The sequence below is a fragment of the Roseivirga sp. UBA1976 genome, assembly GCF_002336325.1.
GTDB classification, from domain to species: domain Bacteria; phylum Bacteroidota; class Bacteroidia; order Cytophagales; family Cyclobacteriaceae; genus Roseivirga; species Roseivirga thermotolerans.
The window spans coordinates 1-43,621 of sequence record NZ_DDDQ01000099.1 but is presented as its reverse complement, the minus strand read 5'-3'; the positions used below and the strand labels follow the sequence as shown (position 1 = coordinate 43,621).

Sequence of the window (43,621 nt, the reverse complement as noted above, 5' to 3'; positions counted from 1 at the left end):
TAGAAGAACCCATGAAAATCTTTACTCCGCAAACATTTTTAGGGTTGGTTTTGAGCACCTCATCGATATTGTCGTTAGAAGCGCCCATAAAGAAGCTATAATTGGCAATACTGTTTCTGGCGGCAATGTCGTATTTGTGCTGTAGTAATTCTTGTGTCAGCGTATTGGGTACGGTGTTGGGCATTTCCATAAAAGAGGTAATACCACCGGCAACAGCCGCACGCGATTCAGTATAAATTTCTGCTTTGTGGGTAAGGCCAGGTTCGCGAAAATGCACCTGATCATCGATAAGCCCCGGCAATATGTGCAGGCCGGTGGCGTCAATGGTTTGGTCGGCCGCTACATGCTGAAGGTCCTTACCAATCCGCTCTATTTGCCCGTTGGCAATAAGAATATCCGCTTCAAAAATCTTTCCTTCATTTACCAGGGTTCCGTTGAGTAGTAAGGTAGAGGCCATAAGCTTTTTATTTAGTTGGGGTTTTTTAGCGTAATTGCAGAGCAAAACAAATACGAATCGACTGAAAATGGCAGCAGAAACTCATTTATTTGACGACCTTAAGTTAAATCGACAAATACTTAACGCCATTGATGACCTGGGGTTTGAAAAACCAACAGAAATTCAGTCTAAGGTAATTCCTGTGGCTCTGGCCGGACACGATTTGTTTGGCATTGCTCAGACGGGCACGGGAAAGACCCTGGCTTTTGTTGCGCCCCTGGTAATGAAAGTTAAATATGCTCAGGGAGAGCATCCACGAGCTCTTATTCTGGCACCTACCCGTGAGCTGGTTTTACAAATAGCTGAAAGTTTTAGCGCTTTGGCCAAATATACCGACCTCAGAATGGCAGCCCTGTATGGGGGTGTTGGGCCTAAGACACAGATTGAAGAAGTGGAAAAAGGGGTCGATGTGCTCATCAGCACCCCCGGTCGTTTTCTGGATATCTATTCCAAAGGGCATATAGTGCCGAAGGGTATAAAGACACTTATTCTGGATGAGGCCGATAAAATGATGGACATGGGTTTTTTACCTCAGATCAGGAGAATACTGGAGGTGGTTCCGCGCAAACGGCAGAACATGTTGTTTTCGGCTACCATGGCCGATAAGGTAGTGAAACTCACCGAGGAATTTTTGGAATTTCCTGAGCGCATTGAAGTGGCTCCGCAGGCCACGGTGGCCGAAACCATAGATCAGGTACTCTATGAGGTGCCCAACTTCAAAACAAAAATCAATTTGCTCATTCATTTTTTGGAGAGCCCCGACTTCTCGCGGGTCATTGTTTTTGTGAAAACCAAGTCGAGTGCCGATAACATTGCCAAGTATATTGAACGAAAGGAGCTTGGCCCCGTACGCGTTGTGCATGCCAACAAAGGGCAGAATAGCAGGATCAATGCCGTAAATGAGTTTAAAGAAGGCGATATACGCGTGTTGGTTTCTACCGATGTTACCGCTAGAGGAATGGACATTTCAATGGTGTCTCACGTCATTAATTTCGACCTGCCTCTTATTTATGAAGATTATGTGCACCGGATTGGCCGAACGGGAAGGGCCGAACAAGAAGGGCAGGCCATTACTTTTGCCAATGAAATAGAAATGGTGCATGTGCCCAGAATTGAGAAGATCATTCGGCAAGACATTCCAAGGGCTGCTATACCTCCGCAGGTAACCATTGAAAAGACTCCTTTTGCTGAGCAACAGGAAATAGCCCGCGCTTTAGATACTTACAGAAAGAAGATGGATCCTACGTTTCAGGGGGCTTTTCACGAAAAGAAGAAGAAGTTTTCCAACCCATCGAAACCCAAAAAGAGAGGCAGAAGAAAGCGGTAGAAGTGCTACTGTGGTTGGATTTTGCTAAATTCAGCATTCAACTCAAACTCAAAATAGCATGAAACAACTGTTTAGTATTTGTGGAATAGTACTGATGCTGCTGGCCACTAATAACCTTCAAGCCCAGAAAGAAGGCGAATTTCATCTGGATCAAGTTTATGCCCTCGGTGCCAACGGAACGGTGCACCTGGTTTCGTCAGATGCTGATGTTCGGATTACAGGTACCGACAGAAGCGATGTGCACGTGAAAATAGATCGGTTTGAACAGGTGAATGGCATCCGTTCCGGCCGAAGAAGGTTTAGCGTTGAAGTAGAAGAAAAAGGAGGTGATCTGTTTATTGAAGAAAGACGCTCTGGTTCGGTGTCTTTTAGCATGGGTTCTTTTCGTACCGAATACGAAATAGTGATAGAAATGCCAAGCAATGGTTCGCTGCGTGTGCGGGGCGAAGATGATGACTACATTATTAAAAGTATACACGGGGCCATTAGCATAAGCAGTGAGGATGGCGATATTGATATTTACGATACAAAAAGCAGCAATATAGATGTGCGTCTGGAAGATGGCGACTTGCGATTGGCCGGTGGAACAGGGCGCTTTTACGCCAATAGCGAGGATGGCGACCTCGACATTAGGAATGCAGCCTTTACGGAACTGGAAATTGTCATAGAAGATGGGAATGTTTCGTTAGAAACCACCCTAGCCGACAATGGCGTATATGACATTCGGTCTGATGATGCCAATATAGAGTTTACCGTGCTAAGTGGGGGAGGAAAGTTTCTCATTAGCAAAGACGATGGCCGCGTAAACTCAGGCATGGGCTTTACGGTACAAGAAGAAACCGATAATCGGGTGCTCTTGTCGTTGCCGGGAGGCAGTGCCGATGTAGAAATTAGAATCAATGATGGCCGGGTACGGCTCGATACTAAGGTGCGCTAAGCAGTTCTTCTGCTTGCGGGTCGTAGATCCAATCATTTAATGAGGTGCCACCCAGGGCTGAACTACGATTAAGCTTATTTATAGCAGAGCTCAATTCGGGCTCTGTTTTTAGTTTTAGAGGGTCTGTCGATTCAAAAAGTGAAGACAGGTAATTGAGATAGCTAAAATACTGTGAGTCGCCAAAGCCATAGGTGGTTTGCCATTGAAGCAATTTGCCCACCAACTGGTGCTGCGACTGGCACTGAGGAGCGAGGCGTATTATCTGCTGTTCAATCTCGTTCAGTCCAATGGACTGGTAGGGAAATCGCCTGAAGTGTGCCTGTAGGGCCTCTGAGAGATAGGGGAATTCCTGCGAGGGCAGAATAATGTAAGTAAAGAGTTCATTGTGCTGTGGAGAGCAATAGAGTTTAAATACATCGGCTGCAAACACAAACTCACGGGTATTGAGTTTTAGTCGGCTATTGAACAGCTCATTATAATGCTCAGGGTTTAACTGGCCAAGCCCTTTCAGTTGATCTTCGCCCGGTACTTTTCCTGCACAAACCAGTGAAATAGTCTGTCCGGCTTCACGCCTTTGTCCCAGCCACTCAATAAGTGCCAACATGTTGATTTGACAAAACAAATCATATTCAAACCAGAGCACAACTTCTTCATAGTGGGTAATTTGAGAGGCCATTTGTTCAAATGGAGCCTTTACTTCCTCTCTATATTGGTTAGGTTTTAGCTCAAAGAAGCTGGTCATAAACGCTTCTCTTTCCAACCAAAAAGCGTCTGATCCTATCAAGTGGCTCACCGGTCCTTCAGCCAATACTTCTCTCCATACAAAGGTGTCTCCGGCAATTGAACATTGGTTAAAAATGGAAAGAGTACTATCTCCGTTCAGTATATGCAGGGTGTTTTTCATAAGGGGAGGATTTAGAGGTGGGTCTGGGGTAATACCAATAAAAAAGGGCTGTTTCGAAAGCTTATGGTTATTCTCAATACCCAAATGCGGTGAGAAGTACCCATGCAGGCTCCGAAACGGCCCTTTCTGTACTTAATTCTTAGTCTCTCGAACCGTAGTCCATATCGTCTTCACGATCAACCGGAGTTCTTTGGTCTCTGTTGGCCAGAATCCACGCGGTATGGAATACCAACTGAGCTCTTTTCGCCATTACATCGAAGGCAATTTTATCGACAGTGTCGGTTGGTCTGTGGTAGTCCGCATGTGTTCCGTTAAAGTAGAAGATAATTGGAATACCTTTTTTGGCAAAGTTGTAGTGGTCGGAACGATAGTAGAAACGGTTTCTGTCGTTCGGATCGTCATAACGATAGTCCATATCCAGGTTGGTATATGTGATATTGGCAAACTCAGAGATCACCTTCAAGTGGCTCGATAGTTTTTCAGAACCGATTACGTATACATAGTCGCGATTGCCTGACTTTTCGTGCTCAGGATCAATTCTTCCAATCATGTCTATATTCAGGTTGTTCACCGTGTTTTCTAATGGAAACAACGGATTGTCAGCATAATAAGCAGATCCCAAAAGTCCTTTTTCTTCACCCGTTACGTTAAGGAAAAGAATGCTTCTTCTTGGTCTGTGGCCTTCTTTGGCAGCCTGAGCAAATGCTTCGGCAATCTCCATTACACCGGTAGTTCCTGAGCCATCATCATCGGCACCATTATTAATCACTGTGCCATCCTCATTCTGGCCAATGTGATCGTAGTGAGAAGATATCACCAACACCTCATCTTTTAAATCGGTACCTTCCAAAAAGGCTACCATGTTTTCGGTATTGATGGTGTTGATTTTCTCTTTAGCAAAAACTCTTACGGTTCCTGTTTTAATTTTTTCAGGGGTTTCTGCATTGGCATTAAGGTCTTCTACAGAAGCCTTGAACATATCGGCTGCAATGGCCTGAGTCAGGTAAAAGGTCATGCTTGGGTCGCCTTTGTATTCTTTGTCGAACCTCAGACGGCCCATCATAAACGCTCTGGCCTGTCTTGGCAGAGTTTGAGTAAACTGATCGTCATCGTTGGCCATAATCATTACGGCTTTGGCGCCCGCTTCTATCAACTTGCCTACGGTGGCTCTGTCTCCGGCCATAGCTACTACAGCTTTTCCATTAAGGTCCATTCCGGCAAAGTCGGTTTTCTTTCCTACATAAACGGCATCGAGCTTCTCCTCTTTGGCCATGTTGGCATAGCCTAAAAAGATAATGTCTTTTCCGTTGGCTTTTTTACCCGACCGGGTTTTGATGTATACATCAGACCAGTCAGACTGGTACATATCAAATTTTTGTCGGTATGTGCCATTGGCTGGGCCCTCAAGGCCAATTCTTTGGTAGAACTCTTCCAAAAACCTGGAAGCTTTCTTTTGCCCCTCGGTACCGGTTTCTCTACCGCCAAACTCGTCAGAAGCTAAAATGGAAAGCTTGCTTCTCATATCTTCAGGCGTGATGGTGTTGGCATACTTCACGGCTGTTTTGTCTTGGGCATTAGCAATTAGGCCCAAAACTAAAAGTCCGAACAAGGACAGTTTTAATTTCCTCATTATCTAAACAATTTTAGGTTACATTTTTTTAGAGGGCTAAAGCTAATGTTTTTTTAAAACCTAGCCTGCATGACTTATGTATTTGGTCGGCTTTTTTTGCCTTTGATATGTAAGGAAATCAGAGGGTTGTAGCTTACATTTGCAGCACATTTACAAGGAAGTAAATCGAACTAGAACTGGAGATATGACAAAAATTGATTTAAGAAAGACTCAAAGGTTTGAAGACCGCCACAATGGGCCTGATGAGCAAGAGATTGCTGAAATGCTCAAGGTGGTGGGTGCGCCTAGCCTGGATGCACTGATCGATGAAACAGTGCCGGCAGGAATTAGAATGAAAGAACCTTTGAATCTGCCCCTGCCTAAGTCTGAATTTCAATTCCTGAAAGACCTGAGACATATTGCCGCCCAAAACAAGATGTTTAAGTCATACATCGGTATGGGGTATTACAATACCATTGTTCCGGGAGTTATTCAGCGCAATATTCTGGAAAACCCGGGATGGTACACAGCCTACACTCCATATCAGGCAGAAATAGCCCAGGGAAGACTAGAGGCCCTCATCAATTTCCAAACCATGGTAATGGACCTGACCGGAATGGAAATTGCCAATGCTTCCTTGCTCGATGAAGCAACTGCAGCGGCCGAGGCCATGTTTATGTTTGCAGGCCAGCGTAAGAAAAATAAGAAAGAGGCTACTACCTTCTTTGTCGATGAAAATACTTTCCCGCAGACCATCAATGTGCTCAAAACCCGATCGGTTCCGGTTGGTATTCAGCTGGAGGTAGGAAAGCTCAGCGAGTTAGATATTACCCGTGACGACTTGTTCGGGGTGTTGATTCAGTACCCTGCGGGTGACGGAAAAGTACTCAACTATCGGTCATTCATAGAGTCGGCTCACGAAAACAACGTATTTGTTACAGTGGCTGCAGATCTTATGTCTTTGGCTCTGCTTACACCTCCGGGCGAAATGGGAGCCGATGCAGTGGTAGGTACTTCTCAGCGTTTTGGTGTCCCTATGGGTTATGGTGGCCCTCATGCAGCTTATATTGCCACACGCGATGAGTTTAAGCGTCATATTCCGGGTAGAATTATCGGGGTTTCTGTAGATAGCCAGGGCAATAAAGCCTACCGTATGGCTTTGCAGACTCGCGAGCAGCATATTAGAAGAGAAAAGGCCACCTCTAACATTTGTACGGCCCAGGTGCTACTGGCCGTAATGGCCGGTATGTATGGCGTATACCATGGTTCTAAAGGTATTAAGCACATTGCCTTTAAAATTCATGGCTTTGCCAAGCTTTTAGACAAGGGTTTGCAGTCTTTGGGCTTCAAACAACTCAATGAGTTCTATTTCGATACCCTTAGAATTGAATGTGAGTCTTCGCTCTCAGAGAAAATCAGAACCATTGCAGAAGTAAACCAGGCCAACTTCAGATATTTTGAAGATGGTGATATAGGAATTGCTGTAGATGAAACTACCCGAGTGGAAGATGTACAGGTGATTTTAGAGGTGTTTGCAGAGGCTACCGGACAGGTAATGGCTTTCGATTTAGATGGCGAGGCTGCCAATCTGGAAGTTGAACTTCCTAAAGAACTGGAGCGTACTTCCGATTTTATGACCCACCCGGTATTTAATCAATACCACTCTGAGCACGAGATGCTTCGATATATTAAGCGACTGGAAAACAAAGACTTGTCGCTCGTTCATTCCATGATTTCTCTGGGCTCTTGCACCATGAAACTCAATGCCACTACTGAAATGGTGGCGGTAACCTGGCCAGAGTTTGGAGATATACACCCCTTTGCACCCACTTATCAGACCAGAGGTTATCACATGATGTTCAACGATCTGGTAGACTGGCTGTCTGAAATCACTGGTTTTGCCGATGTTTCACTTCAGCCAAATTCAGGAGCGCAAGGAGAGTATGCCGGCCTAATGGTAATTAGAGCATACCATGAGAGTAGAGGAGAGGGGCACAGAAATATTGCCATTATTCCTTCTTCTGCACATGGAACCAATCCGGCTTCGGCTGTCATGGCAGGTATGAAAGTGGTAATTGTGGCTTGTGATGAACGTGGAAATATTGATTTGGACGACCTGAAAGCCAAGGTAGAGCAGCATAGCCAAAACCTTGCCTGCCTAATGGTTACCTATCCTTCTACCCACGGAGTGTTTGAAGAAAGTATCAAAGATATCTGTGCGCTAATTCATGAGCATGGAGGGCAAGTATATATGGACGGTGCCAACATGAATGCCCAGGTGGGACTTACCAGTCCTGGTATTATTGGTGCTGATGTATGTCACCTCAACCTGCACAAAACATTCTGTATTCCTCACGGTGGTGGTGGCCCCGGAATGGGCCCCATAGGAGTAGCGGCTCACCTTGCGCCTTTCTTGCCAGGCAATCCGGTGGTAGAAACCGGTGGCGATCAGGCCATAACTGCAGTGTCGGCAGCGCCATGGGGTAGTGCCAGTATTTTGGTTATTTCTTATGCCTACATTGCCATGATGGGGGCCGAAGGTTTAACCAATGCTACCAAATTGGCCATATTGAATGCCAACTACATTAAATCTAAACTTGAGAAGGAGTTTAAGATCCTTTACGCAGGTAGCAAAGGCCGATGTGCCCACGAAATGATAGTGGATTGCAGAGAATTTAAAAACCAGAAGATAGAGGTAGAAGACATTGCCAAGCGCCTGATGGACTATGGCTTCCATGCGCCAACCGTTTCATTTCCTGTAGCTGGTACAGTGATGATTGAGCCAACCGAGTCTGAGTCTAAAGTAGAACTGGACAGATTCTGTGAAGCTATGCTCAGTATTCGTCAGGAAATTAGAGAAATTGCCGATGGTTTGGCCGATGAAGAGCAAAACGTGTTGAAGAACGCACCTCACACGGCCAGCATGGTGTTAGAAGGCCAGTGGGAAAAGCCTTACTCCAGAGAGAAGGCTGTATATCCGGCAGAGTATGTAAAAGAGGCTAAGTTCTGGCCAACAGTGGGTAGAATCGATTCAGCCTATGGCGACAGAAACCTGATGTGTAGCTGTATTCCTGTTTCTGATTATCAGGAAGAGGAAGCAATGGCTTAATAGAGATTTTAGATAATAGAAATTAGATATCAGAAAGGCTGTCCGGAGAATTTGGGACAGCTTTTTTTATGCCGTAAGTTTCATCTCGCTTTTCTGGTAACCGTTGAAGAATCGGTAAGGGAGGTAGGTTAGGCTGAATAGTAATATATGTTCATGGTTCATTGAGTTCAGAGTTCAATAAGATCATATTACTCAGAGCGAATTCAACTCCAACTGGCTGCGCTGATAGCTGTTGTAGAACCTATAAGGTAAATAGGTAATGCTGAACAGGGCAATGGCGGCTACGATTAAGGCTTGTACGGCAGCAAGGTTTTGAATAACCGCTATTTGGGACATCTCCATTTCTTTCATATATGAGATGTAATTTGCTGTCCTGTCCACTTCATCTTCTAATATCATGGAAAGTTCGTTTTGCGACTGTGCTAATTCTCGACTGAGGTTGGAGTTGATCTTTTCGTGATATGTTAGCGATCCTAAAAGTAAGGCCAGCATTAGACACATGGCACTCAGGTATCCTCCTATATAAGCTATTTTCTTAATCATAATATTGTGTTTTGGGGTGGTTAAAATCTTTAAATCTCTTTCGAGTTGGTAGGGAGAGTCTGGAAGAAGTTTTTGTTTGGCTCTTTCAAAACTCGTCTCAAAATCCAGCTTTTCGCTGTCCATAGAGAATTCAATCTCCGTTGCCAAATGATCGGTCAAATCGTCCATCAATTCCAGATCGGTAAAGCCTTTAGATTTCAGGTAGGCTTTGATGTAGTTTACATGATGCCCGGTCATGATAATGCTGTTTTAGATTTACCGAACAATAGGGCCAGAGTGCTCTGAAAGTCTATTACTTCCTGAATGGCAGGGCTTACTACAGTCTTACCTTTCTCCGTAAGACTGTAGTATTTCCTGATCCTGTTGCCCACATTCACTGACTCTGTTTGCAGATAACCTTCCTTGGTCAGCGCATGTAAGCTGGGATAAAGTGAACCTTCTTTAATGAGTATTTTGCCTTCGGAACTCGCCTTTACGTGCTGTACAATCTCATAACCATACATTTTTCCATTATCTGCAAGCAGCTTGAGAATAATAGGTTTGAGTATGCCTTTTAATAGCTCTCTTGAATACATAGAACAATAATACATTGTAATTCTATGTATTGCAAATTGATAGTAGCAAGTTACCCTTCACCTATAAGTTGTCTGACCTCTCAAAGAGATCTGGAGAGTGTGTCAATGCTCTTGTGATAATTAGATAATAGAAAATTAGCTATTTTTATTTTGGACATTAATCTCAACAAAATCATGCACCTTACAGAGAAGGAAGCAGAAATTACCAATCACATTTATTTGGATAAAATGAGGAGGCTTTACCTCAAGAATAAGAGACACTTCGATCAAGTGGTTGAATACTTACCCATACCGGTGGTAAAAAGCGATGTAAAAAGTTGGGACTTTACCCAAATCAACGATTCTGCCCAATGTATGCTCGGTTTGGAAAGAGAATATGTTTTGGATAACGGGTCTAAAGCTACAACTTCCTTAGTTCAGCCTGAGAATATTCCTGTTATTCGAAAGTATCTTAGCAGCAGAAACTTTAACGATAGTGGAGACAAAGTAATCCCCTATTTTCAGAACGCTCGCTTATTCAATAAGGAAGAGTACATTTGGACGCTGACATATAAAATTTTCCTAAATGAGAATGAATACTTCAGTCTCTACCAACCCATGCACGATTTCAGGGTAGTTGCCCCAACATTAATCAAACATTTGGGTGACACTGTGATGGATATGGAATCTTACAATAGATTTCATTCCTTAACTAGGAGAGAAAAGGAAATACTTAAGAATGTTGCCAGTGGCTCATCCAATAAAGAAATAGGGGAAAGTTTGTTCATTTCTGAGCACACTGTAAGAACTCACCGAAATAATATTTGGAGAAAGTTGAACATTAGCCATATAAAGGATGCAATTCGGTTTGCCGGGTTGTTTGAACTACAGTAATATTTCACTAATTGCTGTAATAACCTCTTTAGGGTTTTCCAATTGTGGATAATGCCCAGCCCTTTTTATCTCATAAATTTTCTCAATGTTTTTAACGGATTTAACATAGTCAAGCTTAATGGCAGGATCATGTAGACCGTGAATATAATAAACATGAACAGCTGAATTTTCGACTATAGCCTTTTGGTCACTCCAAACTCCTTTATTCAAATCTTCGGCAATAACCGACCTACATTTTGGGTCAGTGTTCAATGCGCCCTCCACTAATTCTGGAAGATGTTGTTTGTTAAACATATAAGCCTCCATGGCAGCTTTGGCTTGCTCTTCTGTAAGCTCTTCCTGGAAGAAGGCCATCATATGCTCATTTAAATTATAGACTTCTTCTAGCACTGGAGGCTTGGATACGGGTGGTGCACCTGAGATAACAATGGTATCAATTGAATCGGGTATCTCGTTGATCAATTCCATGGCATAATGCCCGCCAAGCGAGTTGCCGTAAATAATTATCTCAGCATTCAATTTCAGAATGAATTCTCGTAAACAGGAAATCACTTCCTTGACAGAATAATCCTTAGAAGGATTGTCAGACCTTGGACTTTTGCCATGCCCCGGTAGGTCGATGGCAGTCATATTAACCGGTAGGTCACTATCCAGAATTTTTTGAAAGGTTTGGCTTGAGCTGGAATTACCATGAATCATCACTAGGTGCTGATTCCAACCGCCTAGCCTTTGAACGTTGTACAGTTGCATAAGTCTTTGATTGAGTTGGTTTTATTGGTACTTTAAAAGTATTAAATGTATCAGACCGAGCAAGAAATATTTGAAAATGAGCAACAGTTTGTCTGTAGATTGTCTGTACTGTTTGAAACAAACAATGCTCTGTTTCGGGAGATTGCTGATTTTGTTCCTTTTGGTGTTCACACAAGCGACACGGATCATTTGGGAATAACCTCAGCGAATAGGACAATTGAGCAATGGCTAGAGGAAGATGAAAAGGCTATTGTTTTGGCAGGTACAGAAATGATTGTCAAACGCTCACACCCGGAAGTAGTAAAAGTTGCTATGTCTAAATCAAAGGCTCAATTGCGCAATGAAGAGACCATAATTGAGCATTTTCAATATATTTTTTTGGAAGGGAAAATGAGATGGGTTTTATCGCTCAAGACTCACCTTAATTCGAATGAATTTCTAACCCTGGGGTATTATTTGCCTGAATTTGGGGTAATCGGAAAGCATCTTGAAAAGCTTTTAGCTCCGGTAACCTCAGAAGAAAATTGGAAAAGATTTTACACACTGACCAAAAGGGAGGTTGAAATCCTTAATTTAATTTCTAGGGGCTTAAGCTCTTCTGAAATCGCAGATAATACATTTACCTCAAAGCATACAGTAGACACCCACCGTAGAAACATCTTAAATAAGCTGGCCGCAAAATCCACCCGACAAGCCTATTCTATCTATGAATCTATCAATTTGGTGCTTCTCTGAAATCAAAATACTCATCGATGAGTATTGTGCTGTCCACATCCATTTTTGAGCTTTAGTTATTCAAAAAATACGCTATTGAGCGTATTGAATTTCACTCTTTGAATTCGAAGCTTAGTGCTTCAATTTGTTAAAACCACAACCATGAAAAAACTTCTTCTAATATCTTTTCTGTTTTTCTGTTTTTGTTCCTTGAATGCGCAGATCATAACAGTTGATAACAATGAAAACAGTTCTGCAGATTACACTGATCTTCAGGAGGCAATAGATAATGCCAATCCTGGTGATACTATTTTTGTTTCTGGTTCCGAAACGAGTTATGGGAATATCATTATTGAAGACCAAGTATTGATTTTTGGGGCCGGTATTAGTCCAAATAATCAATTCGGTCGTGAAACAAAGGTTGGAACGGTTTCAATAGCTAGAGTAGCGGATGATACCAAGAATGCTTCAAGCTCTACTTTAACAGGATTAAAGCTTTCTGGCGCATTTGATTTGGACGGTCTTGCAGACAAGCTTTTATCTGATATTGTTATAACTCGATGCTACTTTAATAATCCTATTAACCTATCATATACCTCTGATCTTTTATTTTATAACAACATTTCCGTTGCAAGTGGAAGTAATTTCTCCGCTACTAATTCAAACACTAATATTATTGTTAGTAATAATATCATTACAGCATTGCCGGGTAACGCGATTTTCAACAATAATTTCAATAGTGCCTCAATTTTAGTTTCGAACAACTATTTGGTAGGGCGAATTTTGGCGGATATGATGATTGTTACTAATAACGTAATGGTACTAAGTTCATCTTCTTTGTTTGACTCTGATTCGTTTGTGACTTATAGTAATAATTTGTTTTTGACAATTGATGTAACTGATTTGACAGTGCCTTCGGGTACTACTACGGGATCAGACAATTTGATAAACGAGAATCCAATGTTTGTTTTTAATGATGATTTTACAAAAATAACTGATGAAGATAATCTAAATCTTGAGGAAGGATCTGTCTTAATCAATGCCGGAACGGATTCAAAAGATATTGGATTAACAGGTGGAGCATACCCTTGGCCTTCTTTAGAGGAAGCTCCATATTTTTTAAGTCTTTTCCCTCCTTTGCCTCAAGTTTTAGAAATGAATCTCGGGAATACAAACATTGCCAAAGACGGTTCAATTCAGCTAAAATTTAAGGCAAGGATTAATAACTAATAGACGGACAAATGAGAGTTCTTTTGATTATAGGTTGTTGCCTTGTAACCATTTGTTCATTGACAGCGCAAGGTATTAACAAAGCTGAATATTATTTTGATAATGATCCGGGAGTCAATAATGCAATAGCTCTAAGCATTACAGAAGGTACGAGTATTGATGAAGCCTTTGAGATTTCTCTCAATGGTCTTGAGATAGGTTTTCATAACCTATTCGTTCGAGTAAGAAGTGAAAATGGTGTGTGGAGCTTGACAGAAGGAAGAACACTTTTTATTCAAGAGTCCTTTTCTGGGCAAGAAGCCACAGCTATCCAGGCAGCAGAGTATTACTTTGACATCGACCCTGGTTTTGGACAAGCTACACCCATTGACTTCGCTAGTGCCCCTGATATTGATACAGAAATTGACATAGAACTGGCTGATCTTTCTGCAGGATTTCATAATCTGTTTGTTCGTGTAAAAGATGATAGAGGAAGTTGGAGTTTAGCCCAAGGACGTACATTTTACGTTCAAAATACCAGTTTAGGATTGGTCTCTAAGGAGATTGTATTGGCAGAATATTTTATAGATTCTGACCCAGGTTTTGGTTTAGGAACAGAGATTGTTTTGGTTGCTGGAGAAGTTGTTGAAGTAGACTTCGATATAGATCCAACTGGTCTGAACTTCGGAGAGCATAAGCTTTACCTAAGAGTAAAGGATGATTTAGGTAGGTGGAGTTTATTGGCTTTGGCAGACTTTACCTATGTGAACAAAGAAACTCAAACGATCACTTTTAATTCCATTACAAATTTAGAGTATGGAGACATAAACCTCTTGGATGCATCTTCCAATGCTGGTACAGAAATTACCTATGAAAGTTCTGATGAAAATATTGCTACAATTTCCAATGGCGAATTGACCTTTACAGGTGTTGGTGAAGTTGAAATAAGAGCTATTGCTGCTGGTAATGACAACTTTTTGACCACTGATAAATCTCAAGTGGTTTCTTCGACCAAAGCCGATCTTTTTATCACCGCAGATGATGTGGAAAAAACTTATGGGGAACCTGATCCTATCTTTTATGTTACTTCGGAGGGTTTCAAATTTGATGATAGTTATGATGATTTAAGAGCTTTTGTTATTGTACCTGACCCTCCGTTAGGGATTATTAGTGAGCAAGATAATGTAGGTAGTTATCAAATAACGCCTCGTGCTTTATCAGACAATTACAATATAATTGGGATTCCAGGCACATATATAATCAAACCGGCAGAACTCATTGTAACGGCAGAAGATAAGTCTAAAGTCTATGGGGAGGTAAATCCTGATCTTACTATCGCTTATATGGGCTTTGTTAATGGAGAGGAAGCTAGCACAATTACTGAACCAAGCATCTCAACTGTAGCCGATGCTACGAGTAATGTAGGCGACTATGATATCACCTTGACAGGAGGAAGTGCGAGTAACTACACGATCAGCCTGACCGATGGTACATTGACCATCAACGAAAGGCCGATCACTGTAACAGCAGACTCCAAGACCAAAGTCTATGGAGAGGCTGATCCAAACCTGACTTATCAGGTTACCTCGGGCAGCCTTGCTAACAGTGACCAGATCACCGGTGAACTGTCCAGAACGGTAGGGGAAGATGTTGGCGGTTATGCGATCAACCAGAACACTTTGACAGCAGGCACTAACTATGACCTGACCTACGAAACTGATGACCTGATCATCACGCAGGCCACCTTGACCGCTATGGCCGATGACAAGGGCAAGACCTATGGCGATGCCAACCCAACGCTGACCATCGCCTACGATGGCTTCCAGAATGGAGATGACGAAACAGCTATCACAGAGCCAAGCATAAACACCGTTGCCAACGGCACATCAAACGTTGGCGACTATGATATCACTTTAACCGGTGGATCATCTGACAACTACACGATCAACCTGACCGATGGTACCCTGACCATCAACGAAAGGCCGATCACAGTAACAGCAGATTCCAAGACCAAACTCTATGGAGAGGCTGATCCAAACTTGACTTATCAGGTTACCTCGGGCAGCCTTGCTAACAGGGATGCCATCACAGGTGAACTGTCCAGAACAGCAGGAGAAGATGTTGGTGATTATGCGATCAATCAGAACACTTTGACTGCAGGCAGCAATTACGACCTGACTTACGAAACTGATAGACTGATGATCACCCAGGCCACATTGACCGCAACGGCTGATGACAAGAGCAAGACTTATGGTGAGGGCAACCCAACGCTGACCATCACCTACAATGGCTTCAAATACACAGATGATGAAAGTTCAATCACTGAACCAAGCATCTCAACTGCAGCCGATGCTACCAGTGGAGTAGGCAACTATGATATTACATTGTCAGGAGGGAGTTCGAGCAACTACAGCATTAACCTGATCGATGGTGCCCTAACAGTTACTCATGCAGCTTTAACAGCCACAGCCGATGACCAATCAAGAACTTATGGAGCCGAAAATCCTGAGCTAACCATAACTTTTAATGGTTTTGTTAATGGAGATGAACCTTCAGACATCACCTTACCAACAATTTCAACAACGGCCGATGCCAGTAGTGGCGTTGGAACCTATGTAATTGGCTTGAATGGCGGAGAATCCAATAATTATAGTCTTACTCTAGAAGATGGAACGCTAGTTATAAATAAAGCAGCGCTTACAGTAACAGCAGATGATGCTACCATTAATAAAGGAGATGATATTCCTGAGTTTACTTTTCAGTATGAAGGCTTTGTCAATGAAGAAGATGAGTCGGTGCTGACCGCAATGGCCATTGCCAGTACAAGTGCAACCTCAACAAGTGATAGAGGGACTTATGATATTGAGGTATCGGGAGCTGAAGCGGATAACTATGAGATCGTAACAAGCAATGGCACCCTTACCATAACAGGGCCAATTTACAGTCTTCCTTCTTCTATCACCTTTGATGCTCTCGTGCTTGGGGATTCACAATCAGAAGAAGTAAGTATAAACAACACTGGAGATGGCGCCCTTAGTGTAACGGGTATAGCTCTACCGGCAGGTTACACGGTGAACACATCGAGCTTTACTGTCAACGAAAGTGAAACGGGTAGCTTTTCAGTTACTTTCACACCAACGGCTGCTCAGATTTTTGCCGGAGACATAACTATTACATCCAACAATGGAGAGGAGACTATTAGTGTTACGGGTGAAGGCCAGATAGTAACAGGTATAGATGATGAAAAGCTAGATCTGGATGAAGTAATATTGTATCCAAACCCTTCTGACCAGTATTTAATGATAGACTTAACAAGTTCACCTTCAGTGTCTGCCAATCTTAAAATTGTGAATGTACAAGGCGAATCGGCATGGCAGCAAAAAGAGGTAACAGTAAAGGAGGTAATGGTAACAACATCAAGCATCAACTCAGGAATGTACTTGCTTATAGTAGAAACCGACAAAGGGACAGTCATAAAGAAAGTAATCATTAAGCATTAAGGAGCAGAAGTCATGAAAAAGTATATCAAGAACATAACAATTACTTTAATGAGCCTGGTAATGATCTTTATTTCCTCATGTGGTGATGGCGATACAGAGCCTGATGAACCTACAGCTCAGGAGCTGACATTCGAAAATCTTGCAGGACAATGGAATTTACCGACTACGAATGGAATTGTCGTTGACGGAGTGGACAGGACACTAAACTATCAGGGATTTAGACTCAGCTTCACTGAAGGAGGTTATGTAACAACCAACGCAGGAGACTTGTTTCAAGCTTCAGGTACATGGGAGTGGGCTAATGAAACCACAACTAATCAGATTCTTTTGGATGATGGCAAGAACATCACTATACAGAGTCTAACAATTTCACAGTTTAATTTTACATTTATCCAATTAGAAGGAGGAGTGAGAGCGGGTGTTGAAGGTAATTATGCAATTACCGTAAACAAGTGATCTCCTTGTAAAAAATAAAGCCGCTGTAAAGCGGCTCCATAATTGTCTAGTATCTATTGTCTAATGTCTGAAGTCTAAACATGCACATGTCTCTCCGCATGGTAAGAAGATCTCACCAATGGCCCTGACTCCACATATTTAATTCCTCTTTTCTCTCCTTCTTCTTTAAAGAACTCGAACTTATCAGGGTGAACATATTCAATCACCTCATGGTGTCTTTTGGTAGGCTGTAGGTATTGACCCAGGGTGAGCACATCGAGACCTACTTCTACCAAATCGTCCATTAGGCGGAACACCTGCTCATCGGTTTCACCCAGTCCTAGCATAGCTCCTGACTTTGAGCGCTTGCCATATTCCTTTATTCTTCTGAGCTCTTCCAGGCTTCTGTCGTATTTGGCTTGCGGTCGCACCGGACGATACAGTTCTTTCACCGTTTCCATATTGTGTGAAACCACCTCCTGACCTCCATCAATCATTCGGTACAGCGCATCCCAATTGCCTTTTACATCGGGGATAAGCGTTTCGATAGTGGTTTCCGGACTTAGTTTTTTGGTTTCAACCACGGTTTGATACCAAATTTCTGCCCCACGGTCTTTCAGCTCATCGCGGTTTACCGATGTGATCACCGCATGCTTTACTCCCATTAGTTTAATGGCTTCTGCTACCCGCTTAGGCTCCTCTGCATCGTATTCAGGCGGTCTACCGGTAGCTACTGCGCAAAATGTACATGAACGAGTACATACATTACCCAATATCATAAAAGTGGCTGTGCCGGCTCCCCAACACTCGCCCATGTTTGGGCAGTTTCCACTTTCACAAATGGTGTGCAGTTTATGGTTATCTACCAGCTTGCGTACTTTGGCATATTCAGGGCCAATAGGCAGCTTAACCCTTAGCCAGTCTGGCTTTCTCCTTTTATTTTCAGCGGGTTTCGATACTACAGGTAATTCAATCATCTGGCGTTCCTCCGACTATATGAACACAAAGGTAAGGCAAAGGTTCCAAATAAAAAGAGAGTGCTCTACTATCTTCTCTTACCAAAATAGATGGCAATAAAGGCGGCTGTGTATACGCTTTGGTTGTCGGCCAACGGAAGTATTTCTATTTCGCGGGTATAAACATCGGCAGTAAAGCCCATTTCAAAACCAAATACTCTCTTTTTGGTGGAATTGGTTTCGAAGGTGAGGGAGGCTTTGGCATGTAGCCCTAAAACAAATTTGGTCTGGCCAAGGCCACGGAAGGGGCCTGCACTGCCTACTATAAATGGAATGGCGTGTTGGTTATTGTGAGGGTCGTATTGTTCTTTTTGGTTTTGGCTTATCTCAATGTAATACGGTATTTCCATACCAATGGCAGGACCACCAGCCACCAGAGCTGTTACACGGGCTCCTTGCTGCGGGGCTTTTTTGAATAATATTTTTTCTCTTCCATAAGTTGGTCGAAGGCTTACGAAGTAATTTGACTTACCAAACACATAGGAGCTTCCTGTAAAAGTGGTTTGCTTGGCTTCTCGCGGATGTTTAATATTCACCATTTCAATGCCCCAGTGCGAGAGATTATTATTGCCTAAAAAACTGGAGTGCCTGAAGTAAAACCCACTAATGAGTCCGCCATTAGTTGCTTTCACAATGCCGAAAACATTTTCTGTTTCGTAATCCTCGTCTATAAACTGTTGTATCTGTTGCCCAATGGCCAAATGGCTCAAGGAAATTGTCACCAGAAGAAGAAAGACTTTTTGTATGTTGCGCATCAGTTAGAAGCTGGCTTTGAAATGTTGCTAAAGTAACGAAAAATTATTGTCGATAGTTTATGAAAACAGTTGAGACCAAATATGAAGGAGGGCTTAGAACCTCTTCAGTACACCTTCAATCTAAGAACACTTTTCACACCGATGCTCCCCTAGATAACAACGGAAAAGGAGAGACTTTTTCTCCAACCGACACTGTGGCTGCGGCTCTGGGCGCTTGTATGATGACCGTTATGGCCATTGCGGGTGAAAAGAAAGGATGGGATATGAGCGGTATGCACCTGGCTACACAAAAAATAATGGCGGCTAATCCGCGAAGAATAGCCGCCTTAAGAGTAGATTTTTATTGGGATAATTGTGCGGTCAGTGATGAAGATCGCTCATGGATCAAAGAAATAGGGCTCAATTGTCCTGTGGCTTTGAGTCTCCACCCTGACCTAAAGCAGGAAATTACTTTCCATTTTTAGCCACCCAGTTGATCACCTTACCGAGGTCTTCGGCTTCGGTGAGTTTTATCTTGTTTTTACGCATGAACTTCTTCAGGGGAGCCTCATCGGCATAGGGAGCCATAAGTTTAAAAAAGTCTCCTTTGGTTTGAGGAACGGCCGTCCACACATCGTTCAGATTAATGTAGAACTCGTTGGCCATTTCTACCCTGTCGTATGGGTTACCCATGTCCATTACCGGATCATAGTCTCTTGGTTTAAATTCCAGGTAGTACTTTATCCATACGTATTCAGAGCTCTTTACTGTTTTAAAGAACCCTCCATACTCACTCTTTGGCCAAACCAACCTAATGTTTACAAAGGCCTCTTCCGGCTTGTCGCCCGATTGCAAAAACCAAAAGCGCTTTACTTCTTTCAGACTGTAAATCTGTTCTGAGCTGGCGTGTTCCAAGGTTTCGTTTTCTACATTGTATTTATAGAAGCCTTCTATCATTGTGCCATCCAGCAACTCAATTTTAGTCATGCGCTCATCCATATACAGGTGTGGTTCATATGGAATCATGATGTTCATAGGAACCCGGCTTCTAATGGTAAAGCGACCGGCCCCACTAATGTAGTCTATCGGGGTTATTTGAGCGGCCAGATCATTTGCTCCAAAAGCGGCACAAATAACCATGCAGGCCATGAGTTTTTTAAATCCTTTCATGGTTGATAAATTAACTATTCTGATACTTTTTTTCAATTTAGCCTAGCTTTTTGTAGCGAATGCGCTTTGGTTCAGTATCGCCCATGCGTTTTTTACGGTTTTCTTCATACTCGGTATAAGAGCCTTCAAACCAGTAAACCTGTGAGTTGCCCTCAAAGGCTAGAATGTGCGTACAAATACGATCCAGGAACCAACGGTCGTGCGAAATAATTACGGCACATCCGCCAAAGTTTTCCAAGCCCTCTTCCAGGGCTCTCAAAGTATTAACGTCCAAATCGTTAGTTGGCTCATCTAGCAGCAATAAATTTGCACCCTGCTTTAAGGTTAATGCCAGGTGCACCCGGTTGCGCATACCTCCGGAAAGTTCCGAAATCTTCTTGTTTTGGTCGTTTCCGCCAAAATTAAAGCGACTCACATAGGCTCTCGAATTAATTTGTTTTCCACCAAGATTAATAAGTTCGTTGCCTTCAGAAATCACTTCCCACACAGTTTTGTTGGGGTCCAGCTTGGTATGCTCCTGGTCTACATAGGCTATTTCTACTGTTGGACCCACTTCGAAAGTGCCACTATCCGGCTCAATTTTACCGGTGATCATATTGAATAGTGTGGTTTTACCTGCACCGTTGGGGCCAATTATTCCCACAATTCCCCCTTGAGGCAACGAGAAGTCCAGGTTTTCATAAAGCAGCTTATCGCCAAACGCTTTGCTCACTCCCTTGGCATCGATAACCTTAGCACCCAGTCGGGGCCCCGGAGGAATGTAAAGCTCCAGTTTTTCTTCTTTTTCGCGTCCTTCCTGGCTTACCAGTTTGTCATAGGCACTCAATCGGGCTTTGGCCTTGGCCTGGCGACCTTTGGGAGACATACGTACCCATTCGAGCTCGCGCTGAAGGGTTTTTTGCCGCTTAGATTCTGTTTTCTCCTCATCGGCCAAACGCTTCTGCTTCTGTTCCAACCAGGAAGAGTAGTTGCCTTCCCATGGAATACCCTCACCCCTGTCAAGCTCAAGAATCCAGCCCGCTACGTTATCGAGGAAGTAACGGTCGTGGGTTACCGCTATCACTGTTCCTTTGTATTGCTTGAGATGTTGCTCTAGCCAGTGAACCGATTCGGCATCGAGGTGGTTGGTTGGCTCATCGAGCAGGAGAACATCCGGCTCCTGAATAAGCAGCCTGCAAAGGGCCACCCTTCGTTTTTCTCCTCCAGAGAGGTTGGCAATTTTGGCATCGGCCGGAGGTGTGCGCAGCGCATCCATAGCCCTCTCCAGTCGTGAATCCAGATCCCAGGCATTGTGCTGATCCAGTAGCTCTTGTACCCGTCCCTGGTCTTCAATAAGCTTATTCATGGCATCACCATCGGCCAAAACCGCTGGGTCGGCAAACTTCAAATTAATTTCTTCAAACTCCTGAAGCAGTTTTATCACTTCACCGGCACCTTCTTCTACCACTTGCTTTACCGTTTTTTCCGGGTCTAGCTGTGGCTCTTGCTCCAACATGCCCACGGTATATCCGGGCGAGAAGACTACTTCGCCCTGGTAGTTTTTATCTACTCCGGCAATTATCCGCAGCAGAGAAGACTTTCCGGCTCCGTTTAAACCGAGTACGCCAATTTTGGCACCGTAGAAAAAAGACAGATATATATTTTTAAGAACTTGTTTCTGAGGCGGATAGATTTTGCTGACTCCCGCCATTGAAAAGATGATCTTTTGGTCACTCATAGTGTGAAATTTTGGCTCAAATATGCTAAAAATTAAGCTCGATAGAAGTGCTCTTGATTGATTTACTTATTTTCGGCCACTTTAAAGTACCATAGTTATCTCAAGTGGAATACGGTTACATAAAAGACGGAAAGGTTTACAGAAAGAGCTTCCTTGATTTTCCTGAAAGAGAGATAGGAACAGTTAAGGAAAGCGAAGAGGCAACCATACAATACTTCACACAAAAGTTTGAAGCCATTGTTAGCGAGGTAGAAGATGTAAAGTCTAAAGTGGAGGAGCACGCCAACAAAGGCTCATTCTTAATAAAGGTAATTAACCTGAAAGAGAGCCTTGGCAATGTAGATGCACTGGGCGACTTTGAAGGACTGTACCATGCACTGGAACAGTTGGAGACTGAACTTAATGAATACATTGCTCAAAACCGGCATAAAAATTTACAGATTAAAACAGCTCTGTTGGAGGAGCTTAGGGTGGTTGCGGCCAGCCATGAATGGAAGTCGGCTACCGAGGCTATTAAGGATGTGCAGCAGCGGTGGATGAAAACCGGAGCTGTAGAAGTAGAACACCGCGAACGAATTGAGGGGGAGTTTAAACAGTTGGTAGGCGATTTCTTTGATCGTAGGGCAGCCTTTTATGCCGATTTGGAGAAAATGATGATCGAAAAAGAGGCTGACTATGAGGCTTTTCTGAATCAGGCTGCCAAGCAGCTTGCTGAAACGCCAGCTCATAAGCTTCGGGCGGTGCATGGAGATTTAAAAAAGAGATGGAAAGAACTGGGTAAGATTAAGCCCGACAGTCACTCCGCTTTTTGGGAGAAATTTCAAAAGCTCTTGAAAGATTCTCTGAGAAAAGCAAAGCAGCAGTCGGGGCAGTCACCGGAAGAGAGCCGAAAACTCAAAGAGGCACTTGTGGAAAGGTTGAGACAGCATAGTGAAGAGCTGGTGCCTAAAGTTGAACTTAGAAAAATTCAGGGGGAGTGGAAGTCGATTGGTTTTCCGGGAAAGGAGGCCAATAAAAAGCTTCAAACTGAATATAGAAAGCTAACCATGCTTATCGGTGAGAAGCAGTTCTTAGACCGCCTGTTAAATAAGAAGGCGCGTAAAGGAATGAACGAAGGTGAGAGAGAAACCTTGAGAATTAAGCTTTTACAAGACCTACTTTACAGAGATACCACCGAGCTGAAAACTTTTGAAGAAAACGTGGTCAAATTCAATACAGCCAGTGGGCTAGATTCACTGCTAGACCGAAAGTTGGCCGACCAAAAAGAGAAAGTAGCCATAAAAAGAGCTTTACTTAGTCAGCTTAAAGATGCAAAAAAGGCTTCTTAGGGCATCTATTTGGCTGATTATCATGGTATTCTGAAAAATTGACGGTTAGCGTTTGAATTTTAAATTTTTATTCTATTCTTTTGCACGCCAATAAAAAAAAGAGAGATGTACTGGACACTAGAATTAGCATCGTATTTGGAGGATGCACCTTGGCCGGCCACAAAAGATGAATTGATCGATTTTTCGATTCGTTCAGGGGCTCCTTTAGAGGTGGTAGAAAACCTGCAAGAGCTCGAAGATGACGGCCAACCGTACGAGAACATAGAAGAGATTTGGCCAGATTATCCTACCAAAGAAGATTTCTTCTTTAACGAAGACGAATATTAAAAGAACTCAAGCCCTGCCACTTCGCAGGGCTTTTTCATTGCCTCTTCTCCTGCAAATCTCACCTGAGATACCACCATTCTATTTTTTTTAATCCATTCTCCCTATATTACTCGTCTATCCACTTTCGCGCTGGATTGTATGAAAAATTAGTTGACATTCTAAAGAGTAATTCGATGAATTTAAACCTACGAGCAAAGCAGGAGAGAACCTACGATGCTATTGTGGTGGGTTCAGGAATTAGTGGAGGCTGGGCAGCCAAAGAGCTGAGCGAAAACGGCCTGAAAACACTGGTTCTTGAGCGTGGCCGCAAGATTGAGCACATTAAGGACTATCATACTGCTACTATGGACACCTGGGACTTGCCCAACAGAGGCAGAACACCCAGAGAGGTGATTGAAAAAGACTATCCGAAACAAAACCGTACCGGATACACCACCGCTGAAGCCCATAGGCATTTTTTTGTGAAGGACAGTGAACACCCTTATCAGGAAGATACCCGCTTCGACTGGATGCGAGGTTATCACCTTGGTGGACGATCAATTACATGGGGACGCCAGAGTTATCGCTGGAGCGATATAGACTTTGAAGCCAACCTCAAAGATGGCTTCGGGGTAGACTGGCCTGTACGGTACGCAGATATTAAACCATGGTATGACTATGTGGAAAAGTACATAGGAGTAAGTGGCGAAAACAGAGGGTTTAAGCAGTTGCCTGACGGGCAGTTTTTACCCCCAATGGAAATGAACTGCGTAGAGCAGCACTTCCAAAAAGCTGTAGAGAGTAAGTGGAACAATCGTTGGGTAACCATTGGCCGAACCGCACACCTCACCCAACCGCTAAATCAGGCCTATCCCGATCATAAAAACCCGGGTCAGAGAAGCCAATGCCTTTTTAGAGACCGATGCATGAGAGGGTGCCCTTATGGAGGTTACTTCTCCAGCCTTTCTTCTACCCTGCCGGCTGCTGTGGCCACAGGTAATGCTACGGTAATGACCGATGCTATAGTGCATGAGGTGATGTATGACGACAGCACCGGAAAAGCCATTGGCGTTCGCGCCATAGACCAGAACACCAAAGAGTCTACCGAATACTACGCCAAGGTAATTTTCCTTTGTGCTTCGGCCATTGCCTCGGCAGGTATATTGCTACAGTCTAAATCGTTGCGCTTCCCCAACGGACTCGGCAACGATAGTGGCGAACTAGGACATAATATAATGGATCACCACCTGGGAGTTGGAGCCGGTGCCAGAGTAGAAGGGTTCGAAGACAAATACTACAAGGGAAGAAGAGCAAATGGTATTTACATTCCTCGCTTCCGAAATCTTGGTGGTAGCTCCAATATGAAAAACTTTGTGCGAGGCTACGGTTATCAAGGGTCTGCTTCAAGAGAAGGATGGGGTCGTAACATTGCCGAAATGAGAGTAGGCCGTGTAGGTGGCAACATTAAAGATGCTTTGATGGAGCCAGGAGGCTGGACCATGGGCTTTATGGGCTTTGGAGAGGTGCTTCCGCAGCATAAGAACTACATGTATCTGGATTATGACAACCTGGATCAGTGGGGACTACCTCAAATGAGGTTTGATGCCGGCAGCTTCCATGAAAACGAATACGAAATGCGTAAAGACATGGCCGCAGCAGGAGCCGAAATGCTTGAAGCTGCAGGTTTCAAAAACGTGTATACGTATGATAATGGGCCTAACATGGGCTTGGGTATTCATGAAATGGGTACTGCCCGAATGGGTAGAGATCCGAAAACCTCAGTAACCAATAAATGGAACCAGGTGCACGCTTGTAAAAACGTGTTCATGACAGACGGAGCATTTATGACCTCGGCCTCTTGCGTAAACCCATCGCTTACTTACATGGCTTTTACCGCAAGAGCAGCCAATTATGCAGTAGATCAATTGAAAAAAGGAAAACTTTAAACCATGGAAAGAAGAGAAGCACTAAAAAATATAGGTTTTGGATCAGCAGCTCTGTTTTCTAGCAGTTTACTGTTTGGTGCTCTGCAAAGTTGTTCTCCTCAGCCCAAGGTAGATTGGGTGCCTGTGTTGCTTACCCCTGAAGAAGCGGCTCAATTGGAGAAAATATGTGAAGGTATATGTCCTAAAACAGAAACTCCGGGAGCAACAGAGGCAGGAGTTGCCAACCATATCGACCAGGCCTTATCTGTTTTGAATACTGATAAGGAGGCGGATTACTTTAGAAGGGGAATGGCTGTATTTGTAAAGAACTTCGATGCCAATCAGGATGTGAAGTTTAACAAAGCCACTACCGAGCAAATAACCGCGGCCATTAACGAGTACTTTAAAAAGTACGATGAGAATCCGGATATACTAAAACGCTATAGAAGTACATTCAACGACCCGGGAGAAAAAACCGATGAGTTTTTAGAAACCTACTTCGTTACCAATGTGGTAGATTCTACATTCTATAGTTACTTTACCAGCGAACTGGTAGGGGAAGAGGTTATGCCGTATGACCCCATTCCGGTAAAATACGAAGGATGTCTTCCATACGAGCCGGGGCAAAAGTCTTGGGCTAGTGTGTGATCATCATAAATCGAACAATAAACCCCGGCTCCGGTCGGGGTTTTTTATTTAACTTAAGGCTGTTATGAGCTGTACCAGCCCATTTTTTAAAAGCACATTACCTTTTTTCATTCTTCTGTGTCTGGCGTTTCCAAATTTTGCATCGGCTGGTTCTGAGCCAACGCCTGCCCAAAACTCTATAGTTCAGGTTCAGCAAGATACTTCCTATACAGCGATAGGGTCTTTTGAAGAACCCTATCTCAACCAACAGACACTTGCCTTTCAAGGCGATACTGACCTTAGAAGTCTTTTGCTGGGTAGTTTTTATGGGCTAATGGTAGTTATGATTCTCTATAACTTCTTCATCTACCTTTCGCTCAAAGACAGGGTATATCTACTCTATGTATTCTCTACCACCTTTGCTATGCTCACCACGGTTTCGACCAATGGACTTGGAGAGCAGTACCTGTGGCCTCAGCATGAGGGTATAGACGGAAACCTATATGTACTATTTGCCGGAATCAGCATGGCATTCTCCAGTCGCTTTGCGGCAGAGTTTCTCAATGTGGCTAGTTTTAGTCGCTCAATGGACCGACTTCTGTGGCTCATATGTGGCTTGAGCTTACTCATGTCTGTTCTTTGTGCTCTGTTTGGTGTTAACCCAATTTACGGTTTTGCCAGGTGGTTGGTGTTGCTCTCCTTTCCAACACTTTTGGTCGCAGGTATATTCGTATACCGAAAGGGGTTTAAGCCGGCTCTCTTTTATATCATTGCCTGGGTGCCTTACATTTTGGGTGTGCTCATCCGAACCATTCATGGAGCCGGACTTTTGCCCACCAATTTTTTTACACTAACTGCTGTAGAACTAGGTGGTGCCATGGAAGTTACCCTGCTTTCGCTTGCTCTGGCCGATAGAATAAGGCGTATGCGCAAAGAACTCAGGCAGCAGGAAATAGAAAAGGAGAGGTTTAAGCTGAGTTTGCTCGAAGAACAAAAACTACTGCTTGAAAAAACCGTGGAGGAGCGCACCAAAGCTTTGCAAGAAGCCAACGAGACTAAAGACAAGTTTTTCTCCATCATCGCTCACGACTTGAGAAGTCCTATGGTAGCCCTTCAAGGTGTTGGGCAGAAACTGGAATACTACATTCGCAAAAACAGACAGGAGAAACTCCTGGAGCTGGGCACCAAAATCGATAACTCTACCGATCATATAAACCATCTGCTCAATAACTTGCTGAATTGGGCAACCACTCAAAAAGGAAGTATTCCTTACCATCCGGAAAAAGTGTCTCTTTATGAAATGGTGCAAGAGACTATTCGTCTTTATGAATCGCTGGCAATCAGTAAAGAAATAGAGGTGATGAACGAGGTAAGTGAGGAAGTACTGGCCTATGTAGACGTAAACACTATGGCCACCGTAGTCAGAAACTTGCTAAGCAATGCCATCAAATTTAGCCCGGAAGGCAGCACCATTTGGTGCAGGTCTATGCAAGCTGATAAAATGCTTTTACTTCAGGTGAAAGATCAGGGAGTAGGCATGTCTGATGAAAAAATTAGAGAAGTACTCAATGGGCAGAGGCTTATTTCTCCCGCTGGAGTTAGGGGAGAGAAAGGCTTTGGCTTGGGGCTGCGACTTAGCAAAGAATTTATAAATTTGAATAGAGGTAGGTTTGAAGTAACTTCAAGAGTCTCTGAGGGAACAACTTTTTCGGTCTATCTGCCTTTAGGTTAATGTGTTGGCTGTTAGCGTTAATTCTATTTTTTTGAATACAGCTCTCTGAAATCTTCGGATTCCAAAATGCTAAAATGTTTTACTTATGAAATGTGCAAAGGAGTGATTTTAACTCTCCTCTTGTGTCTCTCTTTTTCCCTGAGCGGCCAGGACGCCCTGCACAGAGCCAGACAAGCCACCAGTGTGGAGTTGTTGCAACTTGAGCTGGCCAGAGTAAAACTAATCGTGGATGCGGATCCACAACAAGCCAGATCAGTAAGCGAAATTCTGATTGAAAATGCCCGTGAGTTGGGCAGGGGTGCTCTGGAAAATGAAGCAAGGTTGTGGCTCGGAGCCAGTTTATTTTCTCTGGGTAAATACGATTCTTCCATAGTGGTTCTGGAAAACTGGAAAGGCGGTGAGCAGGCGGCAAGCGGTTTATCTTATGCTAAGCGTAACTTTTATAAAGGAGTAGGACATTACTACTTGGGCGAGTACTCTGTTGCGGTGGATTTATTTTTGAGCACGGCAAATACTCCGGAACTCACCCTCGAACCTAAATTTCATGGTCGATACTTTAGGGTGTTGGGAGAAATATACCGGGCAGCAGAAAACCTTAACCCGGCCTTGGAAAACCTGGAAAAGGCACTGGAGATTTGTGAAGCCGCTCAGGATACGCTAGGAGTTGCTGCTACGCTCAACCGGCTCGGAGTGGTCTATTACCAGAAGGAAGAGCATCAGATAGCCGAAAAATTGCTGCTGCAATCACTAGACATTTGCCAGGCCGCTAATTTGGAAGGAGTAGCCGCCAGTAATTTCAACGATCTCGGAGAGCTGTATTTTGCTACTAAAGAATATGAAAAGTGCCTCGACTTGTATGAGCGGGCTTTGCAAATGGCTCCCGATGAAAGTACCCGCATTAACACGCTTAACAACATTGCTCGGCTCGACTGGGACCTCGGTAGGTACTCTGAGGCTGTAGACCGAGCCCTGGAAGCATTGGCTCTGGCCGAAGAAATGAACATTCTCACTTATAAAGTTGATGCTACTAAAATCATTGCCGACAGTTATCAAGACATGGGCAAGTATGTGAAAGCCACTCACTACTATAACCTGTATATAAACTATCTGGAAACGTTGTTCGAAGAAGAGCAAGCCAAGCAGGTGGTTGAGCTGGAAACACAATATAAAACCGCCCAGAAGGAGCGAGAAATAGAGGGACTTTTGCTCAAACAGGCCGCAGAGAAAGAAAGGCAAAAACTCTACCTCATTGGACTGATTGTAGTGGCTGTATTTTTAATTATAGTACTTCTGTTGTTTATACAGATTAGAAAAAACAACCGTAAGATCAGTCTTCAGAACCACAAGCTGGAAGAACTAAATGCCAGCAAAGACAAGTTCTTTTCCATAATTGCTCACGATTTGCGCAGCCCCATGATTGCCCTTCAGGGAGTGGGTCAAAAGCTGGAATATTTCATTCGTAAAGAAAAGCAAGAGAAGATACTCGAGATGGGTGGGAAAATCGATCGATCAATAGACCAGTTGAACCATCTACTCAATAACCTGCTGCATTGGGCTGCTTCTCAAACAGAAGGGGTGCCGCATCACCCAGAATACTTCGATGCCTCCAAAACCATAGAGGAAAATTTGGCGCTTTATGAAGGCTTGCTTGAATCGAAAAAGCTCACCGTAAGGGTAGCTAAAAATGAAGCCCATGTATATGCCGACAAGAATAAATTTTCGACCATTATCAGAAACCTGTTGAGCAATGCCATTAAGTTTAGCCATGAAGGTGGCGTAATTGAGGTTGAACTTAAAGAGCAGAATGGTACAACGGAAATAAAAGTAACCGACCATGGAGTTGGTATGGACTCCGTGATGAAGAAGAAGCTTTTTACCTCATCTCTCAAAAGCGAGCGAGGTTTGAACCGGGAGGTGGGCTTCGGTTTAGGTCTAAAAATTGTCAATGAATTTGTTCAGCAAAACCATGGAACTATTCAGGTGCAAAGTGCCAAAGGAGAGGGCGCAATCTTCACCATTTCAGTGCCCGCTGAGGGTATGGGTAAGGTAATGCAAATGAGCTCAGTAGGCAGGTGAAGATATTAGTTCTACAGATTTAGTTACTTATCAATAATCCTTTGTCTGCTTGTATAATCTGAAACAAATCATGCTTCCTTCCTTTCGCGGATAAATGTAGTTTACCAATGGTCAGCCCTATAGACTGCTCCCATAAAGAAGTACGTGTTCCAATTGCTCAGAATTATTATTTTTAATGGTCAACCAAAGCAGATCATTCAGCAATGAACATACTCATCGTAGAAGATGAACCCAATTATGCCGACACTCTCGAGATGTTTGTGGATGAGTTGGGGTATCAGACCATTGGCATTGCAGAAGAAGGTCAGAAAGCGCTCAAATTTTTTAGGAGCAAGCAGCCGGATCTGGTTTTATTAGATATAAATATTGAAGGAGAGATGTCGGGGATAGACTTAGCTCGAATTTTTCAGGCCGAGAGACCCACCCCGGTTATTTTTATTACTTCCTATGACGATAAAGATACCTTCAATAAGGCCAAAGAAACCGTGCCCAGTGCTTACCTTATTAAGCCTTTTGACCCGGTGCAGCTCGAAAGAAGTATGGAATTGGCCACCCTTAGAGCTTATACCACTTCTCACGAAGAAGATGTCTTTGAAGACAATAGGCATGTGGTGTTGGCAAAAGACTTCTTTTTTGTAAAAGAGAGAAATAAGCTGGTTAAACTTATGATTACAGACATACTTTGGGTTTCTGTAGAAGACAAGTATTGCATACTACATACAGAAAACAAGAAGTTTGTCATTCGTCAGTCACTCAAAGAGTTGGCCGATAAGCTTAATCCTCAAGAGTTTGTACAAACCCATCGTTCCCACATCGTAAACATTAAAAAGGTAGAAGATATAGACCTTTCTCAGTTTACCATTGCAATAAATGGAGAAGAGGTGCCCTTGGGTAAATCCTACAAAGACAACCTGATACACCGCTTGCAAACTCTCTAATGTGGTTTTGCCCTCCCTTCGACCTTTTTGGCGCACATAATCAAGTAGTTGGCGCACATTTCTAGCGAGTTGGTGCACCTTTAACCATTCAGTATCCGGGTGTTTTACAATTTTAAACTGTGCTAATCAGTAAACACACACAATATGAATTCAATAAGTATAATTGGTGCTTGCTACGGTGCCTATGGCGAAGCTACCAAAACCTTTGATGTAACCTCAAAGGTTCAAAAGCTGATTACCCGTTCTGGGGATAGTTTGGAAGTTGATAATCATATGTTTAATGACCCCTGCCCAGGTCACAGTAAACATTTTGGAGCTGTTTACAAGGTCAACGGACAAACGAAAGCGGTGGCCTGTAAAGAAGGTCAACGTGTAACTTTTTCCTGACACCTTTCAATCACAGATATGAGCAAAGTGAAAATTATATCGGCCGCTTACGGGACAAAAAATGCAGCTTTGGTGGTAACTGAAAAGGTTCAACAGTTGGTTGATAAGGGTGAGACAAGGATAGCAGCTTCCAATAAGTTGTTTGGCGACCCGAGCCCTGGTCATACCAAGCATCTGGCTATTAATTATTCATTTAACGGAGTGAAATTGGCTGGTGCTTGTAAGGAGCATCAAACTGTTGCAATAGCTAGCTTCCCAAACGCCAATTGGATGTCCAGGATTAACGGAAGCAGGAAATTGTCGGAAATTAATATGCCCGGCACCCATGACTCATGTGCTCTTTTCGGAGGTTTTATGACCCAATGCCAGGAGTTGTCGATAGCTGCTCAGCTCATTTTGGGTGTGAGGTTTATGGATATTCGATGCAGACATCTCAACAATGTTTTCACCATACATCATGGATCTGTTTATCAAAAGATCAATTTCGGAGATGTTGTGCAGCAGTGTATAGATTTTCTGGTAGAAAATCCGAGTGAGACCATTGTAATGGGGGTTAAAAGAGAGTGTAAGGACGATCCTAAATTTTGGGAAATCGATGCCTGTAAAGATGAAGGCAACACGCGCAGTTTTGAAGTCACTCTTGAACACTACATGCATGGGGCAGGTAACCGTTGGTATGTGGCAGACACTATCCCCAATCTGCAAGAAGTTAGGGGCAAGATTGTGCTTGTTCGTAGGTTCGAGGGTAAATTGGGTATACCAGCCTACTATGGATGGAAAGGGGATAGCATCTTTACTTTGAATGATGATGCTCCTTCAGAAACGGCACCTAGCAAGATTAGAGTTCAGGATTGTTACAAAGTGGCGTATTTCAACGGATATGATGAAAAATGGAATAATATTGAAAAACTGTTGAATGAAGCAGCCAAAGGAAGTACTAATGTATGGTATTGGAATTTTGCTAGTGGTACTTCACCAGGCGTCCCTGACTTAAATAACCCTAGATCTACTGCTATTGGCAAAGGGGGGATGAACAATCGGCTAAAGGAACATTTGCCTGAATGGGGAAAAAAGAGAGTAGGTACGATTATTTTAGATTTTGTTTCGGATGACGGACTGCTTGATAAGATCATTGCAATGAATTAGGCCACTATAAATCAATATGCTATGCAACCAATGAGTAAAAGTGATTTACAAATAGGAGACATTCTCATTTTTGAGAATTTCGACTTTAGTTTAGATAAATTTTTCAAAACCTGGGAGGAGGACGGTGCAGAGAAAGCCGCATTCTATTTGCTGGTTTACCTTATTCCTTGGTTTGATCCTGGTAAAGAAGGGCAGAATTACAGAAATATATATCATGCAGCTATTTGGGGGCATGTAGATATTAATTTTGGCAAGAATACCTTTCCAAAAGTGATGGATTGTGTTGTTCAGGCCGGAAGTCATGGCATAGGTGCAGCTACTTTGGAATCGACATTGAATGCAGACTCGGTGGCTAAACTCTATGTATACCGAAGGAAAGGTGATTTGGATACTGACACAATCAACAAAGCCATTAGCGATTTTTACTATGATGGCTCAATTAAATATTCCTATTCAACAGCCTGGATGTTGGCAGTGATTTGCTCCATGCGTTATAAGGATGGAGAAATCCGAAAGATTATTCTGGATAAAATTCCAAATAGGTTTATTGCTGAGTCGGTCATTGTGGCGATTACTTTACTCATTAACGAATACAGTGAAGGACACCAAAAAGATATGATTGCCTGTTCTACCTTAGTAGCCATGTGTTTAAAAAATGCTGGCTATCCCATTCATGTAGAGCCATTAACTGAATCTCCCGAGCTTATTTTAGATGATCAACTCATGGTAAGTTCCGTTCAACCAGAAATACAGCTTCCGGGGTCAATTCCGGAGATCAAGCGCACACCAATTGAAGAAACCATTATTACTCCGCGACAGCTTTTTGAATCTCCAGATGTAGAACTTGTGGGTTACTTTTCCCGGTCGAATTAGGTCTTCAAGTGATGTTTAAAAATAAAGCTTAGGAGCCATTTAGGCTATTGAGAATTTGTCTCCGTTTTGAGAGGAATCGTATCTCTGGAGTTTTCATTTTCCAACTATTGGTGACTGCTGGTTGTTTCCGGCTCCTGGCTTCCAACTCCTGGCTTCCGGCTTCATAGTCCCGTCTTCCGTCTTCTGTCTTCTGTCTTCTCGCTTCCGTCTCATTCCACCCCTAGCCCCTCACATTCCACATCAACTTTATTGGAGACTCTTCACTGCAATTGGTCTTGCTTATCAGCAGCCCGCTCCCAGCTCCCAACTCCATGCTTCCGTCTTCCCGCTCCAGCTTTCAATAGACCATGAACCACCAATGAACCACATTCACGCCCAAAAATCTGCCACTCGCGCACAATTCTGAATACACCCAACAACACTTGGGCATTTTTATTAAACAATAAATTTTAAAACATTATGCGTATCAGTAGAAGAACACACCTTCCAAAACTACTGTTTTTAATAACCCTGCTGATTCCATTGGTTGAAACCAAAGTGGATGGGCGGTTAGAAGTCTATGGTAACTTCCTGACTATTGCGGCTAACAACTCCTCTTTTAGTGCCGATAACTATACCGATTTTGGGACTGTATTCAACAGAACGGCCTCCGTAGATTATACGCAGTTAAGTAGGACGTTTGTGCTCGTCAATGGTGGAAGCAGCAATCTTGTAATTTCAGAAATAAGGCTGGAAGATGAACAAAACTTTTTTGACATTACAACTAGCGCAGTGGGAACACTATCTCCCAATGAATCGGCTGAGCTGGTCATTAATTTTAATAGTAGGGCATTTGGATTGGCTTTCGCAGAAGTAGTTATTGAAAGTAATGATCCCAACGGATCTTTCCGATTCTTTATTAGAGCCAAAAATGTAGAGTGTAATTCGACCAAATGTTTTGGAAAATTACCTAGTGACCCAACCGTGTGTAATTCTTTTGGAACTTGCATTGGCCAAAATACGTGCTCTTGTGCTCCGTTATATGCGGGTACAAACTGTCAAACACCAATACGCTGGAACGATGGTAATACGCTGGTGCAGGCTGGTCATGATTTTTCTCCGAGAATAACAATAGGGCCAGAACTAACTGACCCGAATGAAGTCTATCGAATTAAAGTCGCCATAAATAAGTTGTCTTTGTTCCAAGATACTGAAGTGTCTATTGGTGTTGGTTCTTCTCCGCCAGGAGATTTAGCTCATGATATTGGTCAGATAGACAGAGAGTATGGTTATCTATCTTCAGGGCGATTATACAGTAACGGAGTACATAATGATTACGGCATTGGCTACGGTGAAGGAGATGTTGTGCTCATTATATATGACCTTCCTCAAAACAAGCTGAGTTTTGCTGTAAAAAAGGCTGGCACTCATGAGTTTCTTCCACAAGGAGAAGCATTTACCGGGCTAATAGCCAGGCCAGGGAAATCTCTTCATTTAATGCTGAGCCTGACTTGTTTTGGTGAATGTGAGCTTGAATTAGTAGACTGACCAATGACAGGTAATTGATGCGAGTCTTCATTTTAAGCCTTAAATCTTAAACTTCGAACACAACTCCCTTGTATTGGCGGTGCAGTAACGGCTCTCGACCCCGCAAGCCTCTTGCTTCCGTCTTCATGCTCCCCGCTCGCAGCTCCAGCTTTCAAACTTTGAACAATAAACCGTGAACCATGAATGAACCACATTCACGCCCAAAAATCTGCTGTTCACGCACATTTTTTTATCTGAGCTCTTAGCAATCAGCAAATTGTGAGTTATAAAACCAAGGCCAGCCATGTCTTCCAACCAAAAGAAAATCCTACATAAACTCCTTGTTTTCACGGTATTCCTAATTCCATTTACAGAAGAGTTTCAGCCTCAGCTAGAGTTGGCAGGAAATAATGCATCTATTGCATCTGGTTCTAGAACTGTAAGCGAAGCCAACTTTACCGATTTCGGTATTACCTACAATAAGACGGTTTCAGTGAATGAAAATCAGATTGAAAGAACCTTTGTGCTTACTAATACCGGTAATTCTGATCTGGTGATTTCGGAAATTAGACTCGATGACGACAGGAATTTTTTTGAGATAACCACTAATGCTGAAGGAACTTTGGCACCTAATGAATCGGCCAATCTTACGATCAATTATACAAGTCACAGTTTCGGATTGGCCTTTGCAGAAGTGATTATTGAAAGTAATGATTCCAATGGCCCTTTTAGGTTTTTTGTTAGGGCTCTTAATATTGAATGTAATTCTTTAAAGTGCTTTGGTACGCTCGCAGATGATGCAAATGCATGTAATGGAAAAGGCACTTGCCTGGCGGATGATGTATGTTCCTGTGTTTCCTTATATACCGGAACTCAATGTCAAACGGCAATAAGATGGAGTGATGGTACCTTAGTGGCAAAGGCTGGTTTCGACTTTACACCTAGAATTTTTATAGGACCTGAGTTAAATGATCCCAATCAGGTATATAGTATTAAAATTCGAATTGATGGCCTAACCATATTCCCTGGGTCTAAAGGAATCTCTATAGGTTTAGGGACTTTACCTAGCGACATGGCACATGACATTGGTGCCAATGCCAATGAGTATGGCTTTTTATCTACAACAGGAGAAAAGTTTAGTAATAATGCGCTGACCGCGTTTGGTGCTGCTTATGGCGTGGGAGATACCATATTGATTGAATATGACGCACCTAATAATAAACTTAGTTATGCTGTTCAGAAAGCGGGCACCCCTGCATTTGTTCCACAAGGGAGTGGCCCCGCCTTTACCATTACGACTCCAGAAAATGGAGAATCTCTTTATTTGTTGCTAAGCGTAACCTGCTTTGGTAGCTGTGAATTTCAATATGTAACCTAATGATTATTAGAATGTTGAGGATAGGTTTGATTCTATTTTGTTTGGTAATGTTTTATGGGCTTTTGTTGGCTCAAGAAAACATGGTATCTGTTAATAATGGTGGAGATAGTAATGCGAATATTATCTATCAGAGTTCAGGGAGCTCTACATATTATTCAAGCTTCGATTGTGATGACAACCCCATTACATCTTCCGCCTATCTCATTCGTAAAAACGGGTCATCTTGGGAGATACTAAACAGTAGCAACCAACTCATTTACAGCAACCCCATGGACTCCCCTAAGCCTCCCAATGAAGGCTGGGCTGTAGAGACTAATGGTACAGCTCCTGCACCAACGCTGGCAGGTGATGTTGATGCATTCGTACCCAATACCCTAAGTTTTCCAACCGATGAGTTTTCTGGTGGTTACGATACGGACGGAGTAGTTCAAAAATCTACGGTCGACTTTGGTGATGTCACCCTTAAAATAACGGATGATGGTACAGGAACAGCTTTTGCTTCATTAACAGGTATTAGTTCAAGCCTCAATAGAGGTTTTGCACATGGAAGTGTTATTGCCGGTAATGCTGCGGTAGATGGTTTAGGCTATGTATCAAATGCAGGAGATGGCGCGAATGGACAATGGTTTGTATTTGCTACCGACAATGGAACAGAGTTTAAATTGGCCAGTCTGGATATACAAGAAACCTATGATTACATTGCCAATATAGAAATACTGGGATTTTTAGATGGAAGCCAGGTAGTAAGCGAAGAAGTATCTATTTCAAAGTCAAGCGTAAATACTGGTATTACCTTGAGTTCAAGCATCTTTGAAAATGTCGATGAAGTAAGAATACGACAGAAAACAGCTGGCTTTTACGATGGTGGCGTCCCCGGTATTGAAGGAGCTATATTCAATAATATAATGCTGGAAGCTCCGGTAGTCCCAAATGCTGCTCCCACAGCCAGCAATGTAAGTATTTCTGGTACTTTCGCTTTAGGGGAGCAACTAACAGGCAATTATACCTATGCCGATGATGACAGTGATGCGGAAAGTGGTTCCACATTCAAATGGTACAGGTCCGATGATGCCTCAGGAACCGGAAAAGTGGCCATTGCAGGAGCCACGGCCCAAACATATACCCTGGTAGCCGATGACGATGGTAAATACATCAGCTTTGAGGTAACCCCTAATGATGGTACTGAGGCAGGTACTCCGGTAGAGAGTAGTCCGGTTTTCGAAATTGTGAGGGTGTCCTCAATTGTACGTCAAACACCATCGGATGCCACCACAAGCGAAGATGAAGTGACTTTCAGAGTGACCTTCAGTGACGATGTGCGTTATGTCAGTACTGATGATTTTGTTTTGAGCGGAACTGCCGCAGCAGATGGCACAGTGTCTTCAGTTACAGCTGTTTCTTCAAGCGTTTATGATATAAAAGTCACGGGCATTACTAACTCTATCGGAACTATCAATCTTGACCTGAAAGGGGTAGATGCATCAGGAAGCAACAATATTGCTAAAATCCCATCCCAATTAGACGCCAACTCTACGGCTGATCTCCAGATTACGGACTCACCGGTTTTTGGTCAGTCTTTCAGGCCCAATAACTCTGGTCTTTTGTTAGATGTGGTATTAAAAAAAGGCTCAGGTCATAGTTACAGTGGAGCGGGTACATTAGAGCTAATCTCAGGTGAAGGTTACGGAGGAACAGTGTTAGCTACTGAAAACATACAAATTACTTCCGCACAGACTGAGGTGACCTATTCATTCAGTAGTCCACCAAGTGTAACGGCCGGAACAACCTATACTCTGAGGGTCAATATTCCGGGAGCTCCATCGAACAGTATAGGGTTTTCGGCCCAGGTAGGGGCTGGTTATTCAGGCGGAATTCTTTATCAGGCATCCGCTCTTTCAAGTGCAGATTTATATTTCAAACTCTTTGTTTCTTCTGGCCCGAGTGAAGCACTTGGTAGCACATTGCCTGCCACTGATGAAACATACACCATCTCTAATCCTCCGGTAGCCAGTAATGTTGACATTACCGGGACATTGAACGTAGGTCAGCAATTGACAGGTACCTATGATTTTAGCGACCCTCAATCGGATACCGAAAGTGGGTCTTCTTTTAAATGGTATAGGGCAGACGATGCATCCGGAACCAATAAGGCAGCTATAGCTGGGGCAACAGGTACCACCTATACCCTGACTCTAGCCGATGGAGGTAAGTTCATTAGCTTCGAAGTAACCCCCTCGGATGGAACTGATACCGGAGATGCCGTAGAAAGTGCAGCTTATGAGGTGCCAGCAGCAATTACCGTTCAGTCCATAGCCAGGCAAACACCTGGTACTGCGAATGTGAATGCCGGTACCGAACCTGTTTTTAGGGTCACTTTCAGCGAAAATGTTCGCAATGTCAGTGCCGATGATTTTACCCTCAGCTCAACAGCAGGTGGAGCGGTCTCTTCGGTAAACGCAGTAGATGCCAGCATTTACGATGTAACGGTTAACAATTTGAATAATGTGGATGGCACATTGAGCCTGAAGGTGAAAGGTATCGATGGAACAGCAGGCACCAACAATATTACAGGAATTGGCTATAGTAATGGAGTCGCTACCATTCAGCAGACTGGGGTGAATGATTATCTCAACCAGTCAAAATTAGGGCAGACTTTTACAGCCACCACCAACAATTTCCTAACGGCCTTTACTTTGTTTCCAGAAGCAGGACAACACGGTTTTGCAGGAACGGTAACGCTGGAAATTCACAGTGGTGATGAGAGCGCAGGAGGTTCAACTGTACTTAAAACTGAAACCGTAGAATTCACTGCCAGTACCGATGCGGCAGGACAAACCATACAATTGTCTGATCCACCACAGCTTACTCAAGGCGAGACCTACAGTATAGTTTTGACGAATTTTTCGGGTAGCGGAAGCCATGCATTTTCCTCTTCTACCAGTGGTAATTATGCAGATGGCCACGTGATTTTTACAGGCTACAACTCCGGAAGCCATAGTGCCTTCGATCTTAAGATAGATATCTTTGAGGGTACTCAAACCGATGGAGAAGCCTTACTCGACTTGGCGCCTGGCACCGAGGAAAGCTATACTGTGCAAGCCGATAATATTTCTCCAACTGTCACTATTAGCAGTAATGCATCCAACCCTCAAAGTGGAGCATTCACCGCAACCTTTACCTTCTCTGAAGACGTAACAGGCTTTGCGATTGACGATATCACGATCGGTAATGGAACTGCCAGTAATTTCCAGACCACCAGCGCCAGCGTGTATACAGCCACCATAACACCGGCAGCCGATGGAGAGGTAACGATAAATGTAGCAGCAGACAAAGCGTCCGATGCTGTCGGTAATAACAATACTGCTGCCACGCAATTGAGTTTAACCAATGATGAAACAGCTCCTACCGTAACGATCTCAAGTGATGCCAATAACCCACAAAGCGGAGCGTTTACAGCCACTTTTACTTTTTCTGAAGACGTAACCGGTTTTGAAGTGGGCGATATCACTGTCGGTAACGGTGCAGCCAGTAATTTCCAAACTTCGAGTGCCAGCGTTTACACGGCCACCATAACTCCGGCTGCCGATGGTGCAGTTACAATAGATGTTGCCGCCAACAAGGCCATTGATGCAGCGAGTAATAACAATATTGCTGCCACACAACTCAGCATTACGAATGATGAAACGGCACCATCAAGAGTTTCCGGTTCCATTGTAGGCAAAACTTATGGCCTTAATCAGAACATGGATATTACCGTAGAATTTGATGAAGCAGTGGTGGTTGAAACTTCCGGAGGAACTCCTTCTATCAACATCGCCATGGGAGGCCAGAACAAGACAGCTACTTATTTAAGTGGTTCGGGTACCACCACCCTAACATTTAGGTATACCACTTTGGCCGGGGACTCTGATAGCAATGGAGTTACTGTGGGGAATATAGAGCTAAATGGAGGAGTGATTGCTGATGCTGCCGGTAATAATGCCTCACTGAATGGATCCTATACTGGCCAGGCCGATGTAAGAGTGGATACAGCTGTTCCTACAGTCACAATCAGCAGCAGCTCTACGGGGCCTGTCTTAGGTCAGTTTGATGTGACCATCACCTTTAGTGAAAGCGTGACAGGCTTTGAAGCATCAGACCTTCAATTGAGCAATGGAACCATTGCTTCGGGTTCATTCAGTGGTTCGGGAACAACCTATACGGCCACCATTAATGGTAATAACCATGGAAACGTAACAGTAGATATAGTTGCTGATGTAGCCACCGATGCTGCGGGCAATGGCAACACTTCGGCCACGCAGTTTAGTATTTTCAACGATATTGTTTCGCCTTCATTGACCATTACTACTTCGGCCAAAGACCCAATCAATGCTGCTTTTACAGCTACCTTCGCCTTTGATGAAGCAGTGACCGGATTCACAGTGGATGATATTAGTGTAGGCAATGGCTCGGCCAGTAACTTCAGTGGTTCAGGTACTACTTATACCGCTACCATTACGCCCGATGGTGACGGGGAAGTAACTGTAGATGTAGCCCATAGTATTGCAGCAGATGCTGCCGGTAACTTCAATAATTCGGCCACCCAATTGAGCCTGACCTACGATGCAACATTACCAACCTTGGTGAGTGCCACAAAAGATTCTGACACACAAATTACCATCACTTTCAGTGAAGTGGTAGAAGTGGCAGGTGCCGTTAACAGCAACTTTACCGTGGCTGCTGAAGACAATAAGAGTTATAGCGTAACGTCCATTTCAGACGGCACAGCGGGTGATAACCAACTCATACTCACTTTTAACGACCTGAGTACTGCCATTCTGGAGTTGGTCATTACCTACCAGGCCACCTCCGGTAATATCAGCGACCTGGCTTCCAACCATCTGGCCGATGATGCAACAGGAGTAACCATAACGCTCAACCAGTTGGCGGTAGCCAGCAATGTGGTATTCAGTGGAGAACTTCAGGTGGGTGAAATACTTTCAGGTACCTACAATTATACTGACCCTGATAATGATGCAGAAAGTGGCACCACCTTTAAATGGTACAGATCGGAAGATGCTTCAGGAACAGGCAAGACAGCCATTGCCGGAGCAACCGCTCAAACCTATACCACTACCATAGATGATACCAACAAGTTCCTCAGTTTTGAAGTGACACCGAACGATGGCAAGTATGCCGGGGTGGCGGTAGAAAGCTCCCTGCAAGGCCCCATCAACAATGCACCTAATGCTACCAATGTAGCTATTTCAGGTGCGATGGAAATAGGTCAGGTAATTACCGGAACTTACGACTTTAATGATGATGAGAACGATGGCGAGGCAGGAAGTACTTTTAAATGGTATCGTGCTGACGATGCGGGAGGTACTGGCAAAGTGGCCATTGCGGGAGCAACCTCTAATCAATATAGCCTCACCGTTGCCGATGCCAATAAGTACATTTCATTTGAAGTTACTCCATCCGATGCCTATCATGCCGGATCGGCAGTAGAGTCTTCTCTGCAACTGGCAAGCTATGGAACCCCTGTGATTACTGCATTTAACCAGGCCCGTGGCATAGAAGGAGGAACCATGACCCTCACAGGTACGGGCTTCACCGGAGTAAACGGGGTGACTTTTGGAGGAGTGGCAGCCACTAGCTTCAATGTGGTTTCAGATACCGAATTGACCGCAGTGGTCGGTGCCGGTAATTCAGGAAGTATAGCGGTGAGTAACCCAGACAATTCCGGTTCTACTGATGGTTTTGTATTCATTAATACCGATACTAATATAGAGGACTCTGAAATTTGTCAGGACTGTTTGCCTGTTACCTGCGATGCACTGGAAGGTGGAGAAAACTGCGAGATCGATTACCAGTTTGTTTCAGGTGGTGCTACGGCCACGGCAGGATTCGATTTCCAGCCAAGAATTTTCCTTACCAATATGATCATAGACCCTGCTTATGATTATAGTATGAAAATTCAGATTGAATCGTTGACAATTTTCCCAGGCTCAAAAGGAATTTCTTTAGGATTGGTGCGGGTAAAAGACAACGGAGAGATATTTGGTGATCTAGCACACGACATTGGGCAGCAAGCCAATGAATATGGCTATATAAGTACTACAGGGGAGAAATTTTCAGATGGTACCTTAAGTGCATTTGGAAGTGGTTATGCCATAGGAGATGTTCTCCTATTGGAGTATAAAGCGGCAGATCAGTCTTTAAATTATTCACTGCAAAAATCGGGCTCTGGTTCCTTTGACAAACAAGGTGGAGGAGCTGCTTTTACAGGTGTAGAATCTGGATCAGGAGATGCACTGGCAGTAGCCCTGTCGCTTACTTGTTTTGGGGATTGCAACTTGACTATTATTGAAGCAGAGGACTCTAAAAGTGCCGGAAGCGCTGAAATAACAGTAGCTGGAGAAACTACCGATTTTGGAACAGTAGACCCTGAGTCAGGAGATGTCACCAAGACTTTTGCCATAAAGAATGAAGGCACTAAAGTGTTGAACCTGACCAATGATCCAAAAGTGACCATTTCGGGAACAGATGCAGCCGACTTCACTGTGGCCCTTCAACCAGCATCGAGCATCGATGCTGCAGACTACACGTATTTCGATGTTACCTTCGATCCATCAACTGAAGGCAGCAAATCAGCTACGGTTACCATTGCCAATAATGATTTGGATGAAAATCCATTTACCTTCGAAATCACTGGCTCCTCGGTTATTCCGAATGTAGCCCCCATCGTTACCAACGTAGAGATAACCGGTGATCTGATTGTAGGCCAAACCCTGACGGGAACCTACACCTTCACTGATGGAAATAGTGACCCGGAAAGCGGCTCAACTTACCAATGGTATATGGCCGATGATGCAAATGGCAACAATAAAGCAGCCATCAGCGGTGCCACCAGTACCACCTATGTGTTGACGAGCGACCATGTAGGTAAATACTTTAGTTTTGAAGTGACCCCAAGCGATGGGCACGTATTCGGCACAGCTCAGGAAAGCAGCCTGCAAGGCCCTGTGAGCAAAATAGCCCAAAGCATTACATTCAATGAGCTAGAAGCCAAGACCTATGGTGATGAAGACTTTGAGCTGACCGGCACAGCCAGCTCGAACCTTACGGTGACCTACACCAGTTCCAATACCAATGTAGCCACCGTAAGTGGCAGTACAGTAAGCATAGTAGGAGCAGGAGAAACCACCATTACCGCCTCACAGGCAGGCAATGACAGCTACTCAGCGGCCACTGACGTTACTCAGGTATTGACCGTAAACAAGGCCACCCTCACCGCCACAGCCGATGACAAGTCCAAAACCTATGGTGAGGAAAATCCAACCCTGAGCATCAGCTACACAGGCTTTGTGAATGGAGATGATGAAACAGCCATCACCCAGCCCACCGCCAGCACAACAGCCGATGCCACCTCAGAAGTGGGTACTTACGGTATCACATTAAGCGGAGGCTCGGCCGACAACTATTCACTGATCGGCAATAACGGTTCGCTGACCGTGAACAAGGCTATTTTGACAGCCACAGCTGAAGACAAGAGCAAGACCTACGGTGAAGCCAACCCAGTCCTGACTATTAGCTATGCAGGCTTTGTGAACGGAGACGATGAAACAGCCATCACCCAACCCACTGCCAGCACAACAGCCGATGCCGGTAGCGATGCGGGTACTTATGCCATCACCCTGAACGGAGGCGCAGCCGATAACTACACGCTGGTAACAGTGAATGGAACACTCACCATCGAGAAAGCCACTTTAACGACCACGGCCGATGACAAGAGCAAAACT

Annotated in this window: 31 protein-coding genes and 1 pseudogene; 22 read left to right on the top strand and 10 right to left on the bottom strand. The window is 43.7% G+C overall.

What is annotated here, in order from left to right:
- Window positions 1-457, bottom strand: a pseudogene (locus B3763_RS10000) (dihydroorotase); the annotation flags it as partial.
- 67 nt (window positions 458-524) lie between these two features.
- Between B3763_RS10000 and B3763_RS09995 the strand changes: the two are divergent.
- Window positions 525-1,823, top strand: coding sequence for a DEAD/DEAH box helicase (locus tag B3763_RS09995; protein WP_189628156.1), 1,299 nt, complete (start codon window positions 525-527; stop codon window positions 1,821-1,823).
- Between the two features lie 58 nt (window positions 1,824-1,881).
- On the top strand, window positions 1,882-2,760 hold the full coding sequence (locus B3763_RS09990) for a DUF4097 family beta strand repeat-containing protein (protein WP_286746135.1): 879 nt from the start codon (window positions 1,882-1,884) through the stop codon (window positions 2,758-2,760).
- Here the strand turns inward: B3763_RS09990 and B3763_RS09985 are convergent.
- Complete coding sequence (locus tag B3763_RS09985; RefSeq protein WP_286746133.1) at window positions 2,747-3,664, bottom strand: hypothetical protein; 918 nt, start codon at window positions 3,662-3,664, stop codon at window positions 2,747-2,749. The two genes, B3763_RS09990 and B3763_RS09985, sit on opposite strands and share 14 nt — an antisense overlap.
- A 139-nt stretch (window positions 3,665-3,803) precedes the next feature.
- Complete coding sequence (locus B3763_RS09980) at window positions 3,804-5,294, bottom strand: M28 family peptidase (RefSeq protein ID WP_286746131.1); 1,491 nt, start codon at window positions 5,292-5,294, stop codon at window positions 3,804-3,806.
- 184 nt (window positions 5,295-5,478) lie between these two features.
- Here B3763_RS09980 and gcvP point away from each other — a divergent pair, with 184 nt between their 5' ends.
- Complete coding sequence (gcvP, locus tag B3763_RS09975; RefSeq protein ID WP_286746129.1) at window positions 5,479-8,382, top strand: aminomethyl-transferring glycine dehydrogenase; 2,904 nt, start codon at window positions 5,479-5,481, stop codon at window positions 8,380-8,382.
- Window positions 8,383-8,574: 192 nt separating this feature from the next.
- On the opposite strand, the gene B3763_RS09970 is transcribed toward gcvP, so the two are convergent.
- Together B3763_RS09970 and B3763_RS09965 are read right to left on the bottom strand one after the other, a co-directional pair.
- Window positions 8,575-9,162, bottom strand: a complete 588-nt coding sequence (locus B3763_RS09970) for a hypothetical protein (protein WP_286746124.1) — start codon at window positions 9,160-9,162, stop codon at window positions 8,575-8,577.
- Window positions 9,159-9,500: a PadR family transcriptional regulator gene (locus tag B3763_RS09965; protein ID WP_189628150.1), complete on the bottom strand. Its 342-nt coding sequence runs from the start codon at window positions 9,498-9,500 to the stop codon at window positions 9,159-9,161. Before B3763_RS09965 ends, B3763_RS09970 begins: the two co-directional genes overlap by 4 nt.
- A gap of 174 nt (window positions 9,501-9,674) precedes the next feature.
- Between B3763_RS09965 and B3763_RS09960 the strand changes: the two genes are divergently transcribed.
- A complete protein-coding gene (locus B3763_RS09960; RefSeq protein ID WP_286746122.1) occupies window positions 9,675-10,373 on the top strand; it encodes a response regulator transcription factor in 699 nt (232 codons plus the stop codon).
- On the opposite strand, the gene B3763_RS09955 is transcribed toward B3763_RS09960, so the two are convergent.
- Window positions 10,365-11,123, bottom strand: a complete 759-nt coding sequence (locus B3763_RS09955) for an alpha/beta fold hydrolase (protein ID WP_286746120.1) — start codon at window positions 11,121-11,123, stop codon at window positions 10,365-10,367. The two genes, B3763_RS09960 and B3763_RS09955, sit on opposite strands and share 9 nt — an antisense overlap.
- A gap of 45 nt (window positions 11,124-11,168) precedes the next feature.
- On the opposite strand from B3763_RS09955, the gene B3763_RS09950 reads away from it, so the two are divergent.
- The 4 genes from B3763_RS09950 (at window position 11,169) to B3763_RS09935 (ending at window position 17,002) form a co-directional block, all read left to right on the top strand.
- The gene (locus B3763_RS09950) at window positions 11,169-11,858 is read left to right on the top strand and encodes a response regulator transcription factor (protein WP_286746118.1); all 690 of its coding nucleotides are present in this window, start codon (window positions 11,169-11,171) and stop codon (window positions 11,856-11,858) included.
- Window positions 11,859-11,999: 141 nt separating this feature from the next.
- Window positions 12,000-13,067 (top strand): hypothetical protein, encoded by a 1,068-nt coding sequence (locus B3763_RS09945; protein ID WP_286746116.1) that lies wholly within the window; start codon window positions 12,000-12,002, stop codon window positions 13,065-13,067.
- 11 nt (window positions 13,068-13,078) lie between these two features.
- Window positions 13,079-16,546 (top strand): MBG domain-containing protein, encoded by a 3,468-nt coding sequence (locus tag B3763_RS09940; RefSeq protein WP_286746114.1) that lies wholly within the window; start codon window positions 13,079-13,081, stop codon window positions 16,544-16,546.
- A gap of 12 nt (window positions 16,547-16,558) precedes the next feature.
- The gene (locus B3763_RS09935) at window positions 16,559-17,002 is read left to right on the top strand and encodes a hypothetical protein (protein ID WP_286746112.1); all 444 of its coding nucleotides are present in this window, start codon (window positions 16,559-16,561) and stop codon (window positions 17,000-17,002) included.
- Window positions 17,003-17,076: 74 nt separating this feature from the next.
- On the opposite strand, the gene lipA is transcribed toward B3763_RS09935, so the two are convergent.
- Both lipA and B3763_RS09925 read right to left on the bottom strand, forming a co-directional pair.
- Window positions 17,077-17,958: a lipoyl synthase gene (gene lipA / locus B3763_RS09930; protein WP_286746110.1), complete on the bottom strand. Its 882-nt coding sequence runs from the start codon at window positions 17,956-17,958 to the stop codon at window positions 17,077-17,079.
- Window positions 17,959-18,026: 68 nt separating this feature from the next.
- Complete coding sequence (locus B3763_RS09925) at window positions 18,027-18,752, bottom strand: hypothetical protein (RefSeq protein WP_189628148.1); 726 nt, start codon at window positions 18,750-18,752, stop codon at window positions 18,027-18,029.
- Between the two features lie 59 nt (window positions 18,753-18,811).
- On the opposite strand from B3763_RS09925, the gene B3763_RS09920 reads away from it, so the two are divergent.
- Window positions 18,812-19,216 carry an OsmC family protein gene (locus B3763_RS09920; RefSeq protein ID WP_189628147.1) on the top strand — a complete coding sequence of 135 codons (405 nt, stop codon included), beginning with the start codon at window positions 18,812-18,814 and terminating at the stop codon, window positions 19,214-19,216.
- Here B3763_RS09920 and B3763_RS09915 read toward each other — a convergent pair.
- Both B3763_RS09915 and ettA read right to left on the bottom strand, forming a co-directional pair.
- Window positions 19,200-19,901: a hypothetical protein gene (locus B3763_RS09915; RefSeq protein ID WP_189628146.1), complete on the bottom strand. Its 702-nt coding sequence runs from the start codon at window positions 19,899-19,901 to the stop codon at window positions 19,200-19,202. The two genes, B3763_RS09920 and B3763_RS09915, sit on opposite strands and share 17 nt — an antisense overlap.
- Before the next feature lie 37 nt (window positions 19,902-19,938).
- A complete protein-coding gene (gene ettA, locus B3763_RS09910) occupies window positions 19,939-21,618 on the bottom strand; it encodes an energy-dependent translational throttle protein EttA (RefSeq protein ID WP_189628145.1) in 1,680 nt (559 codons plus the stop codon).
- A gap of 104 nt (window positions 21,619-21,722) precedes the next feature.
- Here ettA and B3763_RS09905 point away from each other — a divergent pair, with 104 nt between their 5' ends.
- From B3763_RS09905 to B3763_RS09845, 13 genes are all read left to right on the top strand, one after another.
- Complete coding sequence (locus B3763_RS09905) at window positions 21,723-22,946, top strand: DUF349 domain-containing protein (protein WP_286746105.1); 1,224 nt, start codon at window positions 21,723-21,725, stop codon at window positions 22,944-22,946.
- Window positions 22,947-23,051: 105 nt separating this feature from the next.
- Window positions 23,052-23,273, top strand: a complete 222-nt coding sequence (locus B3763_RS09900) for a DUF2795 domain-containing protein (RefSeq protein ID WP_090257868.1) — start codon at window positions 23,052-23,054, stop codon at window positions 23,271-23,273.
- Between the two features lie 173 nt (window positions 23,274-23,446).
- Window positions 23,447-25,198, top strand: a complete 1,752-nt coding sequence (locus tag B3763_RS09895) for a GMC oxidoreductase (RefSeq protein ID WP_286746101.1) — start codon at window positions 23,447-23,449, stop codon at window positions 25,196-25,198.
- A 3-nt stretch (window positions 25,199-25,201) separates the two neighbouring features.
- Window positions 25,202-25,825, top strand: a complete 624-nt coding sequence (locus B3763_RS09890; RefSeq protein WP_286746100.1) for a gluconate 2-dehydrogenase subunit 3 family protein — start codon at window positions 25,202-25,204, stop codon at window positions 25,823-25,825.
- Between the two features lie 64 nt (window positions 25,826-25,889).
- A complete protein-coding gene (locus B3763_RS09885; RefSeq protein WP_286746098.1) occupies window positions 25,890-27,536 on the top strand; it encodes a sensor histidine kinase in 1,647 nt (548 codons plus the stop codon).
- Between the two features lie 90 nt (window positions 27,537-27,626).
- Window positions 27,627-29,612: a tetratricopeptide repeat-containing sensor histidine kinase gene (locus tag B3763_RS09880; RefSeq protein ID WP_286746096.1), complete on the top strand. Its 1,986-nt coding sequence runs from the start codon at window positions 27,627-27,629 to the stop codon at window positions 29,610-29,612.
- 203 nt (window positions 29,613-29,815) lie between these two features.
- Window positions 29,816-30,550: a LytR/AlgR family response regulator transcription factor gene (locus tag B3763_RS09875; protein WP_189628138.1), complete on the top strand. Its 735-nt coding sequence runs from the start codon at window positions 29,816-29,818 to the stop codon at window positions 30,548-30,550.
- A gap of 144 nt (window positions 30,551-30,694) precedes the next feature.
- Window positions 30,695-30,937, top strand: coding sequence for a hypothetical protein (locus B3763_RS09870; RefSeq protein WP_286746093.1), 243 nt, complete (start codon window positions 30,695-30,697; stop codon window positions 30,935-30,937).
- An 18-nt stretch (window positions 30,938-30,955) separates the two neighbouring features.
- Window positions 30,956-32,083 carry a phosphatidylinositol-specific phospholipase C domain-containing protein gene (locus tag B3763_RS09865; protein WP_286746091.1) on the top strand — a complete coding sequence of 376 codons (1,128 nt, stop codon included), beginning with the start codon at window positions 30,956-30,958 and terminating at the stop codon, window positions 32,081-32,083.
- Between the two features lie 30 nt (window positions 32,084-32,113).
- Window positions 32,114-32,956: a hypothetical protein gene (locus tag B3763_RS09860; protein WP_286746089.1), complete on the top strand. Its 843-nt coding sequence runs from the start codon at window positions 32,114-32,116 to the stop codon at window positions 32,954-32,956.
- A 459-nt stretch (window positions 32,957-33,415) separates the two neighbouring features.
- Complete coding sequence (locus tag B3763_RS09855; protein WP_286746088.1) at window positions 33,416-34,483, top strand: hypothetical protein; 1,068 nt, start codon at window positions 33,416-33,418, stop codon at window positions 34,481-34,483.
- A gap of 376 nt (window positions 34,484-34,859) precedes the next feature.
- Window positions 34,860-35,840 carry a DUF1573 domain-containing protein gene (locus tag B3763_RS09850; protein WP_286746086.1) on the top strand — a complete coding sequence of 327 codons (981 nt, stop codon included), beginning with the start codon at window positions 34,860-34,862 and terminating at the stop codon, window positions 35,838-35,840.
- Window positions 35,841-35,920: 80 nt separating this feature from the next.
- Window positions 35,921-43,621: Ig-like domain-containing protein (locus tag B3763_RS09845; protein WP_286746085.1), on the top strand; the 7,701-nt coding region annotated here is incomplete at its 3' end.

Coding starts and splice junctions, on each gene's coding strand:
- B3763_RS09995 (WP_189628156.1), top strand. CDS start 525: ATGGCAGCAGAAACTCATTTATTTGACGACCTTAAGTTAAATCGACAA.
- B3763_RS09990 (WP_286746135.1), top strand. CDS start 1,882: ATGAAACAACTGTTTAGTATTTGTGGAATAGTACTGATGCTGCTGGCC.
- B3763_RS09985 (WP_286746133.1), bottom strand. CDS start 3,664: ATGAAAAACACCCTGCATATACTGAACGGAGATAGTACTCTTTCCATT.
- B3763_RS09980 (WP_286746131.1), bottom strand. CDS start 5,294: ATGAGGAAATTAAAACTGTCCTTGTTCGGACTTTTAGTTTTGGGCCTA.
- gcvP (WP_286746129.1), top strand. CDS start 5,479: ATGACAAAAATTGATTTAAGAAAGACTCAAAGGTTTGAAGACCGCCAC.
- B3763_RS09970 (WP_286746124.1), bottom strand. CDS start 9,162: ATGACCGGGCATCATGTAAACTACATCAAAGCCTACCTGAAATCTAAA.
- B3763_RS09965 (WP_189628150.1), bottom strand. CDS start 9,500: ATGTATTCAAGAGAGCTATTAAAAGGCATACTCAAACCTATTATTCTC.
- B3763_RS09960 (WP_286746122.1), top strand. CDS start 9,675: ATGCACCTTACAGAGAAGGAAGCAGAAATTACCAATCACATTTATTTG.
- B3763_RS09955 (WP_286746120.1), bottom strand. CDS start 11,123: ATGCAACTGTACAACGTTCAAAGGCTAGGCGGTTGGAATCAGCACCTA.
- B3763_RS09950 (WP_286746118.1), top strand. CDS start 11,169: ATGTATCAGACCGAGCAAGAAATATTTGAAAATGAGCAACAGTTTGTC.
- B3763_RS09945 (WP_286746116.1), top strand. CDS start 12,000: ATGAAAAAACTTCTTCTAATATCTTTTCTGTTTTTCTGTTTTTGTTCC.
- B3763_RS09940 (WP_286746114.1), top strand. CDS start 13,079: ATGAGAGTTCTTTTGATTATAGGTTGTTGCCTTGTAACCATTTGTTCA.
- B3763_RS09935 (WP_286746112.1), top strand. CDS start 16,559: ATGAAAAAGTATATCAAGAACATAACAATTACTTTAATGAGCCTGGTA.
- lipA (WP_286746110.1), bottom strand. CDS start 17,958: ATGATTGAATTACCTGTAGTATCGAAACCCGCTGAAAATAAAAGGAGA.
- B3763_RS09925 (WP_189628148.1), bottom strand. CDS start 18,752: ATGCGCAACATACAAAAAGTCTTTCTTCTTCTGGTGACAATTTCCTTG.
- B3763_RS09920 (WP_189628147.1), top strand. CDS start 18,812: ATGAAAACAGTTGAGACCAAATATGAAGGAGGGCTTAGAACCTCTTCA.
- B3763_RS09915 (WP_189628146.1), bottom strand. CDS start 19,901: ATGAAAGGATTTAAAAAACTCATGGCCTGCATGGTTATTTGTGCCGCT.
- ettA (WP_189628145.1), bottom strand. CDS start 21,618: ATGAGTGACCAAAAGATCATCTTTTCAATGGCGGGAGTCAGCAAAATC.
- B3763_RS09900 (WP_090257868.1), top strand. CDS start 23,052: ATGTACTGGACACTAGAATTAGCATCGTATTTGGAGGATGCACCTTGG.
- B3763_RS09895 (WP_286746101.1), top strand. CDS start 23,447: ATGAATTTAAACCTACGAGCAAAGCAGGAGAGAACCTACGATGCTATT.
- B3763_RS09890 (WP_286746100.1), top strand. CDS start 25,202: ATGGAAAGAAGAGAAGCACTAAAAAATATAGGTTTTGGATCAGCAGCT.
- B3763_RS09885 (WP_286746098.1), top strand. CDS start 25,890: ATGAGCTGTACCAGCCCATTTTTTAAAAGCACATTACCTTTTTTCATT.
- B3763_RS09880 (WP_286746096.1), top strand. CDS start 27,627: ATGTGCAAAGGAGTGATTTTAACTCTCCTCTTGTGTCTCTCTTTTTCC.
- B3763_RS09875 (WP_189628138.1), top strand. CDS start 29,816: ATGAACATACTCATCGTAGAAGATGAACCCAATTATGCCGACACTCTC.
- B3763_RS09870 (WP_286746093.1), top strand. CDS start 30,695: ATGAATTCAATAAGTATAATTGGTGCTTGCTACGGTGCCTATGGCGAA.
- B3763_RS09865 (WP_286746091.1), top strand. CDS start 30,956: ATGAGCAAAGTGAAAATTATATCGGCCGCTTACGGGACAAAAAATGCA.
- B3763_RS09860 (WP_286746089.1), top strand. CDS start 32,114: ATGAGTAAAAGTGATTTACAAATAGGAGACATTCTCATTTTTGAGAAT.
- B3763_RS09855 (WP_286746088.1), top strand. CDS start 33,416: ATGCGTATCAGTAGAAGAACACACCTTCCAAAACTACTGTTTTTAATA.